51 protein-coding genes and 6 pseudogenes (1 of these 57 running past the window's edge) are annotated in these 57671 nt (G+C 57.3%); 27 read left to right on the forward strand and 30 right to left on the reverse strand.

The features are described from left to right. Together ADU59_RS31250 and ADU59_RS31255 are read left to right on the forward strand one after the other, a co-directional pair. Positions 1-315 (forward strand): annotated as a pseudogene (locus tag ADU59_RS31250) (hypothetical protein); the annotation flags it as partial. Positions 316-432: 117 nt separating this feature from the next. Then, positions 433-828, forward strand: coding sequence for a transposase (locus ADU59_RS31255; protein ID WP_244506530.1), 396 nt, complete (start codon positions 433-435; stop codon positions 826-828). Positions 829-840: 12 nt separating this feature from the next. On the opposite strand, the gene ADU59_RS27875 is transcribed toward ADU59_RS31255, so the two are convergent. Continuing rightward, positions 841-1641, reverse strand: a complete 801-nt coding sequence (locus ADU59_RS27875) for an alpha/beta fold hydrolase (protein WP_068958845.1) — start codon at positions 1639-1641, stop codon at positions 841-843. Positions 1642-1687: 46 nt separating this feature from the next. Beyond that, entirely contained in the window at positions 1688-2698 is a 1011-nt protein-coding gene (locus tag ADU59_RS27880; protein WP_068958973.1) for a Gfo/Idh/MocA family protein, read from the reverse strand. Positions 2699-2941: 243 nt separating this feature from the next. Between ADU59_RS27880 and ADU59_RS27885 the strand changes: the two genes are divergently transcribed. From ADU59_RS27885 to ADU59_RS27905, 5 genes are all read left to right on the forward strand, one after another. Beyond that, complete coding sequence (locus ADU59_RS27885; protein ID WP_068958847.1) at positions 2942-3772, forward strand: IclR family transcriptional regulator; 831 nt, start codon at positions 2942-2944, stop codon at positions 3770-3772. Between the two features lie 141 nt (positions 3773-3913). Continuing rightward, a complete protein-coding gene (locus ADU59_RS27890; protein WP_068958849.1) occupies positions 3914-4972 on the forward strand; it encodes an ABC transporter ATP-binding protein in 1059 nt (352 codons plus the stop codon). Positions 4973-5038: 66 nt separating this feature from the next. After that, the gene (locus ADU59_RS27895; RefSeq protein ID WP_083198448.1) at positions 5039-5977 is read left to right on the forward strand and encodes a carbohydrate ABC transporter permease; all 939 of its coding nucleotides are present in this window, start codon (positions 5039-5041) and stop codon (positions 5975-5977) included. A gap of 115 nt (positions 5978-6092) precedes the next feature. Next, a complete protein-coding gene (locus ADU59_RS27900) occupies positions 6093-6839 on the forward strand; it encodes a carbohydrate ABC transporter permease (protein ID WP_068958853.1) in 747 nt (248 codons plus the stop codon). A 35-nt stretch (positions 6840-6874) separates the two neighbouring features. Beyond that, positions 6875-8173 carry an ABC transporter substrate-binding protein gene (locus ADU59_RS27905; RefSeq protein ID WP_139093237.1) on the forward strand — a complete coding sequence of 433 codons (1299 nt, stop codon included), beginning with the start codon at positions 6875-6877 and terminating at the stop codon, positions 8171-8173. 235 nt (positions 8174-8408) lie between these two features. On the opposite strand, the gene ADU59_RS27910 is transcribed toward ADU59_RS27905, so the two are convergent. Both ADU59_RS27910 and ADU59_RS27915 read right to left on the reverse strand, forming a co-directional pair. Then, entirely contained in the window at positions 8409-9569 is a 1161-nt protein-coding gene (locus ADU59_RS27910) for a Gfo/Idh/MocA family oxidoreductase (protein ID WP_083198450.1), read from the reverse strand. Then, complete coding sequence (locus ADU59_RS27915; protein ID WP_068958859.1) at positions 9478-10284, reverse strand: SDR family NAD(P)-dependent oxidoreductase; 807 nt, start codon at positions 10282-10284, stop codon at positions 9478-9480. The genes ADU59_RS27910 and ADU59_RS27915 overlap by 92 nt, the downstream gene beginning before the upstream one ends. A gap of 453 nt (positions 10285-10737) precedes the next feature. Between ADU59_RS27915 and ADU59_RS27920 the strand changes: the two genes are divergently transcribed. The 4 genes from ADU59_RS27920 to ADU59_RS27935 all read left to right on the forward strand — a co-directional run bounded on the left by ADU59_RS27920 (position 10738) and on the right by ADU59_RS27935 (position 15439). Continuing rightward, a complete protein-coding gene (locus tag ADU59_RS27920; RefSeq protein WP_083198451.1) occupies positions 10738-12045 on the forward strand; it encodes an ABC transporter substrate-binding protein in 1308 nt (435 codons plus the stop codon). Positions 12046-12184: 139 nt separating this feature from the next. Then, positions 12185-13255, forward strand: coding sequence for an aldo/keto reductase (locus tag ADU59_RS27925; RefSeq protein ID WP_068958863.1), 1071 nt, complete (start codon positions 12185-12187; stop codon positions 13253-13255). A gap of 73 nt (positions 13256-13328) precedes the next feature. Then, a complete protein-coding gene (locus tag ADU59_RS27930) occupies positions 13329-14321 on the forward strand; it encodes a dienelactone hydrolase family protein (RefSeq protein ID WP_068958865.1) in 993 nt (330 codons plus the stop codon). A 185-nt stretch (positions 14322-14506) separates the two neighbouring features. Continuing rightward, a complete protein-coding gene (locus tag ADU59_RS27935; RefSeq protein ID WP_068958866.1) occupies positions 14507-15439 on the forward strand; it encodes an SMP-30/gluconolactonase/LRE family protein in 933 nt (310 codons plus the stop codon). 25 nt (positions 15440-15464) lie between these two features. Here ADU59_RS27935 and ADU59_RS27940 read toward each other — a convergent pair whose 3' ends face one another. From ADU59_RS27940 to ADU59_RS27955, 4 genes are all read right to left on the reverse strand, one after another. Next, positions 15465-16241, reverse strand: coding sequence for a hypothetical protein (locus ADU59_RS27940; RefSeq protein ID WP_068958869.1), 777 nt, complete (start codon positions 16239-16241; stop codon positions 15465-15467). 104 nt (positions 16242-16345) lie between these two features. Further along, the gene (locus tag ADU59_RS27945; protein ID WP_068958871.1) at positions 16346-16918 is read right to left on the reverse strand and encodes a LysE family translocator; all 573 of its coding nucleotides are present in this window, start codon (positions 16916-16918) and stop codon (positions 16346-16348) included. A 76-nt stretch (positions 16919-16994) separates the two neighbouring features. Beyond that, positions 16995-17882 (reverse strand): ribokinase, encoded by an 888-nt coding sequence (locus ADU59_RS27950; protein ID WP_068958872.1) that lies wholly within the window; start codon positions 17880-17882, stop codon positions 16995-16997. 142 nt (positions 17883-18024) lie between these two features. Next, positions 18025-18963, reverse strand: a complete 939-nt coding sequence (locus tag ADU59_RS27955) for a dihydrodipicolinate synthase family protein (RefSeq protein ID WP_068958874.1) — start codon at positions 18961-18963, stop codon at positions 18025-18027. Positions 18964-19049: 86 nt separating this feature from the next. Here ADU59_RS27955 and ADU59_RS27960 point away from each other — a divergent pair, with 86 nt between their 5' ends. Further along, entirely contained in the window at positions 19050-21023 is a 1974-nt protein-coding gene (locus ADU59_RS27960; protein ID WP_068958876.1) for an FG-GAP repeat domain-containing protein, read from the forward strand. Continuing rightward, a complete protein-coding gene (locus tag ADU59_RS27965) occupies positions 21017-21826 on the forward strand; it encodes a shikimate dehydrogenase family protein (protein ID WP_244506532.1) in 810 nt (269 codons plus the stop codon). Before ADU59_RS27960 ends, ADU59_RS27965 begins: the two co-directional genes overlap by 7 nt. Before the next feature lie 54 nt (positions 21827-21880). Here the strand turns inward: ADU59_RS27965 and ADU59_RS27970 are convergent, their stop codons facing one another. Together ADU59_RS27970 and ADU59_RS27975 are read right to left on the reverse strand one after the other, a co-directional pair. After that, the gene (locus ADU59_RS27970) at positions 21881-22708 is read right to left on the reverse strand and encodes a shikimate dehydrogenase family protein (protein WP_068958880.1); all 828 of its coding nucleotides are present in this window, start codon (positions 22706-22708) and stop codon (positions 21881-21883) included. Continuing rightward, on the reverse strand, positions 22705-23517 hold the full coding sequence (locus ADU59_RS27975; protein ID WP_068958882.1) for a sugar phosphate isomerase/epimerase family protein: 813 nt from the start codon (positions 23515-23517) through the stop codon (positions 22705-22707). The genes ADU59_RS27970 and ADU59_RS27975 overlap by 4 nt, the downstream gene beginning before the upstream one ends. Before the next feature lie 313 nt (positions 23518-23830). Between ADU59_RS27975 and ADU59_RS31500 the strand changes: the two genes are divergently transcribed. From ADU59_RS31500 to ADU59_RS27990, 4 genes are all read left to right on the forward strand, one after another. Then, positions 23831-24442, forward strand: coding sequence for a helix-turn-helix domain-containing protein (locus ADU59_RS31500; RefSeq protein WP_083198452.1), 612 nt, complete (start codon positions 23831-23833; stop codon positions 24440-24442). Between the two features lie 709 nt (positions 24443-25151). Then, the gene (locus tag ADU59_RS27980) at positions 25152-25973 is read left to right on the forward strand and encodes a sugar phosphate isomerase/epimerase family protein (RefSeq protein WP_068958884.1); all 822 of its coding nucleotides are present in this window, start codon (positions 25152-25154) and stop codon (positions 25971-25973) included. A gap of 93 nt (positions 25974-26066) precedes the next feature. After that, on the forward strand, positions 26067-26876 hold the full coding sequence (locus ADU59_RS27985; RefSeq protein WP_068958886.1) for a sugar phosphate isomerase/epimerase family protein: 810 nt from the start codon (positions 26067-26069) through the stop codon (positions 26874-26876). A gap of 208 nt (positions 26877-27084) precedes the next feature. Next, complete coding sequence (locus tag ADU59_RS27990; protein WP_202970085.1) at positions 27085-27930, forward strand: SDR family NAD(P)-dependent oxidoreductase; 846 nt, start codon at positions 27085-27087, stop codon at positions 27928-27930. Positions 27931-28056: 126 nt separating this feature from the next. Here ADU59_RS27990 and dnaE2 read toward each other — a convergent pair. Continuing rightward, positions 28057-28388 (reverse strand): annotated as a pseudogene (gene dnaE2, locus ADU59_RS29815) (error-prone DNA polymerase); the annotation flags it as partial. Between the two features lie 225 nt (positions 28389-28613). Here dnaE2 and ADU59_RS27995 point away from each other — a divergent pair. Beyond that, entirely contained in the window at positions 28614-29024 is a 411-nt protein-coding gene (locus tag ADU59_RS27995) for a winged helix-turn-helix transcriptional regulator (protein WP_068958890.1), read from the forward strand. 201 nt (positions 29025-29225) lie between these two features. After that, on the forward strand, positions 29226-30653 hold the full coding sequence (locus ADU59_RS28000) for an aldehyde dehydrogenase family protein (RefSeq protein WP_068958892.1): 1428 nt from the start codon (positions 29226-29228) through the stop codon (positions 30651-30653). Between the two features lie 100 nt (positions 30654-30753). Here ADU59_RS28000 and ADU59_RS28005 read toward each other — a convergent pair whose 3' ends face one another. Then, on the reverse strand, positions 30754-31638 hold the full coding sequence (locus ADU59_RS28005) for an SDR family oxidoreductase (protein ID WP_068958894.1): 885 nt from the start codon (positions 31636-31638) through the stop codon (positions 30754-30756). Between the two features lie 80 nt (positions 31639-31718). On the opposite strand from ADU59_RS28005, the gene ADU59_RS28010 reads away from it, so the two are divergent. Further along, the gene (locus ADU59_RS28010; protein WP_068958896.1) at positions 31719-32294 is read left to right on the forward strand and encodes a TetR/AcrR family transcriptional regulator; all 576 of its coding nucleotides are present in this window, start codon (positions 31719-31721) and stop codon (positions 32292-32294) included. A 238-nt stretch (positions 32295-32532) separates the two neighbouring features. Here the strand turns inward: ADU59_RS28010 and ADU59_RS28015 are convergent. The 5 genes and pseudogenes from ADU59_RS28015 to ADU59_RS28035 form a co-directional block, all read right to left on the reverse strand. Further along, positions 32533-33287: pseudogene (locus tag ADU59_RS28015) on the reverse strand (SDR family NAD(P)-dependent oxidoreductase). Positions 33288-33371: 84 nt separating this feature from the next. Further along, on the reverse strand, positions 33372-34118 hold the full coding sequence (locus tag ADU59_RS28020; protein WP_068958898.1) for an SDR family NAD(P)-dependent oxidoreductase: 747 nt from the start codon (positions 34116-34118) through the stop codon (positions 33372-33374). A 5-nt stretch (positions 34119-34123) separates the two neighbouring features. After that, positions 34124-34963 carry a fumarylacetoacetate hydrolase family protein gene (locus tag ADU59_RS28025; protein ID WP_068958899.1) on the reverse strand — a complete coding sequence of 280 codons (840 nt, stop codon included), beginning with the start codon at positions 34961-34963 and terminating at the stop codon, positions 34124-34126. Positions 34964-35013: 50 nt separating this feature from the next. Further along, a complete protein-coding gene (locus ADU59_RS28030) occupies positions 35014-36027 on the reverse strand; it encodes an alpha/beta hydrolase (protein WP_068958901.1) in 1014 nt (337 codons plus the stop codon). A 25-nt stretch (positions 36028-36052) separates the two neighbouring features. Beyond that, positions 36053-37351 carry an MFS transporter gene (locus ADU59_RS28035; RefSeq protein WP_068958903.1) on the reverse strand — a complete coding sequence of 433 codons (1299 nt, stop codon included), beginning with the start codon at positions 37349-37351 and terminating at the stop codon, positions 36053-36055. A gap of 241 nt (positions 37352-37592) precedes the next feature. On the opposite strand from ADU59_RS28035, the gene ADU59_RS28040 reads away from it, so the two are divergent. Continuing rightward, positions 37593-38675: a LacI family DNA-binding transcriptional regulator gene (locus tag ADU59_RS28040; protein ID WP_068958905.1), complete on the forward strand. Its 1083-nt coding sequence runs from the start codon at positions 37593-37595 to the stop codon at positions 38673-38675. Positions 38676-38814: 139 nt separating this feature from the next. Here the strand turns inward: ADU59_RS28040 and ADU59_RS28045 are convergent, their stop codons facing one another. The 5 genes from ADU59_RS28045 to ADU59_RS28065 form a co-directional block, all read right to left on the reverse strand. Further along, positions 38815-40152 carry an LLM class flavin-dependent oxidoreductase gene (locus ADU59_RS28045; protein ID WP_202970087.1) on the reverse strand — a complete coding sequence of 446 codons (1338 nt, stop codon included), beginning with the start codon at positions 40150-40152 and terminating at the stop codon, positions 38815-38817. A 125-nt stretch (positions 40153-40277) separates the two neighbouring features. Beyond that, entirely contained in the window at positions 40278-41189 is a 912-nt protein-coding gene (locus ADU59_RS28050) for an ABC transporter substrate-binding protein (RefSeq protein WP_068958908.1), read from the reverse strand. Between the two features lie 163 nt (positions 41190-41352). Continuing rightward, on the reverse strand, positions 41353-42030 hold the full coding sequence (locus ADU59_RS28055) for an ABC transporter permease (RefSeq protein ID WP_244506533.1): 678 nt from the start codon (positions 42028-42030) through the stop codon (positions 41353-41355). Continuing rightward, the gene (locus tag ADU59_RS28060) at positions 42027-42671 is read right to left on the reverse strand and encodes an ABC transporter permease (protein WP_068958912.1); all 645 of its coding nucleotides are present in this window, start codon (positions 42669-42671) and stop codon (positions 42027-42029) included. Before ADU59_RS28060 ends, ADU59_RS28055 begins: the two co-directional genes overlap by 4 nt. Continuing rightward, complete coding sequence (locus ADU59_RS28065) at positions 42668-43783, reverse strand: ABC transporter ATP-binding protein (protein WP_068958914.1); 1116 nt, start codon at positions 43781-43783, stop codon at positions 42668-42670. Before ADU59_RS28065 ends, ADU59_RS28060 begins: the two co-directional genes overlap by 4 nt. 561 nt (positions 43784-44344) lie before the next feature. Here ADU59_RS28065 and ADU59_RS29820 point away from each other — a divergent pair. The 4 genes and pseudogenes from ADU59_RS29820 to ADU59_RS28085 all read left to right on the forward strand — a co-directional run. Continuing rightward, positions 44345-44464, forward strand: a pseudogene (locus ADU59_RS29820) (transposase); the annotation flags it as partial. A gap of 21 nt (positions 44465-44485) precedes the next feature. Then, positions 44486-44785: pseudogene (locus ADU59_RS29825) on the forward strand (transposase domain-containing protein); the annotation flags it as partial. Then, positions 44752-45482: pseudogene (locus ADU59_RS28075) on the forward strand (IS1595 family transposase); the annotation flags it as partial. The pseudogenes ADU59_RS29825 and ADU59_RS28075, both read left to right, overlap by 34 nt. 520 nt (positions 45483-46002) lie before the next feature. After that, on the forward strand, positions 46003-46365 hold the full coding sequence (locus ADU59_RS28085) for a transposase (RefSeq protein WP_068958920.1): 363 nt from the start codon (positions 46003-46005) through the stop codon (positions 46363-46365). Positions 46366-46560: 195 nt separating this feature from the next. Here the strand turns inward: ADU59_RS28085 and ADU59_RS28090 are convergent, their stop codons facing one another. Then, positions 46561-47439, reverse strand: a complete 879-nt coding sequence (locus ADU59_RS28090) for a LysR family transcriptional regulator (RefSeq protein ID WP_068958922.1) — start codon at positions 47437-47439, stop codon at positions 46561-46563. Between the two features lie 110 nt (positions 47440-47549). Between ADU59_RS28090 and ADU59_RS28095 the strand changes: the two genes are divergently transcribed. Then, complete coding sequence (locus tag ADU59_RS28095; RefSeq protein WP_068958924.1) at positions 47550-48182, forward strand: DsbA family protein; 633 nt, start codon at positions 47550-47552, stop codon at positions 48180-48182. A 70-nt stretch (positions 48183-48252) separates the two neighbouring features. Next, the gene (locus tag ADU59_RS28100; RefSeq protein ID WP_068958926.1) at positions 48253-49155 is read left to right on the forward strand and encodes an MBL fold metallo-hydrolase; all 903 of its coding nucleotides are present in this window, start codon (positions 48253-48255) and stop codon (positions 49153-49155) included. Between the two features lie 332 nt (positions 49156-49487). Here ADU59_RS28100 and ADU59_RS28105 read toward each other — a convergent pair whose 3' ends face one another. From ADU59_RS28105 to ADU59_RS28135, 7 genes are all read right to left on the reverse strand, one after another. After that, the gene (locus ADU59_RS28105) at positions 49488-50264 is read right to left on the reverse strand and encodes an SDR family oxidoreductase (RefSeq protein ID WP_068958928.1); all 777 of its coding nucleotides are present in this window, start codon (positions 50262-50264) and stop codon (positions 49488-49490) included. A gap of 16 nt (positions 50265-50280) precedes the next feature. Then, positions 50281-51429 carry a galactonate dehydratase gene (gene dgoD / locus ADU59_RS28110; protein ID WP_068958930.1) on the reverse strand — a complete coding sequence of 383 codons (1149 nt, stop codon included), beginning with the start codon at positions 51427-51429 and terminating at the stop codon, positions 50281-50283. Between the two features lie 67 nt (positions 51430-51496). Continuing rightward, positions 51497-53125, reverse strand: coding sequence for a GMC family oxidoreductase (locus tag ADU59_RS28115; RefSeq protein WP_068958932.1), 1629 nt, complete (start codon positions 53123-53125; stop codon positions 51497-51499). A 32-nt stretch (positions 53126-53157) separates the two neighbouring features. Then, complete coding sequence (locus ADU59_RS28120) at positions 53158-54060, reverse strand: aldose 1-epimerase (protein ID WP_068958934.1); 903 nt, start codon at positions 54058-54060, stop codon at positions 53158-53160. Between the two features lie 3 nt (positions 54061-54063). Beyond that, positions 54064-55065, reverse strand: a complete 1002-nt coding sequence (locus tag ADU59_RS28125) for an ABC transporter permease (RefSeq protein WP_068958936.1) — start codon at positions 55063-55065, stop codon at positions 54064-54066. 13 nt (positions 55066-55078) lie between these two features. Continuing rightward, positions 55079-56605: a sugar ABC transporter ATP-binding protein gene (locus tag ADU59_RS28130; protein ID WP_068958938.1), complete on the reverse strand. Its 1527-nt coding sequence runs from the start codon at positions 56603-56605 to the stop codon at positions 55079-55081. A gap of 124 nt (positions 56606-56729) precedes the next feature. After that, positions 56730-57671 carry the 3' portion of a substrate-binding domain-containing protein gene (locus tag ADU59_RS28135; protein WP_068958940.1) on the reverse strand. The gene runs 42 nt beyond the window's last position, so 942 of the gene's 984 nt are visible here — the last part of the coding sequence; the start codon falls outside the window, past its right edge — the gene reads right to left on this strand; its stop codon occupies positions 56730-56732.

The following is a 57671-nucleotide window of genomic DNA, read 5'->3' on the forward strand; positions in this document are numbered from 1 at the left end:
GATTCGATATGGCAGGAGGATTTTGCCATGTCTCACGCGTTTTCCTTGGATCTGCGTCATCGGATTGTCGATGCGATATCGCGCGGCAAGTCGCGCCGCGCCGCCGCCGCTGATTTTTCTGTTTCCGCCGCCACGGCGGTCCGGCTCAAGCCGCGATTGGATCGAACTGGTTCGTTGGAGCCTTCGCGGCGGGGGCGCCGTCGCGACAGTGGCAAGCTCGGACCTTGCCGGGAGGCGATCATCGCCAAGGTGGAGGGCAACCAGATATCACGATGCCCGAGCTGGCAATCTGGCGCGAGGCCGATCATGGCGTGAGCGCCGATCCCTCCAACCTGTCCAAATTTCTCTGTCGCGCCGGCTTTATCTTTAAAAAAACGCTGATGGCAGCGGAACGCGAACGCGCCGATGTTCGCCAGGAACGGGATGAGTGGCATGACCACCGCCAGCCCGCGATGCAATGCCATCACCGCTCCCTTCGTCGTCGATGGCGCCATGGATGGCGACAAGTTCGACACCTATGTGCGCACGCAGCTCGCACCGACGCTCCAGCCGGGAGACGTCGTGATCTGGGACAACCTCAATGTCCACAAAAGCCCCAGAGCGGCCGCTGCCATCGCCGAGAAGAAGGCGTGGCTCTGGTTCCTGCCACGCTACTCCCCGGACCTCAACCCCATCGAGATGGCCTTTTCCAAGCTCAAGACCTTGCTCCGAAAACACAAGGCCAGAACCTATGACGACCTTTGGAAAGCCGTCGGCAAGGTCTGCCAGCTGTTCTCACAGCAAGAATGCTGGAACGACTTCAGGAAAGCCGGGTGCGTTGCACATTAATCGCCCGATGCTCTAATTGAGGTTTCCGAGAAACTTCTCGAGCGCAGATTTAAAATCGTGTCGGTATGCTTCAACGCTGTCAGACTTCGAAGTAATCTCGACGAAGGAGGCGTTAGGGATCATTTCGGCTAACACTCGCGCATAGGAAACGGGGTGGACGGGATCACGATTATTTCCAATCACGAGCGTTGGCACAGAAATCTTCCTGATTTCGTCTTCAGTTACGCCAGGGCCCCCCATGGCGATGGATGTTAGCAAGGCAGATGTTACCGTTACCGGCTCGCGAGTGAAAAATCCGCGGGCTGCCGACAGGTTGTCTGGACCGTGTTCAGCGAGATCCTTTGCAACCGCTGACGCCTCAAAACGACTTAAAGCTTCGTGAGGCTCGTATTGCGAGAGCAATTGCCCCACAAAAAAATTTGGATATGCGCTTTTGGGCGCATCTTCGGTTACCCACGCAGGCCGGGCCAGGATCAGCGCTCTTATCATATGCGGCCAGCGTACGGCAATTCGAAGAGATATTGCGGCGCCCATAGAGATGCCGCCAATAACCGGTCGGTCCAAGTGTTGGATATATCCAGCCACGTCGTCAGTGAACGTCGGTATTGACAGACCGTCAAGCGGACCAGTCTCGGACTGCCCATGTCCCCGACATTCGATCGTCACACACCGATATCCAGTGTCTTCGGGGAAGACTTGAATAAGCTGGTCTGCGTCTCCGCACAGCCCGTGTTGAAATACGAACGGCAATCCGTCGCCCTGCTCAGAAACGGAAAGGGAAAGCCCGCTCGTTTTATATGTCAATCTAGCCATCAGAAAATCTCCAACACAACGCCAAGCCCGAGCATGCTGCTCCCAGTTATTCCAGAGTTCCTTGTACTTGTTCAGGAACGCCACCGTTTGCTGCGGAACGGTACCCCGCCTCGACAACGGCAAATGCATGCTCCGCCTCCCGCAATCCTGCGAGCGGCTTTCGACCGGCCCGAAGATCTGCCCAGGATTGCCTCAGGAAAGTGGAGTAGTAAGCATCGGTGTTGTATTCTACCGTGACAGAGCGCCCCTGCTGTTGATCGCGTGATTTTCTGTAGAACTGGTCTGAAAATCCTCTCACATAAGAATTCGAATGCGAGATTGAAAAAGCGAAATCGCGCTGATCATCCGCCGTCGATGGATATAGATACCCGGTCTCGATCACACCGATCTGGCCAGCGGCGGTGCGGCATGTAAAAGCGGCCTGTTCTTCAACCGTTACATCAGGCCGATAGGTCTGCATCTGAGCAGAAACCTGCGTGATCGGGCTGTCGGTCAATGATGAAATCAGATCGATGAAATGAACCCCGACATTGAGCGTCGATCCACCACCGGCATACTGTTTGTCGAGCATCCAACTGCACCCTCCCCGTTCATATCGAGCGACCGGTCCAACAATGAAGCGAAATGCAAGGTGCTGATAGCCGTCAGGGGCGAAGCCTTCTGACACCGACAGGCGGCTCGCGAGATCGCTAACGCGCAGAATGAATGGAACGCTGACATAGACGCCACGCTCTTCGGAAAGATGGCGTATCCGGCTGACTTCCTGAAGGTTGAGACCGCAAGGCTTTTCGATAAGGAAGGGTATTCCACGCGTGATCAATCGCTCGGCAAGCTCCGCCATATCTGAGTGTCGGCTAAACACCAGAGCAAAATCGAAATTCTCTTTAAGCAGATCTTCGTTCGAAGCGAAGAGTTTCGTATTCAGTTGGTCGGCGAATTTTTGACCGGCAAATGACGCAGAGTCGGATATTCCAATAACCTCTATTCCTGGATCCTGCAGCGCGGACAGATAGAGAGGAAAATGCCAGTGACTAACGTCGAATATCGCTATTTTCATATTGTCCTCCGCGGTAAGGATATTTTTCAGTTCTCTATCCAGAGCCATTTTTCACACAATGATGCTGCCCCGCATAAATCGTCATGCAGGTTCGGACTTCACGCAGCGATTGAAGCGGTGGTAGCCCGTTTTAGCGTTGCATACCGGCTTGGTTACTTCCCTGACCACAACGAGCGGAAAGTTGCGCCCTTGCCGTCAATGTGTTAACAGAATTGTATTCCGGCAACCAACTATCGTGGTATCATGCGACTTGTCAAATCCCTCCTAGACCGCTGTTTCGATCTCATCACGCTGCTCAGTGAAAACGCGGGCGGATTGTCCCTTGGCGAGATCAGTCGACGATTAGACGTTCCGAAAAGCGCAGCTCATCGCCTTCTTACCAGCTTGTGCGACTTGGGCTGGGCTGAACAAGTTCCCGATAGCGGTTATTATCGCTTATCACTGCGACTGGCTGTTGTTGGCCAACGTCTGCTGGCCGGGACGAAGATCCCGGATATTTGTCAGCCGATCCTCGATCGTTTGGCAGATACGACAAAAGGCCTTGGCAGGATTGCCATCATCGACCCAGATGGCCTGACATGGATTGCGCATTCGCAAGGTGTTCGTTCGGGTCTGATCTATCAGCCGGAATTAGTCGCGAAAGTGCCGCTTCATACAACGGCAAACGGGAAAGCGTGGCTCGCGACACTCGATCGCGACGAAGCGCTGGCTCGTGCTATAGCCAGCGGTCTTGGACGCACAGATATTGGCGGTCCCCGGGCGATAACGACCAAGCAGACGTTCTCGGCAGCCCTTGACGAAACTCAAGAGCAAGGGTGGGCAAGTGCCATCGAGGAAGCCGAGCCGGGGGTCGCTGCAATCGCGGCCGTGATACGGGTAAGCGGACAAGTTGTCGGGACGGTCAGTGTTGCTGGTCCGATTCATCGTTTTTCGCCGGTCGTCGTTCCGGAAGTCGCAGAGCAGGTAAAATCAGCGGCGCAGGAACTCTCCGAGCTGTGGCCTTATCGGATTTCGCTCCCTGGTCGGCAAACTCCTGCCGTGGCCGTGCCCAAAGGCATTGAAGAGGCCGTTTGAGATCAAGACATAACGTCGAATTCTTCGAGGATCGAAGGCGAAGCTTGACACCTGCCAACCTTAATGGAATAACGTTCCGATAATGGCGATTATCGGTCGTGGTCCAGGAGGGGCCGTCTTTACGGTCAATGGGAGGTTTGAGTGGCTAATGTTGAGCTAAAGGCAGTGCGCAAGGCATATGGAGCGGTAAAAGTGCTTCATGGCGTGTCGGTCGACATCAACGAAGGCGAATTTGTCACGTTGGTCGGACCCTCCGGCTGTGGAAAATCGACCCTTCTGCGCATGATTGCCGGACTGGAGAGCATCACCGGCGGCGAGATCCAGATTGGCGGACGCACGGTCAACAACATTCCGCCGAAAGAGCGCGACATCGCTATGGTTTTTCAGAACTACGCGCTTTATCCTCATATGAGCGTTGCTGAAAACATGGGCTTCTCCCTCAAGCTGAAGAAAGCTTCTAAAGAGGAGCGCGAGACGCGTGTAAAACGGGCAGCGGAAATTCTCAGCCTCACCAAGCTCCTCGACCGCTATCCCCGTGAACTGTCCGGTGGCCAGCGTCAGCGTGTGGCCATGGGGCGTGCGATCGTTAGAAACCCCCAGGTCTTCCTGTTCGACGAACCGCTTTCGAACCTGGATGCCAAGCTGCGGGTACAGATGCGTGCCGAGATCAAGGAACTCCACCAGCGCCTGAAGACCACAACGGTTTATGTGACCCACGATCAGGTGGAAGCAATGACGATGGCCGACAAGATCGTCGTGATGCACGATGGATATGTCGAGCAGGTCGGCGCTCCTCTCGACCTTTATGATCACCCTAACAACATGTTCGTGGCCGGCTTCATCGGCTCTCCCGCTATGAATTTTCTGAAAGGGCGAGCGGAACAAGGGCGGTTCATCCTGGAAGACGGATCTTCACTGCCGTTGCCCGAAGGCTTTAATTATTCGTCGTCCGAAAGCGTCATTTATGGCGTGCGGCCAGAACATCTCACATTGAGCGACACAGATGGCTTGCCTCTCACAGTCGCTGTCGTCGAACCGACAGGCTCGGAGACGCAGATCATCGCACGGCACGGCTCACAGAGCATCGTGTGCATACTCCGTGACCGGACCCTGCCGAAAGCCGGAGAAACAATTCGGGTGACGCCGGATCTTTCCCGCATCCACCTTTTCCGCGAAAGCGACGGGCGGCGCATCTCCTAGTCACCGAATGCACGACAGCCTTTAGCTGTCAGTACTCGCGCAGCGTTGGTAAGGACGGAAACAAATATGTCAACACCACCTATTCAAGCCGCGGCCAACCCCGTTGGAGCAAAGTTCGTAAGTGAAAATCCCGAGGTCGACGAAGTGCCTCGCTTCACATGGGCGCCATATCTCTGGTTTGCGCCGGCGGTACTGATCCTCTTTCTCGTCACACTGTATCCGACGGTGTTCGTGGCCTGGCTCAGTTTTCAGAAGACGAAATATTACGAGTTGGCAGGCTTCGTCGGACTCGCCAATTACCGCGAAGTTCTGACCTCCCCCGAATTCTGGGACACCACGCTCATCTCGCTGACCTACGTTTTCGGATCACTGGCGGGCGCCCTGATCCTCGGAATGGCGGCGGCGCTTGTGCTCAACAGTGCCGGCGTCACCGGTTCGGCCCTACGTGTCTTTATTCTGTTCCCCTGGACGCTTTCCATGTCGGTGGTGGGCAGCATTTGGCTCTGGCTTCTCAATCCATCCTTTGGACCTATTCCGTACCTCATTCAGGCGGCTGGGTTCGATCCCGGCCTGATGTTGGGCGACCCGGGTCTGGCATTGCCTCTCATCACGCTGGTCACCGCCTGGTGGTCGTTTCCCTACGTCATGGTGATGGCCACGGCGGCGATGCAGTCGATTCCCAAGGAATTGTATGAAGCCGTAGAGATCGACGGTGGCGGTGCCTTCGTCAAATTCCGCTATGTCACTCTGACGCATATCATTCCGACGCTCGGCAGCACGGCTCTCACCCTTTCGATCATCTACCTGACGCTGATGACGCTGATTATCGTCATGACGGGCGGCGGGCCTTTGGGTTCGACGACCACGCTGAGCTTCGAAGCGTTCCGCGGCACCATTCAAGCCGTTAATATTGGTCCCACGGCTGTCGTCTCGATCGTCGTTCTTTTCATGAACATCGCTCTTGGTGCGCTTTACACACGGCTCACCGGCCGTGTTACCGGATAGGAGATCCCGAAGTATGAGTACCGCTCTATCCTCAGATCGTCCAGCTGGACGGCTCGCTGCGATACTGGGTTCCCTGTTCATCGCACTCATCGTCCTTGGCCCAATTTTGTGGGCCTTGGCAACTTCGTTTAAGACAGAGGTCGAAGCCGTCGCAGTTCCGCCAACGCTCTGGCCGAGTTCGGCGACGCTCGAAAACTACATCAAGGTTTTCCAGGATCAGTCCTTTCTGCAGGATTTGTGGAATTCGATCGCGTACGCCGTTGGGGCTGTCGTCATTGCCCTTCTTGTTGGAATACCTGCGGGCTATGCTGCCGCGCGTTTCGATTTCGCGGGCAAGCGGGCGTTGATGATGGTCATTCTGGCGACCTCGATGGTGCCAGGCGTGGCATTGCTCGTTCCCACCTATTATCTGCTCGACTCGGTAGGCCTGCTCAATAGCGGGATCGTGGTGACGATCATTCTCTCCGCAAGGATCATCCCACAGACGGTCTGGTTCATTGCCAATTTCGTCGAAGCGGTCCCGGTCGAAATCGAAGAGTCGGCCATCATGGATGGAGCGAACCGGTTCGATATCATCTGGAATCTCATACTTCCCTTGATACGTCCGGGCATCGCCGCCGTTGCGACCATTGGTATCGTCACAACCTGGAACGATTACATCACCGTGGCGGTCTTTGCACCTGACGTCGCCAAGAGAACGCTCCAGGTTGCTCTCGTCAACCAGGTATTCGACGCGATCGGCATCTCTTGGTCCTACATGATGGCCTTCGTCATGATCGCATCCATGCCCGTCATCATCATGTTCGGTTTCATGCAGAAGTGGTTCATCTCGGGCCTTACCGCTGGCGCGGTTAAAGGCTGAAAAAAATCGCCAACCATCAAGGGAGGAATATCATCGTGATTACAAAATCCAGACGTGCCTTGCTCACTGCCGCAGCGGTACTCGGTCTCAGTGCGGGCGTGGTCTCGTCCCTCACCCAACAAGCTTTCGCCCAGAGCAGCGAAATCGTTTACTCGACGTTTCTAGATCCTAATAATGCCAAGGATCCTCGAGCCGCCGCACAGACGAAGATGATCCAGGCCTTCGAAGCTAAGAATCCGGACATCAAGATCAAGCTGCTCGTCGATCCGACAGGCCAGACGGTATCGCGCTCGATCAAATCTGGTAGCCAAACCCCTGACGTCGTGCGCATTGTCGGCTTCGCGATCGCTGAATTCGCCTCGACCGGTAATCTTGTCGATCTGGGCGATCTCGTGAAGAAAGATGGTATTCCAGACGACGACTGGCTTCTTCCACTCTCCAGCACCAAGGTGGGCGACGCGCTCTTCAGTCTTCCTCAGGACTTCCGGATACCTATCCTTTTCTATCGCAAGGGCGCTCTTCAGCAAGCTGGTGTTACCCCGCCTAAAACCTGGGACGAAGTCTGTGCGGCCGGTGCAAAATTCACGGACGCCAATACCATTCCATTTGCAGTTCCGCTTGGGGCTACGGGTGGTCTTGGCGGCGCACAGGGCCTCGGAGAGTTCTATCTAAGCTCCATGCTCCCCGGCAATGAAGGCCAATATTTCGGTCCTGATGGCAAGATTGCCTTTACAAAGGAGGCTTTCATCCGCGCTTCGAAAACAATCAAGGACTTCTTCACGACGTGCAAAGTCACGCCGATGCGAAGCGCGCAGATGGGCATCAACGAGGTTCATGACGCGATCCGGTCAGGAACGGCGGCGATGACAGTGTTCGGCCTTTATCGCTACAAAACCGTTCAGCAGCAAGGTGGCGGAGACGATCTGGGCTGGGCAGCCGCCCCTGCCTTCTCCGATACGGACAAGCAGACCGTGTACAGCTACCACATCGCAATGAACAAAAAGTCCGATAAGCAGGATGCTGCCTGGACCTTCATTAAGTTCATGGTCTCGCCCGAGGCGCAGGCGATCGCGGCAGAAGGCGGCGAAGTCGTCTCGCGAAAATCGGCTTACAGCGCAGCGTATTTCAAGAATGAGGTAGCCCAGAACCAAGTTCAATGGGCGGATCTCATCAGCAAGCGCGGTCGCACTGTTGGCTATACGCCAATCCTGTCGACCTTCCACACCATTGTCGGCGAGGCCTTCCAGCGAATGGTCTTGCGCGATGGTTCACCGGAAGATGCCTACAACGAGGTTGTCGAACGTTATGATGCCGCGCTAAGCAAGGCGCAGTAGATATAAAGCGAAGAGACCGGCGGGAGCGAAACGGGAACCTCCGTTTCGCTCCCCCTTTTTTCTCAAGAGGTAAGGATTTTGTTCCAGGCGAATGCCGGCAAGACTATTCTCATCCTGCGTGCATGAAACTCCGGAGCGCGCCGCGGCGTATGATGGACCTGCAAACGTTCTGCCTGTACCATCGGCCGAGAGATGCCGCAACATGAGCGTCGCACGCGCAGCTTCAGCGCGCCAGCTATGTCAACCGGGAAGGATCGACGGACCGGCCGGTCATGGCGGATTCGAGAATGGCAGCGGTCGCCTGGAGACTTCGCATCCCGTCTTCGCCGCTCACGAGCGGCTCTTCCTCGCCAGTGATAACACGCACGAAATGCTGCAGTTGCAAGCGATAGGCATCGGCAGCCACATGGACGGTTCGATTTTCGCGACTGATCGGCTGCGTCCATCCTGGTTCCCCATCGACGCGGTAACGCCAGAGGTGCAGGTCCGGGAACTCGAGCGCCCCTTCCGTGCCGAAGAAGCGATAGGAATTTTCCCGACTGAGCGGAAGCAACGGGTTCTCGCCCGAGTTCAAGTCCCAGGACCAGGGCGACGGACTGGCATCGCATCCGATCAATGTACCCAGTGCGCCCGATTCAAAAGCGAGCAGGACAGCGACCGTGTCCTCCACGTCATGGCTTCGGGCAGAGGCTTTCGTCTGTGCCGTAACGCTGCTGATTTCACCGCAGATGTATCGAAGGAGATCGACGTCGTGTACCAGGTTCGTCAGGATCGGCCCGGCGCCGATACGGCGGCGCCAGTCCGGTTCAAAATAACTGGGGGGCTTCAGCAACGCCCAGAGCACGTTGACTGCCAGGAGACGACCAAGTTCATGCGTGACGATCTCGCGCGCGCGCTGGACGACCGGATTATGTCGCCGGTGGTGCCCGACCAGTATTTTCGCGCCGGTTGACCGTGCGGCCACGACGAGTTCTGCGGCTTCGGCCGGAAGCACGGTGATCGGCTTTTCGATAAGCACGGAGACCCCATGCGATATGGCAACCATGGCGATGTCGCGATGAAGCTGCGTAGGGGCCGCAATAATGATCCCGTCCACCTTATGCCGTTCCAGTAGCGCGTCCAGAGATCGATGGTGATCTACACCAAGATCCGCAGCGAAGCCGCCCGCGCTTTCTGCCGGATCGACGATGCCGACAAGACTGACATCTGGCTCTTCCATGCAGAAAAGGGCGTGACGGCGACCGATGGCACCGGTTCCGACGACAGCGATTCTTACCAAGGGTCCGCTTGCGCTACTGGTGCGACTAGGCATTTTCTGCCCCCGATGAGCCGATATCCGACTTGCGGCGAGCGATGCCGGGGATCCGGTCAAGAACTGAAAGTGTGAGGCCGCCATCAACCATGATATTCTCGCCGGTGATGTAGCGATTGTCCCGATCGATCAGAAAATTCACGATACGCGCGACATCGACAGGCGCCCCGATCCGCTTCAGAGGGACGATGGCCTCTCGTTGGCGCATGATGTCAACGTCATCGTACACCGAGCGCGTCATGGGTGTCATGATCATTCCGGGCGAGACGCTGTTGACTCGTATGCCGTACTCTCCCCATTCCAGCGCCATCTGCTTGCACAACATGATCAGCGCGGCCTTAGCTGCGCTATAAGCACCTGTCTGACGATGCGGATGAACGCCGGATTGCGATGAGATCGCGACATAGGCACCCTGGCTATTCTTCAGGTGCGGGAAACCTGCCTTCGCCAGAAGCCAGCTCGCGCGGCATGTCAATGTGAACATGTCTTCCCAGACTTCGAGTGGCATGTCTTCCAAGGACGTCGGATCGACTGCGCCCGCATTCGAAACGATAGCGTCAAGCCCCTCAAAGGCGTCCGTTGCTGCCCCGACGAAATAGTCGGGGACAGCGGGGTCGCGAAGATCGCCTTCAAGAATAAGGACTTCGCAGCCCTGATGCCGCAGTTCGTCTGCAAGTCCCTCCACAGCCCCCCGGTTCTTTCGAACGCACATTGCGATGGCCGAGCCTGGCCTCTTAGAGATTTCGCGGCATATCGTGCCGCCTATCCCCTCGCTCACTCCAGTCACAAGCACACGCATATCTTACCTCCCTATTTCCGTGAATACCCATTAGTGGGCGCTGTGGAACGCAGTCCTGTAGCCAGAAGCTTCAGTGACGCGGACGCATTGGCTCCTGCCTCGCCCAACCGTCTGTGTGAACCGATAGCCGCGAGCAGGAGCTCGCAAGCAGAGGCAAGCAATTATCAGAACACCGTTCCATCATTTACGGCTGTGTATTGCCTGTCAAGCCTCGAACCAGGCCGATTTCCCATCCCGCAAACGTCGATTCGCCGCAGTTGACAAGCCTATTTTCCTAGATAGAATGACGTTCCAACAGCGTTCCGGACCTTAGACGCGTTGAGGATAAGCCGGTGTGGCCAGGAGGTGGCAGCATCGTCGGCCGAGGAAAATTCTTACCGCATTGACGACCGGATCACCTGACGTGGCGTGCTCACGCACGACAGAGAACAATTGCAAGAGGGAGGAAACCATATGCACGAAAACCTGAAACTATCGCGCCGCTCACTATTAGGCGGGTTTGCTGCAGCATCCGTTGTTGCCGGGGTTGGAAGCCGCAAGGCATCGGCGCTATCAGGCACGACAACTGAGGTGAGCTACAACGGCTTTCTTGATCCGGTCAACGCCAAGGACCCGCGAGCGGCCGCGCAGAACCGCATGATCGAGGCCTTTGAAAAGGCCAATCCATCGATCAAGATCAAGGTTATCGTCGATCCTTCAGGTGCAAACGGCATCCGCGCTGCCCGCGCCCGCGCCGGTGCGCCTGACGTCATACGCGTCTCAAATTCCCAGCAGCCGGAATATTCGTCCACCGGCTCGATCTTGCCAATCGATGACCTTGTAGCCCGCGATGGCATCGACACCAAGGACTGGCTGATTCCGCTGGATCAGACGAAGGTCAACGGGAAACTATGGGGTCTGCAGCAAGACTTTCGTATTCCGATCCTCGTTTATCGCAAAAGCCGGTTTGCAGAAGCCCAAATTACGACTCCTCCGCGCACCTATGAGGAAGTCGGGGCTTTGGGGGCAAAACTCACCAAGGGAGCAACAATCGGATATGCTGTTCCGATCGGCGTTACGGGCGGGATTGGCGGCGCTCAGGCATTTAACGAATTCATCATCAGTTCAATGCTCGCAGGTAATGACGGTCCTCTTTTCGCTCCCGACGGACGGAACATCGCTTTTGCCGATGATCGGCTTCTGCTGGCGGCAACGACTGTATCAGACCTTTTTGCAAAGAAGGCCTCCACGCCTGTCACTTTGCAATACGGATATAATGAGTTGCAGGACGGTCTGCGTTCGGGAGCGGTCGCTTCCGCATCGTTTGGCCTCTACCGATATAAGGGAATCGAGAAAGCGGTCGCCGACAACGATCTCGCCTGGGCTCCGGCGCCTTCCATTGCGCCTGACGACAAGCTTACCGCCTATGGCTTCCAGTTGAGCATCAACGCAAACTCCCCAAACAAGGAAGCCGCGTGGGAGTTCGTGAAATTCATGACAAGCCCGGAAGCGCAGATTCTCGCCGCCCGTGGCGGGGAAGTCGTCGCGCGGGCAAGCGTCTACAACGATCCCTATTTTTCAACGCCTGAAGCCGCGGATCAGTCAGGTTGGAAGGACCTCGTGCAAGAGCGAGGCCGTCTGGTGACCTACTCTGTCATTCAATCGATATTCAATCAGATCGCCGGCGAGGAATTCCAGCGCATGATCCTGCTCGGAAGTACGCCTGAGAGCGTCGTTTCGCAGGTCAAGTCCCGCTATGCCGAGGCTCTCTCGAAGTCTTGAGCTTTTAAGCACCGCATCCCCGTTGCGATGCGGTGCGACCACACCCGCACTTAGCTGGAAGAACAACGAAGCTAACAACGGCCCTCTTCGGATTTGACAACGCCGATTGAACCGAGTTTGGCGCAGGAGACACACTGCCATGATGTATCGATACCTTGGCCGGACCGGGGTTCAGGTCAGCGAATATATGCTGGGGACGATGAGTTACGGATCGGACGGCAATTCCGACGAACGCGAATGCGTCGAAATCGTGCATCGGGCCCTCGACCGGGGCATCAACTTCATCGATACTGCCGACACATACTCCCATGGGGAAGCTGAAAGCATTGTCGGCAAGGCGATTTCAGGACGGCGCGACAAGGTCGTCCTTGCGACGAAGTTCAGGCTTTCCGCCGGCGACGGCCATAACGACCAAGGTGGATCGCGCTATTGGATCATGAAGCAGGTCGAAAACAGCCTGCGTCGGTTGAAGACGGATCACATCGATCTGTATCAGATGCACCGCCCGGATCTTCAAACCGATCTTGAAGAAACGCTCGGCGCGTTGAGCGATCTCGTAACGCAAGGCAAGGTTCGATATCTCGGCGGCTCGACGGCCCCCGCCTGGTATCTTGCCGAGACACAGGCTGTCAGCCGCCTGCAGAAGCTCTCCCGGTTTATCAACGAGACGTCGCCCTACTCGATTTTTCAACGGGCCGCCGAGCGCGAGACATTGCCCGCCGTTCAGCACTACCGAATGGGGTTTACGGCCTGGAGCCCCTTGAACGGGGGGTGGCTGACCGGGAAATATTCTTCCAAAGGTGGCGCACCGGCCGGATCGCGTGCGGACCGCGTCCAAGGGCAGTGGGGAAAGCACTACCCCATTCTGCAATCGCGCTTCGACATGGAGCGCCCCGGCAATCGCCAGAAGCTCGAACTGCTTTCAGCGCTGGAGCCGATAGCGCGGCAGGCGGGACTGTCTCTCATGCACATGGCGCAGGCGTTTCCGCTTGCACATGCCGCGGTCACGGCGGTGATCCTCGGTCCGCGGACGATCGAGCAATTCGTTAGCATGGAGGCTGGCTTCGAGACGAAACTGGATCATTCGACCCTCGACCAGATCGACGCGCTCATCCCTCCCGGCGCGCTGATCGAAGAAGCCGATCGCGGCTACGTCTCGCCATGGTTGGCGCCAGAGATTCGTCGGCACGCTGGCACTGGTTTCGGCTAGCCGCATAACGGGTCGGGCAGAATCATGAAGCAATTACAATTTTAAACCTGAAACACTCCGGGGAGGAGGCCATATGATAAAACTACTTCTACAAGCATCGCTCGCTGTCGTGCTCTTGGCATCGGTTGCGCATGGGCAAAGCGGAGCTAAGCCAATTGCAGATAAATCGATACCGGCGCGGGTCGAATTTCACCCAATACACTCGCTGACAATAACTGATACGCAATATCTGAATGGTGATGCTAATGGTAAGGAGGTTGTCCTCGGCGGTGAATTGAGCATTGCCCAAGGTAAGGGGCCGCTTCCGATCGTAGTCCTAATGCATGGTTCGGGAGGCGTCGGCCCTAATATTCAATTTTGGCGCCGCCATTTCAACTCCATGGGTATTTCGACATTTATCATCGACGGGATGACCGGGCGTAGTCTGACCAGCGTGGGGGACAACCAGGCTCTGTTGGGCCGCCTCAATTTTTCTCTCGACATTTTTCGGTCACTTGACATCTTGGCAAAGCATCCGCGGGTCGACCCAGATCGGATCATTTTGATGGGGTTCTCCCGCGGTGGCCAAGGCGCCCTTTATTCGAGCGTTTCACGGTTTCAGAAAATGTGGAACAAGAGCGGCGTCGATTTCGCCGGCTATGTGATTTTCTATCCGGACTGCGGAACCACCTACCGTCAAGACGGGAACGTGCAGCAGCGTCCAATCCGCATCTTTCATGGAGCTCGGGACGACTATAACCCCGTTCGGACCTGCAAAGCTTATGCGGAACGGCTGAAGAATAGGGGCGTCGACATCTCGATTACTGAATATCCGAACGCGGAGCACGGGTTTGATAATCCACTCGGTGCCAATCCTCCTATGGCTACCAAGGCTGACCAATCAGTTCGTGATTGCGAGATCAAAGAAAACGATCATGGTATCCTCATGAACGCGGAAACCAATGCGCCTTTCAGCTACAGGGATGCTTGTGTAAAACTAAAGCCGGTTGTTGGTCAGGATCCCGAGGCGACTCGGGCCGCAATCCAGGCGGTTACGGAATTCGTCAAATCTACTCTGAAGCTTTGATCGGAAAGGTGCTTTCTTTTATGGGCGCGATGGGAGCCGGGTAGGTCCCATCGCGCGCAAACCGGACTCTTCATGGGCCGGCCGCCTTAAACATTACGCCTCGATTTCGAGCGGTCCAAAGGGGAGAAACTGCGAATGTCTTTCCAGTCTCCCGGCATCGGATTTTTCTCCAGAGAATTGATCCCATGACGAAACCCGATATTGAGATCATAGCGAAGGGATTTCGCTTTCCAGAAGGACCAGTCGAGCTCCCCGACGGTTCGATTGCAGTCGTTGAGATCGGCCGCGGCAGGATTGTGAGAATCAGGGAAGGCGGAAAAGTTGAACTACTGGCTGTAACACATGGCGGCCCTAATGGGATGGCTTTAGGACCGGACGGGGCGCTCTACGTATGCAATAATGGCGGCTTCTCATGGCTAGAGGAGGAAGGCTGGTTGAGGCCCGTTGGTCTGGCTCTGAACTATCGAGGAGGTATGATCCAAAGGGTTGACGTCTCCACTGGCGAGGTCACAACGTTGTATGATCGATACGAGGGACGACCACTGAGCGGGCCGAACGACATTGTTTTCGATGATCAAGGGGGATTTTATTTCACTGACACGGGTAGGGTTCGGGAGTTCCAGCACGACCACGGCGCGGTGTTTTACGGAAAAGTTGATGGAAGTGCGATAAAGAGGGTAGTGTTTCCGCTTTTGGCGCCAAATGGCATTGGCTTATCACCCAATCTTAAAACATTATACGTTGCAGAGATGGAAACAGCCCGACTATGGAGCTACGCCGTCGCTGAACCGGGGGTGCTCCTTAAAACGCCTTTTCCGAGTCAAAGCGGCGGTGAACTCGTCATCGGACTTGGAGGCTTCCAGCGGATCGACAGCCTGAAGATCGCAGCTTCAGGCAACATCTGCGTCTCTACTTTAGTGACCGGGTGCATAACGGTGGTCTCGCCTGAAGGCGAATTGCTCGACCAAATTTGGATGCCGGAGATCTACCCGACAAATCTCGCATTTGTAGGAGCCGAGTTGCAAGACGCCGTCGTGACCCTATCGCTGACAGGGCGGGTCGGAAGACTTCGATGGCCGGAGAAAGGGCTGAAACTACAATATCAAGGTGCGAGGTAACTTTGGCCTCGCCTCGCATGGTGGATTACAAGTCGGCCGATAGCACAAAATCGAAGCTCGCTTCCGAGCCGAGCTTGACCTCGATCTTCCCCGGCTCCGCGATCTCGAACGCCCCGCAAAGACTGCCCGTGGTAATCACCGAACCCGCCGTCAAGCTTGCCGGCGGCCCGAATCTACCATTTGCATAGCCGAGAAGCCATGTCAGTACGTCCCCGGTTGGATGTCGCGCTCCGGCTTCATACAGCACACGCCCATCAACTGACACATGAAGCGGCGTTCCCGCGCACGAATCCAGGAGCGAAGCCGGCAGAAGCGGTCCGAGCACGTAACCCATGTTTCCAAGCCTGTCGGCCAAGAAAAGAGGAAACGACACTCCCGCGCCGTCTTCTATCGCGGACCAAACCAGTTCCACGCCGAGATAAACTTCCGATACCGCTTCCGAAATCCCGGAACGGTTATAAGTGCCTTCGGACAAGACAGGGAGGTCCCGGCCTAGCTTTACGGCGATTTCCACCTCGAGCTTCATGCCGGGCCGCCAAAGTAAACTGGGTTTCGAGACACTATGCATAAAGGGATGAAGGGGTGCGACGACGAAATGGCCGGCCGGCGTGCCCGCGACCTTCCAGGCACGACCTTCAACGCCTTCCATCTCCGAAACGAGACGTTGCGTTTCCATTGCCATTCGAAGGTCGGTCGGACGCATCGGAAAACGTGCGGTCCGCATCTGCCTTCCCTCACTCCGTAGTTTCATCAGGTCCCGAGCCACTTCATTGATAGCGGCGGTTGATCTTAAATCGTCCATACCGTTTCCTTGTCGCTTCCGATACGTCGCTCCCCGGGATTGGTGAAAGGAAGCGTATTCTCGATTGATAGGCTATCGTCCCTCTTGACCGCAGCCTCGCCTTATTAGGAAAGAGCTGCGAGGATCAGGGATCCGGACACGATCGCGAGCCATATCGACGCCACGCGGCGGATCGCCGTCAAGCGATCGCTTCCATCTACTTTTGATCGAGTAACCGTTCCAAACGCGCCCCACACCAGTGCCACGCCAGCTGCGGTAACGCAGAAAAGCGCAAGCTTCAGCAGGAATTGCTCATCCGTTGGAGCCGGCAGGAGAACGAAGGCGACGATAAGGGCTTTTGGATTGAGGGCCGTGGTGATGTAGACGCGCTTTGCCGTCACCTCGTCATTGCGAACGACGGCGGATCGTGGGGCCCATAGCCTGATCGCCAGATACATCACCCATGCAGCAGCAACGAGTTTCAGAACAACCGTCGCCATGGGCCAGCGCTCGATCATCATCGCCCCGAACCACGCGGCCGGTAAAATCATCGTCAGATAACCGATGAGTTCAGCCGGCAGAAGACGCCAAAGGCTTGGCAGACCGCGTTGAGCGCCAGCAAGCCCGATGAGCGTATTCGTCGGTCCCGGCGCAAGCAGAAGCGCAAGAACCGCGAAAAGAAACGTCGAATACGTCATGCTAACCTCTCAGGAGATGTAAGGGCCAATGCCTCTAGGCGATCGGAAGCCTGCAAGCAGGCCACGCACACCAGCCTCATTCCGGGTTTTCCAGACATTGGTCCGTTTCCATAGCGAAGGGGATACTGGATTGGCTCCCGCTGCGGGAACAGGCAAGACCCGCCGCAGTCGCGGCCCGCTTCATGGCGTCCTTCAATGGGAGTCCGCGATCCAGCGCCGATGCCAGAACGCCAACGAAACAATCCCCTGCCGCGGTCGTGTCCTTGACCTCGACCGAGAAGGCCGGGATTTTGATAATCTCCCCCGCAACGCTCGCTTCTGCTCCGTCACCGCCGAGCGTTTTCAGAACGCCTGTTCCGAGCGCGCGAGACAGATCCGTTGCGGATGATCCGGCAGTCAGCCACCCCGCAAGTGCCTCGGCCTCATCTTCGTTCACGACGATGAGATCGCAAAGCGAGAGAATCTCTTTTTCAAGAGGAAAGGCCGGGGCCAGATTGAGAATCGACATGGCATTCGTCAGGCTCAGACGCCGAATGAGCTTCTCGATCTGGACGGGGTCGTTTTCCATCTGCATGAGGACGATGCGCGCATTGTGAATAAGAGCGTCGTCCACATCATCGGAGGACGCGACGAGATTGGCACCGGAGGCGACCGCGATCATGTTCCGGCCGTGGCTATCGATCAGGATCGAAGCGCAGCCTGTCGGTTCTGTGGCACGGCTCACGCGACTGAGGTCTACGGCTTCCACCAAATTCTTCAGCGCGACATCTGCCAGCGCATCCTTGCCGACCGCCCCGACCATGACGACGTTTGCGCCGTCGCGCGACGCTGCAACGGCCTGGTTGGCGCCTTTGCCGCCCGCTTCCGTCCGGAACTGATCGGCCAGAAGCGTCTGGCCAGGCTGCGGCATCTCCTTGATCGAGAAAACCAGATCGGCATTGATGGAGCCAAATGTGACAATCACGAAAAAATCCTTCCTGACATGCAGCGGCTGATGCGGGTTGCCTGTACAAGCCCGGATGAAAAAGGGCCCGAAATGATCACGACTTCGCCGCCGTGCATGGCAGGCAAAGTCGTGGCTCTTGGCTGAAGATGAAACGCCGGCGTTAGTGTCCGGCGCGTTGAGCGATCGCCTCCCGGAACCGGATCGTGCCCTCGTGGATATGGTTGAGCAAATCCAGAACGGCCCAGTGGCGCTCGGTGATGTCGTAATCGGTGACGCGGGAGTGAGCGCTCTGGAACGTCCCAAGCTGCGTGTGATAGGTCTTCGCAAGTCCTGGATAGCCCATCGATTCCGCCATGGCGGCAAGGGCCAGGAATATTTCCAGATCACGCCGCAATGGAGTGTCTTCAGACGCGTTCTTGTACAGCCACGCGTAGAGATCAGGATGGATATTGGTGAAGACCCCGGCAAACCCCTTCGATCCCTCGCGCATTGCCGCTGCGGCGATTGCGGCGTTGGCGTTGACGACGGCAAATCCGGAATCGCCTGACATCGCCACACGTCGACGGATGGTTTCAAGATCGCAGGATACGTCCTTCAGCGTTACGAAACGACCCGTATCGCGGCAGAGTTTGAATTCGTCGTCGCTCAGCAGGCGGCGATACGGCGCAGGGCATTCGTAGAGCCCGAGGGCCATATCGCGCGGCACCCAGCTTAAGACATTTTCGACGCCGGCGCGAAACGCCTCCGTTCCGGCATGACCCGTGTCGAGGCGGTTTGTAACAAGCACCAGCGCATCGATACCCGTATCGGCCATTGCCATCAGTTCGGCACGCTGATCGTCCGCGCTTTCACTGATGTGTCCGGAGGCGATCACGGACACGCGACCTCCTGCCAGGGAAACGACACGCCTGGACAGAGCGAGACGCTCGTCGAGGGACAGCCTCTGCATCTCGCTCGACTGGCATACGGCGAAGAGCGCATCGGCGCCATTGTCCACATACCATTCGACCAGCCGTTCCAGCCCGCCCCAGTCGATCTGGTTGTTCGGCGTAAACGGCGTCAGCATGACCGGGACAATCCCGTGTGCATTTTTACTCATCAGTGTTTCTTTCATATGGATTTACGAGACGATTTGATATTAGAATAGCATTCCACTAACGAATTTGAAATAGGGAGATTGGGCGCGTGAGTGTAAAAAGGTGGGAGGACGATGCGACCGTCTGGCATGGTCCGGACTATGGCGCTGAGGTGCTGCACTATCATCCGGAGGTCGGTTCCGCCGCGGTGGCCGGCCGCATCATCACCTGTGTCGAGGTGATCGACTGGACAGGAACGGGAAGCAGAGACCTTTTGATTTCGGCATGGGATCCCTGTTACGATGGCCGGGTCTTTCTGCGACGGCAGATCGGAACTCATGAAGACGGAACGCCGGTTTTGGGCGAAGAGGAGCTCATCGAGGGCGTCCGCGGCTATGTAACGGCCGTGAAAGACGGCGACACCTTTCACCTGGTGTCCGCATCGCGCATGCGCAAGCAGATCTATGTTTTCCCGAATATCGGTTCCAAGGGATCACCGGAATTCGGCGAACCCTTGCGGCTCGAATTGGATGCTGACTGGGTCAAGGGGAATGAATATTTCCACATGGCCCGCTTCCACGACATCGATGGTGATGGCGTGCCCGAATTGATCGTGGGCAGCGACTATTGGGACGACTACTGGCCGAACGGGCTTGAATGGAACGACGAAGGTTATCGCGGCTATGACGATGCCGGGCGCTGGCTGGGTGGTCCGTTGCGCGGCTTCCTTTACGCCTTCAAAAATACCGGAACACTTTCCAATCCGGTTCTTGAAAAGGGCAAAGCTCTGATCGCCGGTGAAACGGCACTTGAGGTTTACGGACAGCTTGCGCCTGCTTTTGGCAAATTCGGCGGACAGAAAGATAGCCTGATCGCTGGCGAATTCTGGAATATCCTGCATATCGCGCGGCAACGCGAGGACGGATCGTTTGAGCCAACCAGCCTTCTTAGAACGCCGGACGATGAAGTCCTGGAACTCGATCAATGCATCCACCTGCCCTGCGTGGTGGACTGGGATGGCGATGGACGTGAAGATATTCTCGTCGGAGCCGAGGACGGCTACGTCACCTTCCTCAAGAACTGCGGAGATGGAGCGGACGGGCTCCCGCGGTTCGAAAAGCGCGGGCGTGTGGAGACCACCAAGCCTCTGATTCATGCCGGGGTTCTGCCGAGCCCGGCCGCCCATGACTTCAGCGGCGACGGACATTTCGATCTCGTGGTTGGAAACAGCAGCGGCGAACTGCTCTTTTATCCCAGCCGGGAAGAGAACGGCTCGATCTATCTCGGCAAGGAACACATGCTCGAAGCGGGCGGCAAGCCGGTTAGAATCGCGGCGGGCCTCGACGGCTCGATCCAGGGGCCGTCGGAAAAGATGTTCGGCTATTCGTGCCCGACGATTGCCGACTGGACCGGCAGCGGACATATGGACCTCTTGGTCAGCGACGTCACGGGCCGTCATCGGCTGTTCCGCAACACCGGCGAGAAGACCATCCCGCCGCGTTTCGCCGAAGAGGAGTTTCTCACCTATAACGGCAAGCCGCTGAAAACTGTCTGGCGGGTCCGTCCGGCGGTCGTTGACTGGCAGCAGAATGGTCAACTGCACTATCTCGCATTGGACGAGAACGGTGTGCTCAGCGACTGGACACGGTCTTCCGACACAGAACTCGTCAACAAAAGACACGTTCGGTGGGAAAATGGCGATGCGATAAGGTTCACTGTCGATGTCGGCGGTGGCCGCGGCCGTGTGAAGCTTTGCCTCTGCGACTGGGAGGGCACCGGACGCATGGACCTCATTTTCGGAACTCATGCCCGCGCCTGCGTTCCGCCCGATCCGAAGACCGGCGCTCCGCGAAACACCACAAAGCAGGCTGGCCTGTTCCTGTCCCGGAATGTGGGAACACCGGAAGAGCCTCGTTTTGCCTTCCCGCTCCCTATCAGTTTCAAAGGAGAAACCATTGCCATGGCCATGCACGTCGCCTCTCCTGAAGCGGTGGATTGGGCCGGACGCGGCGCTCTTGACCTGATTGTCGGGGTCGAGGACGGCACCATCGTGTGGTTGAAGCGAGAGGAATTGTCGTGGTAGCCGGCTTCGAAATTCGCGGGACTACCCGTCTGATGGGCGTGATCGGCGATCCGATTGCCCAGGCCAAGACGCCCGGCGCCATCAATCCCTTGTTTGCAGCACGCGGTGCCGATATCGCCTGCATCCCGCTGCATGTACCGGCAAGCGATCTGTTGACCATCTGGGCTGGATTGAAGGCAATGCCGAACCTCGTGGGGTTCGGCATTACCCTTCCCCATAAACAAACAGCGGTCGACCTCTGCGATAGTCTTGATCCCGTGGCGGCACGCGTCGGAGCGGTCAATGTCGTCCGGCGCGAAAGGGATGGCAGCTTCCGTGGCTATCAGTTCGATGGAAAAGGATTCGTCAGGGGCCTGCTGGCAGAAGGTATCGTAATCGAAGATCGCAACGTGTTGCTGGTCGGTGCCGGTGGTGCCGCCGTGGCGATTGCGTTCGCGCTCGTCGAAGCCGGCGCCAGGGGCATAACCGTTTCCAATCGGACGACGGACAAAGCGGAGGCTCTGGCAGAAACGGTCAACGCAGGCTTCGGCCGTAGCGTTGCGAAGGCCGGAAAGGCGGTGCCTGAATCGGGCGCATTGGTCGTCAACGCGACGTCCCTGGGCCTCAAGGAAACGGATGCCCTGCCGCTCGATGCCGGACTTCTGCGACCCGCGATGACCTTTGCCGAAGTCATCGCTCAGCCTGAAACCACCCCACTCCTATCGCTTGCGGAGAAGAGAGGCGTGCAAGTCCATTCGGGAATTCACATGATCACCGGGCAGGTCGGACTGATTGCCGACCACCTTTGCGAACTCTGGGGATAGAAAAAATCTGATGCATGAACGCCGCGCGTGCCATGCCGCGCGGCGTTCTTATGATTACAATGCCGTTCCCGCAGGAAGGCCTGCGGCAAAACCGGCCATGAGCCGGATCTGTGCACCAAGCATATCATTCCCGTCGGAGGTCGCAGCACCTGCCGCACGCGCGGCGCGCAGGAGCGCCGTCTCTCCGGTGAGGCTTGCGATATCGGCAACCAGCATATCCGGGCTTATCGCTGCGTCCGGCATCGGGAAAACAGCCGTTCCCTTGATGCCGATCGGTGAAGCGTTAATCACCACGTCATAGTCCCAGCCACTCGATGCATCGACAGCACGCGCGCATTCATGCCCGCTCACGGCGTTGACCATGTTCGCTGTGAACGCGATCGAGTCCGCAGAAAGATCCATCAGGCTAAGCTGCCCTACGCCTTCTTCAGCAAGCGCAAAAGCAATGGCGCGACCCGCACCTCCTGCCCCGACGATCAGCACGCGGGCGCCACGAATCCGCCCCTTCGCTTCCCCCAGACCTTCGACAAAGCCCGTTCCGTCAAAAAGTGCGCCATGCATACGCCCATCGGTGCCCCGCTGCACGCAGTTTACCGCGCCAACGGCCCTGGCAGTCGGCGTCAGCGTGTCGCAACGTTTCGCGGCCGCCACTTTGTGTGGCACGGTGGTGCTGATTCCGCTGACATTCGACATGGCAGCGAACGTGTCCCATGCGTCCGCGAAACGCTCGGCCGTTACATGAAAAGGCACCGCATAGATGTTTTTGCCCGCAGCGGCAAAGATGGGATTGATCAGATGTGGTGTCTGTACCTGGAAAATCGGATCGCCGAAAACGGCATAGATCCGCGACTCCCCGTCGAGATTCGGGATCGTTGCCTTCATGATGCCGCCTCCTGGCCAAACAACTGCCGACACCGGTCGATGGCGATGTCCATCACCTCGCCAGGATCGCGTGACCACCAATCTGTAGAGAATATTTCCACCTCGACCGGCCCTTGGAAACCGGCGCGCCGTACCATGCCTTCGATAGCGGGCAGATCGATAATGCCGTCGCCCATCATCCCCCGATCCGTCAGTATGTGCCGGGTGGGAACGAGCCAATCGTTGACGTGAAAGCCTAGAAGCCGCCCGGCGCGACCGGCGCGTTCAATCTCCGCCGCAAGACGCTCATCCCACCAGACATGGTATACGTCGACCACCACCCCGATTCCCGGACCCAAAGTTTCGGCCAGCGCATTGGCATGGGACAGGCTTGCGATGACCGTACGGTCGCCCGCAAGCATGGGATGAAGCGGCTCGATTGCCAGCTTTATGTCGATCTTTCGCGCCATATCGAGCAGCCGGCCGAACGTATCCTCCACCCGCCGCCGGGCCGCATAGAGGTTTTTCTCGGTTTCGTGGAGGCCGCCGGTGAAGACGAAGACGTGATCAGCACCAAAACGCGCCGCTCGCTCCAGCTCCGCCTCGGCGCGATCCAAGTACTCAGGAACGAACGGGCCGATGCGATTGTAGCCAGAGACTGTCATGCCAAAGTCATCAAGGGCCGACAGCGCATCGGCCTCGCCAATTTTTGCGATTTCGTCACCCCAGACCGACACTGTCTTTAGCCCCCGGTCTGCAGAAAGACGTAGAAACGTCAACATATCCGCTCGTTCACGGACGGTGGCGTGGTTGAATACGATTTCTGTCATTAGACCTCTCAGAACTTTTCGATGCTGAGCCAAGAAAGATTGCCTAGACCCCGTTGAGCTATTCCCGATAATCAGCGCACTCACCGAGCCGAAGCCCGTACTCCTGACGGTAAGACAGGGAACCAGGACTGACGCTGGCCGGATGAAATCCGGCGGTGCGCGGACTAATGTTCTAACCGCCGTTCAAGCGGCTGCTTGTGGAACACCTCTCACACCACTAATGGAATATTGTTCCGATAAACCGAATATCGTGATACAATGCGTCTTGTCAAATCCCTTCTAGACCGATGTTTCTACGTGATCACGTTGTTGAGTGAGAACGCCACTGGAACTGTCGCTTGGCGAAATCAGCCGTCGACTGGACGTTCCAAAGAGCGTAGCGCATCGGCTGCTCAACAGTCTGCGTGACTTAGGTTGGGCCGAACAGTATCCCGAGAACGGCTTCTACCGGCTTTCGTTGCGCCTCGCAGCGAAGGACCAGCGCCGGCTAGGCGGTACACGGATCCCCGATATCTGCCAACCGATTCTGGGTTGGTTAGCCAGCAATACCAAGGGACTTAGCGGGATTGCGATCTTGGTTGACATGGATCTCTCATTCACAGGGAATGCGTTCCGGCCTGATTTATCAGCCGGAACTCGTGGTGAAGGTCCCGTTGCACACGACGGCCAGCGGAAAAGCCTGGCAAGCGACGCTGGAACGGGAGGAAGCTTTGGCCGGGACCGTTACCAATGGACTGGGACGGACATAGGCGGCCCGCGTGTTATCGCGTCTAAGCAGACATTGTGGCCATCCCCGTTATTCAGTCTCATGTCATTCGCGCTGGAGGCCGGGTTGTTGGAACGGCGAGCATTACGGGACCAATCCACCGCTTTTCCCCGCCCGTACTTCCCAGTTAGCGGAACAGGTGAAGGCCATTGCCGATGAACTTTCGCAACTTTGGCCGTATCGGATCACCTCCCCTAGCCCGCAAGCCACCCCTTCAAGAAGTTCGCAAGTGATTGGGAATATGATCTAAAGCACTCCAAAAATCCTCAAAGTTCCTAACGCACCTCTGAGGTCTGTTGACACATCGCACTTTAATGGAATATCGTTCCGATAGTGATGTGGAGATGGCCCTAGAGTTTGGTGGCCACCTTGGTGGCCGGTAGGAGGAAACAGTTGGATAGCATTGAGCTGAAGTCCGTTCGCAAGGTGTACGGCGCCGTACCCTTACGGCACGGCGTGTCTATCGATATTGATGAAGAGGAAGTTGTAACTCTGGTCCGGCCCTCGGGCTGCGGAAAGTCGACTGTCGCGGAAACATGGGCTACGTCAAAGGGCCACAGTTACTCTTAGTGGTATTTCAGCCTGAGTCGAGACTCCCCCGTAAAGCTTTGGCTCAACAAGCAACTCGTCTTCGACGCTTCCGCACGACATTCAGCAAAAGACTTACTTCTTCGGCTTTGCGACGACGCAAACGATCGATCCAAGCCTGCTGAGGCACTCAGAACAGGCTCGATTATCATGACGGGAAGCCTCTGCGGCGTGCTCGACGTTATCAATCCAGGGGATGTATCCGTCCAACGGGGCGAGGACGATGTGCTGGATTTCGCGCTGTCGTTAGCCTCTTACACACGACGAAAAGGAGACCGAAGTGCAGTTGAACGATTCCTATACTGTGAACACTTACTCTTATACGACCCGTTACTCTGCTCTCGATTGCCTACGCCATCTTTCTCGTCTTGGCTTTTCCAGCTTCGAAATGATGCTTATCCCGGGGCATTTTTGGCCGAGTACCGCGACAGTCGCGGAGCGCAAAGCGGTCGAAAGTTTTCTAAACGAACGAAACATTCGCATCGAAACCCTCAATCAGCCGAACCTCGACGTTAATCTTGCAGCGCTTACGCCCGAATGCCGCAACTACTCTTGCGGTGTTGTTGCCTCTGCGTTGGAACTTGCGGCTGACTGGGGTGCCACTGGAGTAGTCGTCAACCCGGGAAAGACAAACCCTGTCTTCCCGGCGAGTCTTGAGAAGCTGACTGAATGTTTTCAATCGTCTCTCGACATCCTGGTGCCGCGCGCGGCCGAACTGCAGGTCCAGCTCATAGTTAAGAACCATCCGCTGTCGTGGCTTTATAAGGGAACCGACCTTCTATCCTTTTTTAATCGTTATGGTTGGACGAGCATCGGGTTGGGATATGACATTGCGAATGCCGCCTTCGGGCGCGATCCCGCAGTCGACGTGATTCCTCAACTAAAAAAGCATCTATCGGCCATCTACGTTGCAGACACGCCCCTGGAAGATTTTCGTCACGATCCACTTGGAGGAGGCGCAGTCTCATTCGAACCTATCGCTCAGGTTCTGGAGAGCATCGATTATCGCGGACCGTCGATTTTCGAGATCGTTTCAGCTGACCCTGACAGAGCAATTCTGGAAAGCGCATCATTTTTGAACAAATTCTGGCGGCCCAGATGATCGAGATCGGTCCATTGGCCTGCGACCTTTCCCTCTTAGATTGCAGATGAAACCGCATCACGCAGGTAGCGCTGAAAGCGACTGGAGACGTCGATGATCATAAATACTTTTTCCTACCTTTGGAGATCCACTGCGATACAGGCGATGTCTGAGCTTATCCGGCATGGCTTTACGGTATTTGAAGTTCCCGTGAGTTCCCCACACTGCTGGCCGGACGAAATGTCGAGAAGTTCGCGTTTGGAAGCGAGAAAGCAACTGCTGGACCACGGAGCGAGCGTCAGGTCGCTGAATGCTGGCGGATATGATATCAATCTGGCCAGCCCAGGCGCAAATATGAGGCGCAAAAGCACTGACCACATTAGAGATGTCATCCAACTCGCGGTCGATTGGGGGGGGGCCGATGTTGTAATCTCTCCAGGAACGCGTCGTCCGATGATTTCTCCCACCATCCCGCAAACCCTTGGATGGCTATACGAGAGTCTTGACGTGCTTCTACCGGTTGCAAAGCAAGCCGGCGTGCGGCTCCTCATGGAGAATACCCCATATTGTTTCAGGCCGACAATCGGGGAACTTGTCGGTCTTGTCGAGGAAATCAAGAGCGAAAATCTGAGCATCGTCTATGACGTCGCAAACGCAGCCTACATTGGCGAGGATCCAGTAGCGAGTCTTCGGTTGCATCACTCTCACATAGGTCTCGTGCATATCTCGGATACGGGTTCGGACGTCTGGGGCCACGATCCTATCGGCACGGGGATCATAGATTTTGAAGGTCTCGGGCGCGCCGTCGATTCAGTTTTTAGTATTGATAGTGTCGTTCTCGAGGTTATTCGCGAAGAAGCGCCGCTGTTGGAAGTCAACAATGCGATGCAGGAGCTCAAAAAAAGGGGCTGGAGGGTTGATTGATAAACCCCGTATCGCACTTACGCTCGCTGGAAGATCCCCGTCGGTCAATGAGTGAGCTGCGCCCACGGTATCCAGCTAAAGTGGTGGATACCGTGGGGTACGCGATTTTTTGTGAGTGCCCATCACGCCCTGGATGCCACAACAAGGCATCTTGTTGGGCGGGCAGAGTTCAACAGTTTTTGTATTTGGAGTTACTTAGAATCGTATCGTGATTTCGGAGGAAATTCCAATTCGTTTCATAAAATCAATCGGAGAAGTGTCCATGAAGGTGTTAGTGAGTGGAGGAAGCCGCGGAATTGGCGCAGCGGTTTGTATACGTATCGCAGAAGCAGCTTCATCAAGAGGCGAGCGCGCTCAGATTGCAGTGTGTGGCCTTGGTTCCTCCGAAGGGCAAGAGGACGTCGCGCGTTCGGTGCGCGCGTTGGGAGGCGATGCTATTGCGTTGTCTGGCGACCTGGGCAACATCGATGTGGCCCCGAACCTCGTAGAGGCGGCAGTGTCGGAGTTTGGTGGTCTGGACGCTCTTGTTGCCAATGCCGGCATGGCAAGTCCCGGAAATATCTGTGATTTGTCGGCTGACGACTGGGACAAGATGTTCGCGGTCAACCTTCGCGGAGCTTGGCTTCTGGCCAAACACTGTCACCCGCACTTAAAGCAGAGTCGGGGCGCGGCATGCTTCACATCGTCGATGTCGGGACAAGTACCTCATGCGGGATCAGGTGCATATAGTCCAAGCAAAGCGGCACTAACTATGCTTGCGAAGACCCTTGCCTTGGAATGGGCGCCGGATGGCATTCGTTCGAACATCGTCTCTCCGGGAATGACGCACACTCCAATGTCCGCAAAGATGTATGCCGATCCAGCGATTAAACGAGCGAGAGAGGATCTGATCCCACTTTCCAGGATCGGCGATCCAAAAGACATTGCTAATGCGATTGAGTTCCTGATAAGCCCACTTGCGAGTTACATCACCGGTCAGGACCTCTGCGTCGATGGCGGCTTCTCAAAATCAATCTTAAGCCATATCCCTGGGCGCCCAAGCTCAAATTCGTAGTCAGCGAAGTCGTACCCGCGCGCTTTAATACATTCCAGCAATTGGCCCCGGAAGACGAATGCTTTTGAAGGTTCTGGCGATCGCGGAAGCGCTGTGATCGTCAGAAACTTAAGCCCGTTCCCTGCAATGCGCGAACTCGTTACCCTCTCCGTCGTTGGCTTGAACTGTTCGTCACGATCAGCCGGAGCGGCCAAATCGCTTGACACGAGTCGAACAGCTGCTGGGCAACAAGATGGACGACCTCCCCTTCCCGTTGTATCCGGCCATTGATCGCCATCATCGACGATCCGTCGGCGTTTTTCGAAGAGTGTCGGCCAGACGACAAGCTCGGCCGGCTCTGTCTCGCCCACGATGGTGATGAACATGACGCCTTTGGCCGATCTCGGCTTTTGCCACACGAGCACAAGTCCGGCGGTATAGACCCAACGCCCATCCCTTGCGTTCATTGCCTCTGCACAATCACCGCCCCTTCAGACAGTACCAGTCCGGCGCAACCTTCTGCCCGCCGCCGATAGTCGTCAGCACTCGCTGACCCGGCACGCCTCGGGCGCAAAAAGGTGCTCGTATCTAGATGAGGTATGACAGGAAACATCGTTGCGTTTAATCGGCCGCATAAGTATACTATATAGACCTGACATCAACTAGGTACCGTAGCTTACCTAGATATCTCGAAGGAAACCAGTATGCTTGAGTTGGAACCACTCTGCTTCTCATCCGAATGCCCTAGCCGGGCCTTGTTCGATCAGATCGCTGACAAGTGGTCGATGATGGTGCTGGCTGTACTTGATGATGGTCCTCAGCGCTTCAACGCCATCCGTCGCCGACTACAAGGCGTGACCCAGAAAGCGCTAACTCAATGCCTTCGCCGGTTGGAGCGGAACGGCCTGGTATCGCGAGAGGTGATTTCGCTTTCGCCGGTCGCTGTGCAATATCAGATCACTCCGCTTGGCCGCACGTTGCAGGAGCCGCTGCAGGAACTGCACAAGTGGACGCTCGTGAGACTGCCGGAGGTCAGGGCAGCGCGACAAACCTTCGATGGCACCACTAAAGGAATGACAACGACGGATGGATTGCCACTTGGGTCAGCTGCGTGAACGCAGTACCGGCCCATCGGAGGAACGGCGCAGACGGATGACGTCTGCCCAAGCGTGACGACTGGTTAACGGAGCGATCGCCCGGTGCCCGTTCACGCGCACGCAGTATCCTTTGCCCTACCAGCGCTACTTGAAGTGCCTAATTGACGCCAAGTCTACAAAAGATACTTATGCTTTCGTCAACAATGATGGAGCATTTTCATGCGTAACAATCTTCAGTTTTATATCGATGGATCCTGGGTAAAGCCCACGAGCGACGCCGTAATTGACGTTATCAACCCAGCAGACGAATCCGTTGTCGGCCAAGTTGCTCTCGGGAACGCCAACGACGTCGATCAAGCCGTCTCTGCCGCGCGCAAGGCGTTTGAGACATACTCCCGTACCTCTGTCGCGGAACGTATCGCGCTTTTCGATCGGATCGTCGCCGCCTATGAGAAGCGGGCGGGTGACCTTGCCCTTGCGGTGACCGATGAAATGGGAGCGCCACAATGGCTGTCCGAGCAATTGCAGGTGACCGTCGGCGTTGCCCATTTCAAGATCGCGCGCGCGTCGCTTGACACTTATCGTTTCGACGAGCCGCTTGGCACGAGCGAAGTCGTGCGCGAGCCAGTGGGTGTTTGCGCTCTGATCACGCCTTGGAACTGGCCGTTGATGCTGATCGCCGCAAAGGTGGCCCCTGCACTTGCTGCGGGATGCACCATGGTGCTGAAACCGTCTGAAATCGCACCATTTTCTGGCACGATCATCGCTGAGATTCTACACGAGGCCGGAGTACCCAAGGGGGTATTCAATCTTGTTCATGGTGACGGCCGGGTCGTCGGCAACGCGCTGACGAGCCATCCCGACGTGGACCTTGTCTCGTTTACCGGCTCGACTGCGGCCGGGATCGAGGTTGCTCGCACGGGTGCCCTCACTGTCAAAAGAGTGCATCAGGAACTCGGGGGAAAGTCACCCAACATCGTTCTGCGTAGTGCGGACCTCGCATCTGCTGTCGAAGGCGGCGTGGCGCAAATGATGCTCAACAGCGGGCAATCCTGTAGCGCACCGTCCCGGATGCTGGTCCATGTCGATCAGGTTGCCGAAGCAATCAGTTACGCAAAGGCGGCCGCCGAAACCTGGTCGGTCGGCCGTCCCTCATCCAACGCGAAGATGGGGCCGGTAGCTTCGGAAGCGCAATGGAACAAAATCCAACGTATGATCCAGGCAGGTCTCGATGAAGGCGCCACGCTTGTGACTGGAGGGCTCGGCCGCCCAGATGGGCTTGATGCCGGCTTTTACGTCCGGCCTACGATCTTTGCCGATGTGCACAACAACATGACCATCGCGCGCGAGGAAATCTTCGGTCCGGTACTGGTCATCATCGCCTATTCCGACGAAGAGGAAGCGGTGAGGATCGCTAACGACACGACCTACGGCCTTGCTGCATACGTTCAGGGTGAGCGGGTTGCGGCTGAAGCTATCGCGCGTCGCCTGCGTGCCGGCCAAGTCTACTTGAACAATGTTAATCTTGATCTGGCTGCGCCTTTCGGCGGCTACAAGCAATCGGGCAATGGCCGGGAGTGGGGCCCAATGGCTATCGGTGAATTCCTTGAGATCAAGGCCATCATCGGCTTCCGTGATGCGGCCTGACAACTGACGTCAGTTTGACGTGGATGCCCCCGGGGCCGGATCACCAGTCCCGGGGGTATTCAGTAAAGTCTCGGCCGACTGGCAACCGAGCCATTTGATATCACCGCTTTTGAAAAGCCACGATGTTCTCACTCAGCCAGGCAGCGACGGACCGCGGCGCCTTGCCGGTCAGGTCTGTAAACGTCGACGTCGTTTCGGCAAGCACCGACTCTCTAAATAACCGATCGATGCCGAGCAGAACATCGGCCACTAGGTCGTTGGCGCCTGAACGGATCAACACTTCCCGTTGTTGCTCCGGGGTTCGGTGTTGGTATGTAACGGTTTTGCCCAAAAGTCGCGCGAGTTCGTCAGCGACCTCCGGCATACTGACCGTCGCCGGGCCGGTCAGGTGGTAAGCTCGTTGGGAATTCGCAAACGCAGTATCGAGCAGGGCAACGCGCGCGGCGTCGGCAACATCTCTTGTGTCGATTAGGTTGATCCGCCCGTCGCCAGCAGCTCCGCCCCATGAACCCTCGGCAACCGGAGCGCCGGCCCGCGCCAATATGTCCACGAAAGAGGATGGGCGTAGGATTGTATAGCCGATATCCTGGCGAGCAAGGTGCGCCTCGATCTCCATGTGCCAGTCGAACGGATGCAACTTCGACGCGGGTCCCATAACGGACAGTTTGACGATGTGGCGCACACCAGCCGCAACCGCAGCATCAATCAACGCGATCTCATTGACAACCTGTTGTGCCGACGTGCCATGCGTCAGGAAAAGCCGGTCGGCGCCGCGGAGTGCATCCAACAATGACGGTGGGTCGTCGAAATTCACGGTGGCCAAGGACACCTTATCGGACAGCTGAGCCTTATTGGGCGATCGACTTAACGCCACAACATTCACTGGGTCGTTGAAGAGGTTCGCGACGAGGGCCGCTCCGACGCGACCAGTTGCGCCCGCGACTGCGATCCGTGGTGTGGTCTGATTTCCGGTAGGACTGGACATGGAGATAAACTCGCTTATGTTGGAACGATCGGTTCAGGATTGTTGGACCGATCGTTCCATGATGTCAAGATGGGGGTAAGATGAGTGGAAAGCAGCAGTTCGACGATGCTATCGTCATAAATGGCGCAATGAACGTCTTTTGGCAAAAAGGCTTTGCGGCAGCATCTATCGACGATTTGACCGCGGCAATGGGATTGTCTCGCTCCAGTCTCTACAAGCGCTTCGGGGATAAAGAGGGGCTCTTTCACGAGGTGCTGGCAACTTACAACAGTCGCGTTTTACACCGGATGGGCCTTGTCAAAGCCGAAACACGACGGAAACAAATGGAGGCGCTGCTTTTGGAATTCCTCAGGAATGCTCCTGAAAAGCAGAAGCCCAGCGGCTGCATGCTTGTCAAAGCCTGTGTCGAGATTGCAGAGTTGCCTCCCCGTGGGAGAGCAGTGGCGTTCGAGGGGATCGAGGGGCAGCGCTCAATCCTTAGAGAAATAATAACTGCTGCCGTTTCGAACGGTGAGTTAAACTCGTCAACAGACGTTGAAGCGCTAGTATGGCACTTTCTCGGCGTTCTGCAGGCTATTACGAATATGCCGCAAATCGGCGCTACCGCTTATGATCTGCGTCGGATGGTTGCTTCGGCGATGCTTGCTTGGCCATAAATCATCTGAAAATGCGCAATCCGTCGGTTCCCAGCTCATACCAGTGAGCCTTATTCCCTCATCGAAGAAGGCCTGGTCCCACTACGGGAATTGGTCGATCTGGTTCTTTGGCAATCAAGTAGACCAGGACCGGCGAACATCTTGAGGTTGCCGGCTCTCATCGCGGCTTGATCTAAGTTGATCTCTTCACACTGAAAGTCGCCGACACTAAAGTGCCACTCACCATGCGGCTTCGTCATCACTGATCGCTACTCAGCCCTCTGACGGTGAAGCCGCCATCAACGAGCAAAACCTGACCAGTTATGAAGCTGGCGTCATCGGACGCCAAAAATGCGGCCGCTGCGGCGATTTCCTCAGGAGTACCGAACCTGGCGATGGGATACGGTCGAGCCACTCTTTGCGAACTTCATCTGTATATATCGCGTCGGTTAACGGCGTCGCCACCGGGCCGGGCGCTACGACATTGACGCGTATGTTATAGCAGGCAAGCTCTACCGCCATTATTCTTGACATATGGTGCACGCCGCCCTTCGATCCACCATATGCGACCCGCAACGAGTTTGCGATCTCGCCGGAGACGCTCCCAACATTGACGATCGATCCGCCGCCCGTCTTTTTCATCGCACGGGCCGCCGACTGCGCCACGACGAAAGTTCCACCGACATTGACCTTCATCACATTGTCGAACACGTCCATTGGCGTGTCGAGAAAAGGCATCGTCCGTGCAATCCCAGCGCTGTTGACGACACAATCGAGGCGACCGTAATCATTGACGATTCGTTCGACTGCTGCCTCCATGGACTCAGGTTCCGTTACGTCGAGTTTGGCATGTGTGGTTTTTCCAGTTCGGTTTTCTGCATTTTCGGTATTCATGTCGCCAACCACAACATGCGCACCTTCTTGAGTAAGTCGATATGCAATCGCTGCACCTAGCCCGGACGCGCCGCCCGTCACTAAGGCCGTCTTTCCAGTCATCCGTTGCTTGATGTACATTTGCTCTTCCCTGTTTATGGTTCTCGCGACGCACGCGGACCAGCGCTAGCCTCCTACGCCCATGGGCAATTTCGCTATCGCATCTCAGTACGTCGTCCTCCCTCCACTAAGATCGAAAGTCGAAGCGGTCGTGTAAGAGTTTTCTTCGGACAACAACCAGACGACCATAGATGCAATCTCGTGGAGTTCGACGAAGCGATCGCGAGGAATGCGCACGCGCATGTACTCGATGAACTCCACCGTCAAGCCATCTAAAAGCGGCGTCTTTGCTGTTGTGGGCGTGATCGCATTAACCGCAACGCCGGTTTTCGCCAATTCCTTGCCAAGCGATTTGGTGAAGCCGATTACGCCGGCCTTCGCGGCGCTGTATGCTGCAATATTGGGGTTTCCCTCCTTTCCTGCTACTGACGAGACGTTGACGATCCGCCCGTAATCTCGCTTGAGCATGACGGGCACGATGTTGCGGCAGCAATTGAAGGTTCCAGTTAGATTGACGTCGAGCACGCTCTTCCACTCGCTCGGGTCATAATCGATAGTAGGTTTCACCGGACCGGTGACGCCGGCAGAATTCACCAGACCGTCAATGCGGCCAAATGACTCCTCGGTCGCCGCAACGGCGACTTCCACTGAATCGAAGTTGGCTACGTCAACTTGGAAGGCTCTGGTCGCAGAACCAAGCACTCTCGCGCTGTTCGCGGCGCGCTCCTTATTCAAATCCCAGATTGCGACACGCCCCCCCGATTGGATAACGCTCTCAGCGATAGCGTAGCCGATCCCCTGCGCGCCGCCGGTGACGACGACAACGCGCTCGTTCAAGTCGATCATATTCATGGCCCCTATCCTCCGACTACGTTTTGAAGTTGTCTTCCGAGGCCTTGGATTTCGACCTCCATCAGATCGCCTGCTTTAAGAAATCGCTGCGGCTGAAAGCCCATTCCCACGCCCGGAGGGGTTCCGGTGGTGATCACGTCGCCGGGCTGAAGCACCATGAATTGCGAGATGTAAGAGACGATAAACGGGACCTTAAAGATCATCGTCCTTGTTGATCCGTTCTGAACGAGCTCCCCGTTGACTTTGAGCGTCAATGACAGGTTATCAACATCCACCTCATCCTTGGTAACCAACCATGGCCCGAGCGGTCCGAACGTCGGACAGCCCTTGCCCTTTGTCCACGTGCCGCCTCGTTCGAGTTGGTATGATCGCTCAGAGACGTCATTGCACACGCAATAGCCAGCGACATGGTCCAGAGCAGACGCCTCAGCGACATATGATGCTCGAGCACCAATTACGACAGCAAGTTCCACTTCCCAGTCCGTCTTTACGGAACCGGGAGGGATTTGCACGTCGTCGTTAGGGCCTACGATGCAGGACGGCGCCTTGTTGAAGATGATGGGCTCAGCAGGGATTGGCATGTTGCTTTCAGCCGCATGGTCGGCATAATTCAAACCGACGGCGATGAAGTTTCCAACATCCGCTATGCAGGGACCGATGCGGATGCCCTCCGGGACAATCGGAAGGCTCGCTTCATCGATTTTTGCGATGACACTCAGTCCCTCGCGACTGAGCATCCGTCGATCGATATCCGAGACTTGTGCCGATAGGTCGCGAATCTGGCCCTCACGATCTACTATGCCTGGTCTCTCGGCGCCGGGCTGGCCGAAACGGACAAGCTTCATTTCACATTCTTTCTGTTGTGATTGACATTGTTTCCTCGATACTCGCGCCTTTACAGGCTTGAACTATCGGTGATGCCTTTTAAGAGGAATTGTTCGGCGCGCGTGTTGGCCGCGATTGATAGTGCGCTCGGTAACATTGTGAAACCGTGGGCTCCGCCAGGGAAAACAGCAAGCTCCGCACGGTTCCCTGCCGCTATCCACCTTGCGTGCATGAAGAGCGTGTCATCTAGGAGGGGGTCACAAGTCCCAACGGTGAACAACGCTTGCGGCAACCCGCGGAGATCCGCGTAAAGCGGAGAGATCGCTTCATCCCTCGGATCCATATCGTTTGGAAGAAAACCGTCTACGAAATGTTGGAGGTCCTTGGTTCGCATCACAAGGCGTGTCTCATCACCGTATGCGCGAGCGCTGGGGCTCAACCCAAGGTCATAGCATCCATAGACGAGGTTTGCTGCGTGGAATCCGCCAAAGCCGTCAACGTCGCGCATCCTTAGCAGCGTGAGCACTGCAAGATGCGCCCCGGCAGATTCTCCGCCTATCGTTAGGACATCGGTACCAAACTCGTGCATGGAATGCTCAGCCAGCCAACTGGCCGCTGCCTCGCAGTCGTCCGCGGCCGCGGGGTACGGGTGCTCCGGGGCAAGACGATATTCGACACTAACGCAAATCATGCCGGTCGTGTCAGCCAGACGCTCTAACGCCGGGTCCTGGAGGTCTGCGGCGCCGACCGTCCATCCCCCACCATGAATATAAAGATAAATGCCCGTAGGCCGCCTTTGTGAACCTGCTGGATAGATGATGCGAAGAGGCACGGATATTCCATCTCGGCCTGAGACAGTCCTCATCTGTATATCCGGTCGCTTTTCAAGGCTGTACCAACCTTCCCTGCGTACACGTGCTGCACGAGCAGCGGGTGCGCCTACCTCCCAGAACGGCGGTGCGTCTTTCAGCTTTTCGATGATGGCGAGATTGAGGGCCTTTGTTTCCAAGTCGATGGCTTCCGGTTTGAAAGCCTCGCAATCCAGCGCTCCATCCAAATTCAGAGAACTCTTCGTAGCAGTCATGTGCACCTCCACTCCGTTAATCTTTTTATTGCTGTGTAAGCTCGGGCGTCGGGACGGTCTCGCGAGGCTGATCATCCGCGTAGCGACGGATCGAAGCCTGTACAGCGAAAACCATCCCTGCCGCCCACATCAGCGCGGCTCCAAGAAACAGCATCGGCATGGTCGTACTTCCGGTGATATCTCGAATCCACGGGACCACATTCTGCGCGATGAATCCTCCAAGGTTTCCGACTGAATTGATTGCCGCCAGACCTGCCGCAGCCGCCGGGCCTGTCAGGAATTTCGACGGAAGGGTCCAGACAATAGGCAAAGCACCTTGAATGCCAGCTGCTGCAAGGCATAAGAGTACGAAGCTCGCTGTATGATCCGGGACGTAAACGCTCAAGACCAGACATATGGCCGCAAAGAGCGTAGGCACTACAATGAAAGGCGTCTCGCTTTTATATCTCGCAGCCATCCTGGGGATCACAAGCATCGCGACCGCGACAAGCAGCCAGGGAATGCCATTAAGCAGACCATTAACGCTGTTCGAAAACCCGAACTCTTTCAATATAGTGGGGAGCCAATAACTGAGACCGTACGCTCCCAAGGGATACGCCATAAAGAAAATTGCCATCAGCAGCACTCGAGAGTCGAGAAGTGTCTTAAACAGTTTCCCATGAGCAACCTTGTTTAGGCGCGCATCCTCATCGACCAAGCTCTGCTGCAACCAGCGTTTCTCAGCGTCCGTGAGAAACGGAGCCTTGTGTGGACTGTCGTGAAAGAAGAAATACATTACCGCAGCCATAATAACCGCTGGTGCGCCGGTCACAAGAAACACCCACTGCCAACCCCGCAATCCGAGCAGCCCATCGAGGTCGAGCAGCATGCCACCAACTGGCGCAACGACGGCGCTCGCGATCACTGGATAGATCATGAATGATGCCATCATCCGCCCACGATGCTTGAGCGGAAACCATTTGGTCGCCAAGTAGAGAACTCCTGGGAAGAAGCCCGCCTCGCACGCGCCGAGAAGAAACCTGAGCAGGTAGAACATTGCTGCGTTCTGCGTGTATGCCATCGCGATGCTGACGGCACCCCATGACAACATTATCCTGGCGAGCCAGATGCGCGCCCCTACCCGTTCCAAGATGATGTTACTCGGTATCTCGAAGATCAGATAACCAATGAAAAACAGGGAAGCGCCTAGACCGTAGGCGGATTCTGACAACCCGAGGTCGCCTACCATTTGCAGTTTTGCGAAAGCAACATTCTGTCGGTCGATGTAAGCGATGAGATATCCGATACCAATAAACGGAATCAAATGTCTACCGACCTTCCTCATCAGTACGGCGTCATCAATAACACCCTCAGCTTTAGGTACACAAGTCAATCTACCCTCCCAAGGCACACGCAAGACCGTGCCGCACCTTGTTCAGGGCGGCTGATCAAAAAACTCGTTTGTGGAACTTCCCTACAATCGCGGGACATCCTCCTCCGGATGCGATCCGCCACTATATAGAAACCGTAGCGACCAATAATGTTAACGTCAACATCTAAATCTCGACCTCATTTCGGGAAATAGTTTGATCACGTTTCTTTTGTCGCTATCGATTGCGGCTGGGCAAAACGGGACGGAGAAACAATTGACAAGGAAAGCTACGATCAAGGACGTCGCGCGCGCCGCTGGAGTGTCGGACATGACAGTCAGTCGCGCCGCCAATCGGCCTGAGAGCGTTAGCGTGGAGACACGAGGCAAGATCTTCGATGCGATGGAGAGCTTGGGATACAAGCCCAACGCCTTAGCCAGATCAATGCGCCGTCGCAGCACTCATCAGATAGGGTACCTGACCGCGGATCTGACCATCACACCGAATGCGATTATGGCTCAATCGGCCGGCCAGACTTTCGCCGAAGCCGGCTACAGACAGATCATCGCGATCTCCAATGGGCAATTGGAACTGGAACACAAGTTTCTGGAGCAATTTCAAAGTGGGATTGTAGATGGGATGATCCCCATGATTTCCGATGAGAGCTCGCAAAAGACGGTCGATTTGCTCCAAAACTGCGGGGTTCCGATCGTGGCAATAGATCGCGATCTACCTTTTACCGTAGATGCTGTTCTATCAGACCATAGGGCGCCTATGATAAAGGCGGTTAAATACTTGCACGACATTGGTCATCGAGATATCGCGCTACTATGTTCGCCCCAGACGATGCGGCCGGGGCGCATTCGATCGGCCGCGTTCGTTGAGGCTGCTCAACAACTGGGGCACACTGATCCGGAAGCAAGAGTTTTTTCGATGCCGCAGCGTCCTGAAGAAGCATTTGCCGCTACACAATTCCTGCTTTCGCGTGCGGACCGCCCCACGGCATTGATCGCCGCGGCCAATCAGTTAACGTTTGGAGTTCTCCAGGCGATTCAGTCACTTGGGATGTCGATACCCTGCGACGTGTCGGTTATTGGTGCGGATGATACCATTGTTTCGCCGTTGTTTCGGCCCGCCCTCACAATGATCAGCCGCGACTTGGTTGAGATTGGAAAGGCTGCAGCGGGCCTTCTGATTGAACGACTTCGGCAGCCCGAAACTGCTGTAGGGCGCATTTTGATGCTTGGATCAGATGTCGTCTTAAGGGACTCGTGTAGCTCGCCGCAAAAAAAGAAATAGAAAAATGACCTTCCAAATGTTGACGTTAACATGGCGTAGTTAATTGCCTTCTCTGCGTTGAGGTAGCTCCTTTGAGCCCGGGCTGCTGACAAGATGATGCGAAGCCGATAGCGTCCGCAATCGTAGCATGGCCGCCAGCCTAGTGACGATTAATGTGGTTTGCGGGCCGCGGCAGCTGCAACCGGTCGCGGAATGTACCCTCTTCATACTCGGTGCGGAAAAGACCTCTACGCTGGAGCTCGGGGACGACGGACCGGGCGAAATTGACCCAATCGTCTGGCAGCAACGGAAACATCAGATTGAAGCCGTCAGCAACGCCGGATGTAAACCAGGCCTCCATTTGATCGGCGACGTCTGTAACTGTCCCCGACACCATCGGCACAGACCCAGTATTGGCGATCTTGCGCGCAAGCTGCCGGATCGTTACAGCATTGCTCGTCTCGCTTTTCACAATGTTGAGCCAAGTTCGCCAGCCGTCGAACTTGGCCTCATCCGGCAGCTCCGGCATAGGTCCATCGATCGGATAGGCAGAAAGATCCATCGCGGACCAGCTCGACAAGAGATCGAGGCTGACGCGATCGATCATAAGCTCTTCGAGAGCGGCCTGTCGTTCCTCCGCCTCTTGGCGTGAAGATGCTACCACGGGAAGGATGCCCGGCAGCAGCAGAAAGCTTTCAGGCCCCCTTCCCTTCTTTACGAGACGTTCGTCGATGTCGGTCCGGTACCGCCTTCCTTCGTCCTCATTGCGAAACACTGCGAAGTGAATGTCGGCGTGATCCGTAGCCAATTCCCTGCCTGCCTCCGAGGAGCCTGCCTGCACGATAAGCGGATGTCCCTGTGGAGACCGCGCGACGTTCAGAGGGCCCCGGACTTTGAAATGGGTCCCGGAATGATTGAGATAGTGAATCTTCGAAGGGTCTGCGAAATACCCGCTTTCCTTATTGATCAGGAGGGCCCCGTCCTCCCAGCTGTCCCAAAGCCTGGTGACGACATCGAGGAACTCATCGGCGCGTTGGTAGCGAGTCGCATGGTTGATATTCGCGCTCAAGCCGTAGTTTCTTGCCTCCTCTTCCAGCGCAGAGGTAACGACATTCCAAGCCACGCGCCCCTTCGAAAGATGATCCAGGGAGGCAAATGTCCGAGCGATGTTATAAGGTTCATTGTACGACGTCGATGCCGTTACGATGAAGCCGATCTTCTTCGTCACCGCGGACAGGGCGCCAACAAGTGAAAGCGGTTCCAGTCGTGCATTGGCATAGTGGGCTACCCCACTTTCGAAAGTGTCCCAGATTCCCAGATGGTCGGCTATGAAGATTGTGTCGATCTTTGCCTCCTCCGCGACCTCCGCCAGTCTCCGGTAGTAGTCCAGGTCGAATATCTCCCGGCCGGGGGCTGCCGGATGCCTCCACGAAAGCCGGTGATCTCCCTGCGGGTTGTAAAAGAACGCAGAAAGAACCATGTGCTGGCGTCTTGGCATATCGAATCCTTGCAAAACAATTTTTGGCGCCTGGCGTTCGAAGGGGACTCGATCTGGCTGGCGGCAGTCGGAGGAAAATCAAAGCAGTAAGATCGGGCCCGTTGTCGAGCCCGACCGAGTTTAGGTCAGTTCAGCTTGTGCGCCTTCAACCAATCTCCGGCGATTGCATCGTAGCTGTCATGTGCGTTGATCCGCGCATTCATGTCGATAAGATCGTCGGTGGTAAGCGCGGCAGAAACAGCGTCCAGGGCCGCCGTGATGTCCTTTGTGACCTTCGCGGACGATATCAGCGGAAGGATGTTCTGAGAGGGGAACTGATTGAGCGGGTCAGCCAGCGTGACAAGCTTGTGGGACTTTAGTGCCGGATCTGTGGAGAACCCGCAGCCCACCTGGATCTGGCCATTGATGAGAGCGGAAAGTACCAGCGGGCCGCATACGTCCAGGGTCTTATAGGACTTGAACTTGACGCCGTAGTTCTTCTCGAATCCGGGAACGCCGTCGGGTCTTACCTTCCACTCGGGCGGTCCACCCAGCACCCAATCCTTGGCATGGGCCTTCAGATCGCCGATGGACTTCAGCCCGTATTTCTCCGCGTTGGCCTGTGTTACGGTGACGGTGTTGGTATCCTGCGCCGACGATGCAGAAAGTATCTGCACGCCTCTCGGCAATGCCGTTTTCAACGCAGCCAGAACGTCATCGGTAGAGTTCTGGGTGGAGTTCTTGTCGAGATAGCGCAGCACGGCGCCGCCATACTCCGGTATCAGATCGATGGAGCCGTCCTTCAATGCGGGAAAATACACCTCGCGGCTGCCGATATTCGGATGAATTTCGACTTTTACTCCCTTCGCGGCCAGCGCCTTCGCATAGATGGTGGCGAGTATCTGGCTCTCCGGAAAATCCGCGGAACCGACAATGATCGTCGATCTTTCCGTGGTGGCAGCGTCGCCTGCGAGCGGATCGTTTTGGGCGAATGCCGACGAAGCGGCGAGTGCTAGAAGCGTGGCTGTCAATGCAGCCATCAGGGTACGCAATCTCATCAGTTTTCCTTCTTACATAAAATACTAAATTTATCGAATGAATATAGACTGGTACTGTGGCCTTACAGGAACTTCTGTTTAGTGGAAACGGCTTCCGTAAAACGGATACGGCGAAATGAAGCCGGGATGAGACAAAGTTTTCTCTTTCACAAGCGAGGTCGCTTCAGCCGATCCGGCGGAGCCCACGAGACACCATCAGCCGGGCCACGACGCTGATTAAAAAATCGACCAATATCACCAGAACGCCCACCATGACCGCGCCGGCGACCATTTGGCCGTAATCGCTTTGGGCGCGTCCGTCGATGATCAGCCGGCCAAGACCGCCGAGGGAGGCGTAAGCCGCAATGGTCGCAGTGGAGATGACCTGCAGCGTCGCATTCCGGAGACCTGAGAAGATGAATGGCAGCGCGCAGGGAATTTCGACCTGAAAAACGATGCCGAGGGGCCGGTAGCCCATGCCACGTGCGGCATCGACAGCCGCGGGATCGACTGCGGCGATACCGGCATAAGTCGTCGTCATGATCGGCGGCACGGCAAGAAGAACGAGAACAATGAGGCTTGGCAGCTCGAAAGCCAGGTCCGAGGTGAAGAGCGGACCGCAAAGAATGACGAGAAGAACCAGGATGCCGAGGCTTGGAAGAGCTCTCAAGGCGTTCGCCAGACCGACGACCAGAGTCACCCCGCGTCGTGTATGGCCAACATAGAGGCCAATGGGAAAGCCGATCACGCCGGCAATCAACAGGGTGACAAGCGTATACTCAAGATGTTGACCGCATAGGGCGAGGATGCCGTCGGAGCCTCCCCACCTTGCGGGATCGAATAGGTATCCGAAAAACTTCACGTGCGGCTCCGGTTCCATGGAGAAAGCCGATAGCCGGCCCATACAACTGCAAGGTCCAGAAGCACGGCGAGGACGATGCACAAAACGATGCCCGTAACAATGGGCGTCAGGAAGCGGAGCTGCAGTCCCTGTGTAAAGAGACTTCCGAGCTGCGGCGTGCCTATCAGCGCCGCGACCGATACGATGCTTACATTCGATACCACCGCCACCCTGAGGCCAGCCGTGATGGCGGGAACGGCAAGCGGCAGTTCGACGGTAAGAAACCTTGCGACCGGCCGGTAGCCCATCGCCGTTGCGGCCTGCAACGTATCCGGAGAGACAGTCGAAAGGCCATCTGCAACCGTTCTGACCAGCATCGCCAAGGCGTAGATCGTCAGGGCAACCACGACGTTGAGGGGATCGAGAATGCGCGTGTGCAATAGAAGCGGCAAAAGGACAAAGAGAGCCAGAGACGGTATTGTATAGAAAAGTCCCGCGAAACCGAGCCAGAACGGACGCATGAAGCCGGAGCGGTGGGCCAGCCATCCGAGCGGGATCGCCATCACCAAACTGATGAGCACGGGCACGACGGAAAGACCGAGATGCCACAGGAGCAGGTTGGCGATCGACCCAGATTCACCGATGATCCACTCAAGGTTCACGATTGTGCCTCTGCCCAGTCGCGCGCCCGGCCGTCTTCGAGAACTGCCGAAACGCTGGCAAGCGTGGCTGTTCCGAGCAGGCGCCCATCTGCATCAGTGACCACGCCGCGGCCCGACGGCGAACTCAGTACAGCATCGAGAACCGCTCGCAATGGATCGCCTTGCGCTGTAACGGTACCACTCAGATTGAGCTGGTCATGCCTAACCTGCTTGAACGGCCTGTCAAGATCAACCCAGCCTAAAGGCCGACCATGATCGTCGACGGCAAGAACCCAGCGACCGAGAGCCGCTCCTCTGGCCTCCTCAACCGGCGCCCCCAGGCGAACCGTCGGCTCCGCAGCGAGGCGAACCCCTTCCGCCGTCCCCGCAAAGCCGAGAAATCGATAGCCGCGATCCCTTCCTACGAAGTCCGCCACGAAATTGTCGGCCGGCTGAGCCAGCAGTTGACGCGGTGTCGCGACTTGGGCAAGGGTACCCCCGTTCCGCAGCACGGCAACCTGGTCGCCCAATTTCAGCGCTTCGTCGATATCATGGGTTACCATGATGATCGTCTTTCCAATCTCCTGCTGAAGCCGGAGGAACTCGTCTTGCAACTGGGTACGGACAACCGGATCCACCGCGCTGAAGGGCTCGTCCATGAGCATGAACTGTGGATCGGACGCAAGGGCTCGTGCCACGCCAACACGCTGCTGCTGCCCGCCGGACAATTGCCAAGGGTATCGATCTGCAAAGTCGCCGGTCAATCCAACCCGTTCAAGCAACTCTCGTGCCGTCGCCAATGCCTTGGACTTGGTGGCGCCATTCAGTCTGGCTGTGGTGGCGATGTTTTCAACTACCGTTCGATGCGGAAACAGCCCGGCGTTCTGGATGACATAGCCAATTCGGCGACGAAGCGTCACGACATCCATTCTCGCGGACGGCTCGCCACCGATAGAGATCGATCCCGAAGAAGGAAGGATTAGCCTGTTGATCATGCGAAGGGCCGTCGTCTTCCCGCATCCAGATGGACCGACCAGCACCGTCAGCTTGCCAGTAGGAGCTGTCAGAGACAGGCCGTTCACACCGACAGTTCCATCTGCGAACCGCTTTACGACATTCTCAAAGACGATCATGGGTCATTCCGTTTGATTGAGGCACGAAGCTTCTAGATTCCTGGACATCAGACGCGCTCCCCCAATCAAGCTGCGGCCGTACTCTCGATAAAACCTCCTCCACACGATAGCTCGGCGCGATCACGCTGATGGCTGCGATGATCTGCCCGCCACGCCTGTACACTGGTGCAGCGAGCTGTCTTACGAATTGAGCAGTCTCCAGTGTACCAAAAAACCGGGAGACCGCACCGAAACATCCGAGAAGCTCGAAAACGCGGTCTATGAACGGTTGCCCTTTCATGCGCGGTTTGTTCCAGTTCCAGGGCCTCTGGCTCATTCCGCGCTCATCGTGCTCTCCACGGCCAATAGGCTGTTGCACTACATGATGCGTTGAAACTTCGCGTGGAAGCCACTTCTCAATTCTGGTGGCTTAGCGAAATATCTTTCTTTTACATACCTCGCACACCGAGGTTGTCATGCTGTGGCCTTGATGCATCACAGGGTGCTCTGATCCCCAAAAACTGACCGTTCATAACTGGAGTTTTCCGCGTTAATTTCCCGGCAGAGAAAAGGAGCGGAAACATGAAGGCATCGAAGTTTTCGGACGCGCAGAAAGCGTTCATTTTGAAGCAGGGCGACGACGGCGTTCCGGTAGCCGAGATGTGCCGCAAGGCGGGGATCAGCCAGGCGACATATTTCAATTGACGCAAGAAGTATGCGGGTCGGTATGCCATCTCGCGTCGATACATCTTCGAGCGCTTCCTGACCGACGGCCGCGTCGAGCTCGATTCGAACATTGTTGAGCGGGCAATCAGACCCCAGGCCATCACCAGAGAAAATAGCCTCTTTGCTGGAAGCGACGGCGGAGCAGAGAACTGAGCGACCATCGCCTCGCTGCTGCAAACGGCAAAAATGAATGCTGTCGATCCCCAAGTTTGGCTTAGCCAGACGCTTGAGCGTCTCGCAAACGGATGGTCCAGCAACGAAATCGCCGCCCTCATGCCGTGGAACTACAAGCCCTGAGCGGCCTCAGCTTGCCGCTTACCGAAAACATGCTCGATGGCGTGGTAGAGATTGCCCCTCTCTATCTCGGTGGCAAGCCACGAAAGCATCCCGATGATCCATTGCTCGGAAGAGGCCGCAAGGGGCAAGCGAAAATGCAGAAGGCGCCGGTCGTGGCGATTGTTCAACGACCAACAGATGTCACCCCGGGTTCCGCCGCGGGCGATGCTCGCGCCGCCGTCATTACCGGCCTTTCATAGCGTGCTGCCGTAGGTGCGATTGTGCCACAAGTTAAGCTTCAGGCACATTTGATGAGTGACGAGGCAAAGGCATTCATGGCTATTGGCGAGAGCTTTGCCGCCCATGAGACGGTCAACCACACCAGCTGCGAATATGTCCGTGATACCGTCCACGTCAATTCAGTCGAAGGGTTCAATGCTCGGGGCCGCCGAACCATCGCAGGTGTCTTTCATCGCATCGGCCCGGAACCTGCCGACCCATATTTCCATGAAATCGGCTTTCGCTGGTCCCAGCGCATTGCCACCGGCCAAGCTGTACGAAAAAGCCGAAATGGCAGGGAAAGCATAAAAACCCTTTGGTCGCGGGTACCGCCGTCGCTGCAATTGCTGCAAGTGTTCCGCGCAGCTACCGGCCGTCAGATGCGCAGAAGCCCGGATGGCGGCATCATCATCAAATCGGCGTAGCTGTCTTTGGTTGATAAAGGCCGCGTACGATTCCGCACTGCTCTTGTTCCGCCCCCTATTCGGGGACAACGCCTTGCGAAAGCAGGCGTGGCACTACGCCCGTTCTATCGCATCCACGGCCGATGCGACCTCGGAAGGCTCCAACAACGAAAACGCCCCGTTGTTGGTTACATTATCTAGTGTCGGGTGCGCCCGCCAGGCGCCACCAACATTGCCTTCGCTACTCGCAGCCCCTGAGCTTGAACCTGCCGCGCGGCTGGCTCTGCCGTCCACTCCTCCGAGCCGGGCTCCTCGGCCGTTTCCACGGCAATCTCCTCCTGAGATAGGACTGGTTGCAGATCGGGGGATACCGCGGGATCGTCCGCTAGGGCAACATGACTCACGTCCTGGAGCGCAGTCCGGACGCCTGCGAGGACATGGACGAGGAGGGTGGCCTGCCCGCGGACCTGGTGCAAATTGGAGTGAACCCCTCGGGCTGGACCACGGGGTACGAAACAACTGATACGCTCTGTGGGCCTCGACCGGAGAAGGCTCATGACGTCCCAAGGACCATATCGACGGCATTTGACGCCGTTCAAGCTGCAGCTTTGCCAGGATATTCGAAACGGTGTCACTGGACGGCGCGACGCGCAACGTACTAGCGGCGTTTCGGCCAGCCATATCCAATTGCAGTTGACGCAGTTCGACCGCGGCGAACTGAACGATGAAGAGGCAGAGGCGAGCGTCATCGCCGAATATGAGGCGCAGATCGCGGCGCTGGAACGCCAAGTCGGCCAGCTCACGATGGAGTTGGACCTCGTTAAAAAAACTCTGCGCCAGCCAATCGCCGGCAGCAACGAGAACTCCTCCATCGTCACCGGCCCGCGGCCTGCTCCATCCGACGGGCGTGCAAGATAATCGACCTCCCGAGAAGCAGCTACTAGTACCGCTCCACAGCAAGGGCTTTGAATCTCGATGCCACCCACCCACCTGCGGCGCGCCCCGGGAGCACCCGCTCGGCGCTGATGACCGGGCGTGCCGGACGGTCATTTGCTGGATTCGTGTCGGGCCGAGCGCCGCATGCCATCAAAATTACTTCCATACAGCCCACCGCTATTCGGTCAACATCGCAACGAAGGCCGAAACTTTAGGGGGACGAAACCGGGCCGCTGGATAAACGACATGAATGCCGCCGGATGGAAGGGACCAGTCCCGCAGCAACCGCACCAATCCGCCCGTTGCTATATGCTCGTCGGCCAGGAAGTCAGGCAGCACGGACACGCCTCCTTGCGCAATTGTGGCCACGAGAACTGCAGGCGTAGAGTTGGTCATGATACTCTGCCGCATCCGTACAATGCGCCGGTCAAAATCAGGTCGGCTGAAGCGCCACAGGAGAGGCTCCTTTAGCGCAAGGTTGGCGATGAAGGGCAGGCCTGAAACATCTTCCGGCTCGGTCAGTCCAGTCAGGTCCACGAGACCCGGTGCCGCGACGAGAAGCTGCCTGAATGTGCCGATCCGCTTTGCCTGATGGCTGGAATCATCAAGCCATCCGACGCGAATGGACAGATCGATGTGCTCGGCAACCAGATCCGCCCGAGCATCATCCAGCAGCAACTCGATTTTGCAGGCGGGATATCGCTGCGTAAACGCGGCGGCGATTGGAGCGATCCTGCTGACACCGTAGTCATTGGGCGCGGCAATTCGCAGCACCCCCTCCGGCGAAGCATTGGAACGGGTGACCTCGCCGATGGCGTCGTGCGCTTCCCGCAAGATCGATGCGCAACGGGCATAGAAAAGCAGGCCGGCTTCGGTTGGCTCGACGCGCCGCGTCGTGCGCAGAAGCAGACTCGTCTTCAGCTCTTCCTCCAGCCGGGCCACCTGCTGGCTGACAACGGTCTTGGTAATCCCAAGCCTGCGTGCGGCCTTCGTGAACGAACCGGCGTCAACAACGGCCGCGAAATAGGCGAGCCGGTTGAGATTGAAGTGTTCCATTCGCGCCGCCCCATTGTAAGCTTTTGACATACATTCTGTAAAGTTTAGCGCAGCTTCACTTCCAATGGAAGTCAGCTAGGTTATGGACATCAGCAAGAGGATGCCTCGCCATGCAGATTACTTACCTTTTCGATCCGCTATGCGGCTGGTGCTATGGCGCAGTTCCGACGCTCGAAAAAATCGCGAAGCTCGAGGGCGTCAGGATCGAACTCGCGCCGACCGGCCTCTTCGCCGGCCAAGGCGCGCGATCGATGGACGATCGATTTGCAGCTTTTGCCTGGCAAAACGATCAGCGGATCGGTCAGCTTACAGGGCAGGTTTTTAGCCAAGCCTATCGCGACCGCATTCTTGGCGGCGTGGGCAGCATGTTTGACTCGGCGGCCGCAACTCTCGGCATTGTCGCCGTGGGAATGACACAGAAGGACAGGGAGCGCGAGGCGCTGACAGTCCTCCAGGCCGCGCGTTATATCGACGGACGCAACAATTCGGACATTGCTATCGTGGCCGATACTCTCGATAAGGCCAGTTTCTCAGAGGCCGCGGCTCGCCTGCTCGCTCCCGACGACGCCTTGTTCGCCGCCTACCGCAACCGGATTGAAAAAGCCCGGAGTCTTATGACGGAATTCCGCCTTGACGGCGTTCCGGCGCTTCTCGTGGGCGATGACGAAAAGCGGCGCCAGCTGAGAAGCGACGTCCTCTACGGCGACTTCGATCGGCTCACAGCCGAACTGCGCGCAGCCTGATCTACCGGTTTCGGCCGGTCATTCCACCGCACGTGATCGCCTATGCGATCGACACCTATGGGAGACAACAATGCACTTGAGGAGAGATATCATGAAAACCGCACTTATAGCCGGCTTTAGCGCCGCTTTCGCTCCGGCGGGTCTCGGCAATGCCGCTGGATCGAAACTGTCGTGGAAGCACTTCCCTGCAGGGCAGAATGGGTTTTTCCGCGCGCCCGTTCTGCTTTCGGGCGCCAGCGAAGCGCTGCTGATTGATGGCGGTTTTACCTATCCAGACGGCCGCGCGCTGGCCGACGCCATCAAGGCGACGGGAAAGAAGCTGACCGCCGTTTATATCAGCCAGTCGGATCCTGATTATTATTTCGGCCTGAAGCCTGTTCTTGAAGCCTTCCCCGATACGAAGGTTCTGGCCGCTTCCGACACAATTACCGCCATCAAGGGCAATGTTGAGAAGAAGCTCTCGGTATGGGGGCCGCAACTCAAGGAGAACGGTCCGCAGACGCTTTCCGACATTGTCATACCGGAAGCCTTCGACGCTCCAGGCCTCACGGTCGAGGGCGAGACAGTCGAGATCGTCGCCTCCGAAGCAGGACTGACCAACCGCCGCTATCTGTTCGTGCCGGCGCTGAACGCCGTCTTTGGCGGTGTCATGATCTTCTCCGGCGTCCATGTCTGGACCACAGACACGCAGACGCAAGAGCAGCGCGCGGCATGGATCGCGACCCTCGACAAGATCAGCGCCCGCACGCCGGCGGTTGTGGTGCCAGGTCACATGACCCCGGAAGGATCGACCGATCTGACCGCCGTCGATCATACCAGAAGCTATCTGCTCGCATTTGAGGAAGAAGTCGCCAAGGCAGCCAACGCCGCGGCCCTCAAGGCTGCCATGGAGGCTCGTTTTCCGGGGCTCGGCATGGGCGTGGCTCTCGATATCGGTTCCAAAGTCGCCAAGGGCGAAATGAAATGGAGCTGAGATAGAGATCGAAACAATTCGGAGGACCCGTGAAAGGTCCTCCGAAGATCACAGGCATAGGTTCCTCGCCGGGTCAAGAACGGCAAGATTGCCGAACCCGTCAACAGGAGGTCAACGGACTGAACAGGAGGCCGAACAGTGTCTCAATGCGCTTGACGAGGACCGCCGGTCTTCCTCGTCCCCGCTTTCTAGTGGTGAGCCTATTGGAAGCCATACGCGGACAGGCGGTTGATGCAGGAAGCCGCCCCGTAGCCTGTCTGTGATTTTCTCGAAGGCTGCCAACCCAGTTGACCCGGTCGTCCAACAGGGCCTTCGTGGTATTTACGCATCCATTAGCTATGCTGCAGAACGCTCAACCCACCGTCGATGGTCAGGCAGGTGGCATTCATGAATGGGCACTCGTCGGAGATCATGAAAATAGCGGCGAGCGCGATTTCTTCCGGTGAGGCGATGCGGCCGCCGGGATGAAGTTTCATCGTCTCGTTCTTAGCGGCGATCGGGTCCGGAAAACTGTTCCAGTAGTCGATGACCTTCTGGGTCGAGACATAACCGGGTGCCAGCGCATTTACACGAACACCTTGTGCCGCATATTCGAGGCCCAGCGACTTCGTCATACCCAGCAGCGCATGCTTGGCGAGCGGATACGGGAACGTATGCGGAATAATGGTGAAGGCATGAGTCGAAGCGATGTTCAGGATAGCGCCGCCGCCGGCTGCTATGATTCCCGGCAGCACCGCCTTGGTGCAATTCCACGCACCCTTGAGGTTGATGTCGAAACAGCGGTGCCATTCCTCTTCGCTGGTTTCCAGCGGCTCATGAAAGACATTGACGCCGGCGTTGTTGATCAGGGCATTGAGCGGTCCGATCTCAACTGCCGCCTGCTCCACCGCCGCCGCAATCGTATGAGCATCCGTGATACTGGCGACCGAAAAGCCAACCTTGGCCCCCGATAGCCGCAGCATGTCGACCTCCGCTTCCAGGATGTCCCCCTCGAGATCAACGAGGAGCAGGCTCGCGCCTTCCTTCGCGCAGGCCTTCGCAATAGCAAGGCCGATGCCCTGCGCCGCACCGGTGATCATGATCCGCTTGCCCTTCAGACGGTCCGTCATGCTCTGGCCTCCTGTCTCACCACTCTGCAAAGCTGCCGTCTTCATGACGCCAGATCGGATTGCGCCAGCGGTGACCTTCCTTGGCTCGTTCGATCACGTAGGCCTCATCAACCTCGATGCCAAGACCGGGACCCTGCGGGATCGAGACGTAGCCGTCGGCATAGTGGAAGACGTCCTTATTGGAGATATAATCGAGGATATCGTTGCTCTTGTTGTAGTGGATGCCGAGGCTCTGTTCCTGGATGAAGGCGTTGTAGCTGACGGCGTCGATCTGCAGGCAGGCGGCCAGCGCAATCGGGCCGAGCGGGCAATGAGGCGCCAGCGCCACATCATAGGCTTCGGCCATCGCCGCAATCTTGCGGCATTCGGTAATACCGCCGGCATGGGAAAGATCCGGCTGGATGATATCGACGAAGCCGTCGGAGAGAACCTGCTTGAAATCCCAGCGCGAATAGAGCCGTTCACCAAGCGCGATCGGCGTTCCGGTATGATTGACGATGTCGCGCAAGGCTTCCTTGTTTTCCGATAGAACCGGTTCTTCGATGAACATCAGCTTGTAGGGATCGAGTTCCTTGGCCAGAACCTTGGCCATTGGTTTGTGGACGCGGCCGTGAAAATCGACGCCAATTCCAATATAGGGCCCCACCGCCTCGCGGATGGTGGCGATGGTCTGGACGGCCTTTTCGACTTTCTCCCAGCTATCGACGATCTGCATTTCTTCACAGCCGTTGAGCTTGATAGCCTTGAAACCGCGGGAGACCACATCGCGGGCGTTGTTGGCGACATCGGCCGGGCGATCGCCGCCGATCCAGGAATAGACCTTGATCTTGTCGCGCACCTGGCCGCCGAGCAGAGAATGGATCGGTGCCCCAAGCGCCTTGCCCTTGATGTCCCAGAGCGCCTGGTCGATGCCGGAAATGGCGCTCATATGCACGGCGCCGCCGCGATAGAAGCCACCGCGATACATGACGTTCCAGTGATCCTCGATCAGGAACGGATCTTTTCCGATTAGATAGTCTTCCAGTTCATGAACCGCAGCCTGCACAGTCAGGGCACGACCTTCGACCACCGGCTCGCCCCAGCCGACAATGCCTTCATCGGTCTCAATCTTCAGAAACAACCAGCGCGGTGGAACGATGTAGGTGGTGAGCTTGGTAATTTTCATCGGGTCATGCCTTCTGGCTGAGCGCAAACTGGATTGAGACGAAGCGGGGACCAGGCATTAACGCGGCCTACGCAAGAATGAGATCGGCGGCCTTTGCGGCAGCACCGAGAACCGCGGCATTGGTGTTACCGCTGACGATGGTGGGCATGATCGAAGCGTCTATGACGCGCAGACGATCGACGCCGCGAACTTTCAAGTCTGGTGTCAGGACGGCTTCCGGATCCCTATCATGCCCCATCCTGCAGGTGCCGACGGGATGATAACCGGTCTTCACGGTGCGGCGGCAATGATCGGCGATTGCCTCGTCGCTGGTCACGTCGATGCCAGGGAAAATTTCCCTGTCGATCAACTCGCGCATCGGCGATGCTGCAAGAACCGTTCGGGCGAATCGGAAGCTGGCGATGGTCAGACGCAGGTCGTCCGGATGCGTAAAAATTTGCGTATCGACGATGGGATTGGCAAAGGGGTCGCTCGAGGCGAGCGTGACACTACCGCGGGCCTTGGGACGCAACAGCAACGAATTGATGGTAACGCCATCACCGGGATCGGTGCCCATCACGTCCCGGTCGAGATAGACGGTGGGCACGCAGAACATCTGGATCGTCGGTTCCGCATTGTTGCCGTCGGGATCGTAGAAAGCGCATGTCTCCACGCCTGTCGTCGTAGCCGGTCCCGATTTGAACAGCAGGTATTGCAACCCGGCCTTGATCATCGGCCAGCCGCGATCGGCTCCATAATAGCCGAACGAACCCTTGGTCGTGGCGACCACCGGGCACTCGTAGTGATCCTGCAGGTTCTGGCCGACGCCGGGTAGCGAAACCGCCGTCTGAATGCCGTGGCGGGACAGTTCTTCCTCCGGACCGATGCCGGAGAGCATCATGATTTTCGGCGTCTGATAGGCCCCCGCCGCCAGAATGACTTCGACGCCGGCGGTGGCGGTCTTTTTCGAGCCGTTCTGCATGTAGTCGACGCCAACGGCTCTGCCATTTTCCAGAACGAGACGCGTGACAGTCGCCCCGGTTTCGATCGTCAAGAGTGGATCGTTCATGACGGGAGCGAGAAACGCATCGACCGCACTGCAGCGGCGGCGGGTCTGCCAATCGATCGTATGCTGCATGAAGCCGACGCCGAACTGTTCGGCGCCATTGAAATCCGGGTTATAGGGAATGCCCATGCCCTGCAGGGTTTTGACATAGGTGCGTGTCATCGGGCTGGTGTGGCCGAGATCCGAAATCTTCAGCGGCCCACCAACCCCATGGAATTCGCCGCCGAGATGATCATTGTCTTCCTGCGCCTTGAAATAGGGCAGGATATCCCGATACGACCACGCGCCATCGTTGTTTGTGCCCGGCTCCGTCACCGCCTCGTTCCAGCGATCGTAATCAGCCGCCTGCCCGCGCATGTAGACCATGGCGTTGACGGTGCTGCCGCCACCCAGAACCTTGCCCTGTGGAACGATCGGACCGCGGCCATTCAGTTGCTCCTGCGGCTTGGTCTGGTGCATGGACAGATAGGTATCCTTGGCGAGAAACTTCATGTAGCCCGCCGGGAAATGCATGATCGGGTTGGCCTTGCGAGGCCCCCGCTCCAGCACCAGAACACGCGCCTTGCCGTCGCGCACGAGACGCGCGGCAACAACGCAGGCCGAGCTGCCGCCGCCGACGATAATATAGTCGTATGCCGTCCGTTGGGACATGTCCTATTCTCCAACCGCACTGGCGGTAAATGCTACTGGTCTACCCAGGCAGACGGTTTCATGTGGATGCTGCCCATAAGCGTTTCCCCGGGTTCAAGCACTGTCAAATCCCCGAGACCCGGCATGTTGTGGCCGTCTGCCAGATGCGACATCGGTTCGAAACAGAAATAGTCCCGCTGGAAAGCCGGATCGAAACTGGTGTCGGATACGAAAACGAAAGCATGGCGAAACAGCGGATCGGCCGTCAGGGAAAGCCGCGCGTTGCGCTCCGGCCAGACAATCTGCGCCTCACCACACCAATCCTCAAAGCCATTATTGACCCAGCGATGGGGCAGGCCGAGCGGATCGCTGAAGTCGACATCCGCCGGAATGTCCGTTGCCTCACCCGGCAGCCAGCCGTCCACTTCCGTCCAGTATTTTCGCGCCGGTGCGAGCAACGTGGTCTTCGGCGTCATCGGAAAATAGGGGTGCCACCCAAGCCCGAAAGGAAGCACGTCTTCCCCGTTGTTGGTGACAGACAGCGTCAACGTGAAGCCGTCATCCTGCAACACGAAACGCTGGGTCGCCGCATAGCTGTAGGGTGTCTTTTGACTGGCTGCGTTATTAAACGAAAGATCGAGCGAACCGGCCGTCTTTTGCGCGACAGTCCAATCGGCCTGCCAGCCTTCGCCATGCAGGTAGTGCCTGTCCCAAGCAGTATTCGCCTGGAAGTGATAGTCGCGGCCGCGAAAACTGAAACGATTGTCCCGAACACGATTACCGAAAGGCACCAGTGGATAACAGCCAGATGCCAAGGCGCCGGCGTCGTCGCCAGGGGCTTCGCGTAGAAGCGGTACCCGGCCTTCGTCCCTCCCCCACCAGAAGCCGAGGACGATACCGCCCTTGGTGGATATGCGGGCAGAAAGCTTTTCGCTGCTGAGATCGACAACGGTCACGGCCTACCCCTTGTTGCGGGCAGCGCCGCGCTTGATGGCTTGGATATTGGCGAGCACCGCGATGACGATGATGAGGCCGCGCACCACCTGCTGGAAGAACGGATTGATGCCGAGAAGCACAAGGCCGTTGCCGATCAGAGTGATCACCAGCACGCCAAGCAAAGTACCGAGCATGGAACCGCGCCCCCCTGAAAGGGCCGTCCCACCGACAACTACAGCGGCAATCACGTCGAACTCCAGGCCGCTTGCCGCCGTCGCGTTGCCGGAACCGAGCCGCGAAAGGAGCAAGATGCCGGAAACTGCAGCCATCGCCCCTGCAATGGCAAACAGCGCAACGCGGATGCGGGCGACATTGATGCCCGAAAGGAATGCAGCATGCGGATTGCCGCCGATCGCAAAGACCGAACGGCCGAAGGCGGTCTTGCGGCTGACGAAGGCGAAGACGGCAAACAGGGCCAGCATGATGATGGCTGCCGGCGGCACGCCGAGCACCGGCCGGTCAAGCATATCGACGATGTCGTTCCGCCCGATTGAAACCGGCAGCGCGTCGGTGACGAACAAAGCCGTACCGCGCAGCGCGCTCCACAGGCCGAGCGTACCGACGAAGGACGGCACGTCGAAATAGGCGCGCAGGATACCGGCAATGGACGCCAGAGCGGCACCGATGGCGATCGCGAACACGAAGGCGATCGGTGTCGGAATTCCCCATTGCAGCAGATAGGCAAGCGCCACGGAAATGAAGGCCACCATCGGGCCGACGCTGACGTCGATTTCACCGGAAATGATGATCAGCGTCGCCGCCCAGGCGGCAATGCCGATCGTTGCCGCATCGCGCAGGATGTTGATCTGGTTGTTGAACGTCATGAACCCGCCGGCCGTTGCGGTAAAGACGATGTAGAGCACGGCGATCGCGACGAAGAGACTGATTTCGTTCATGTGCTGCGAAAATCCACCGCGCCGGCGTTTTGCGGATGCAGGTGATTGTGCTGCCTGTTTGAGGGACATTCTGTATTCTCCGTCAGTGACCGGCGATGCAGGCTGCCATGACGGCATCCTGATCGATATCGGGGGATGTGAATTCTTCCTTCAGCGTGCCTTCGCGCAGGACCACGACGCGGTCGCAGACGAGCGGCAGTTCCTCGATCTCGCTGGAGACGAAGATGATGCTGCGGCCTTCGGCGGCAAGCTGGCGGATGATGGCATAGATCTGGGCCTTCGCCTCGACGTCTACGCCGCGCGTCGGTTCATCGAGCAACAGAATGCGGCTGTCGGCATGGACCCAGCGGCCGATGACGACCTTCTGCTGGTTGCCGCCCGACAATGTGCCGATCGGCGTATCGGTCTCGGCTGTCTTGACGTGAAGCCGCTTGATGACCCTGCGCGTCGCCTCCGCCATCCGGCTTGCCGACAGGACGCCGTAGGAACTGACGCTGGAGAAATTGGTCGAGACCGTGTTCTCGTCGACCCCAAGCAGGGGCACAATGCCCTCTTCCTTGCGGCTTTCCGGCGTGTAGCCAAAACCGGCCTTAAGCATGCGCTTGTATTTCGGCAGCCCGACCGATTTTCCATCGACCGAAACAGTCCCGCGATCGAAAGAGCGCACGCCCATGATCGATTGCAGCAGTTCAGTGCGGCCGGAACCAAGCAGGCCGGCAATACCGAGAACTTCGCCCTGGCGCAGCTTGAAGGAGATCGACGAGAGTTTTGGGGTGAACGCCAAGTCCGCCACCTCGAGCACGACCTTATCGCGTGTCTTCGTTTCGAGAACAGCGGCTTGCGCCGCCTCAGAACCGAGCATCAGACGGACAATTTCGCGCGTGTCGGCACCGGCGACATCGACAGTATCCATGATCCGGCCGTCACGCATTACGGTTGCCGACTGGGATATACGCCGGATCTCGTTCATGCGGTGGCTGACATAGACAACCGCGATACCCTCGCCGGCGATGCGCTTGACCGCGGTCATGACCTTTTCCGCCTCCGCGGCGGCGAGCGAACTGGTCGGTTCGTCGAGGATGACCAGCTTGGGCTTGCCCAGCAGCACGCGGGCGATCTCCAGCAACTGCCGTTCGGCGGGGCTCAAGCCAGCGACGAGGCGTGAAGGCGGCAGGTCGAGACCGAGGCGCGCCATCGCCTCTGCCGCCTGCACCTCCATTTGAGAATAGCTGAGAACCCCGGCCTTGCGGGGCCAGCGGCCGAGAAACAGGTTTTCGGCCAGCGTCATGCCTGGCACGAGGGAAAGCTCCTGGTAAACGACGCGCACGCCCTTCGAAAAAGATTCCTGCGCGCGGGCGGAGCCGGTCTGGGTCAATTCCTCGCCGCCAATGCGCACCATGCCGGAATCCGGGATTTCGGCACCGGTCAGAATCCGGATCAGCGTCGATTTTCCGGCTCCATTCTTGCCGAGCAGCGCGCGGACTTCGCCGGCGGCGACATCGAAGCTGGCATTGTCTAGCGCCAGCACACCGGGGTAGCGCTTCGTGCAGTTTTCGATCGAGGCGATGATGGTACGAGCGGGGCTTTGGCGGGCCGTGGAATTGATCATGACGAAACCTGTTCAGGGATTGTTGCGCCATCACATTCATGGCGTGGCCCGGCCGGGCAGAGCAACATGTCTGCCCGGCTGGTCAGGTCAACTGCGCCTCCCAAGGACGGCGCAGCTTGGGAGATCAAGGAATACCGTCGGAATGGGCTTCGAGCCAGCCCTTGGCCGATTCCGTCGAGTTATAGAGGTCGATATCGTAGGGCACCTTGATATCGGCAGGTGCCTGACCATCGATCGACTTGATCGCCTGCGCCAAGGCCAACTTGCCCAGGCCCTGGCCGGAGATGTCGACAACGGCCTTGATGACGGTGAAATCGACCAGCTCCTGGGCAATTTCCGTCGTCATGTCACCGCCGAACACTACCGTCTTGCCGACACGGCCCTGGCTTTTAACGGCACGGGCAGCACCCAGCGTCGCACCACCGGCTTCACCGAAGAAGGCGTCGAGGTCTGGATTGGAGGACAACATGGTCGCGGCTACGGAGACGGCCTTGTCGAGCGTGGCGCCTTCCTGGTTGGCGACGATCTGCGCACCCGGCACCCTGGCCAGGAGCGCTTCTTCAAAGCCCTTGCGGCGCGTGACGCAGACTTCGACGAATTCGCAGTTGAGAACCGCGATCTTCGGCGCGTCCTTCTTTTCCGCAATGAAATAATCGGCAGCGGCATCGCCCAGCTTGTGGCCAAAATCATAGGGATCGCCGACGGCATAGGCCGAGACGAACTCCTTCATGTCCTTTTCGCCGAGGCAAGTGTTGTAGCAGACAACCGGAATGCCGGCGTCATGGGCGCGCTGGATGGCGCGGTAGGAGCCATCGGCGGAGACCGGCGAGACGATGATCGCCTGAACGCCGGCAGAGATCAGCGAATCGATGAAGGACGATTCCTTGCTGACGTCGCCTTGCGCGTTGGTTTCGATGATCTCGAGCTTGCGGCCGGCATCGGTGGCGCCGGTCTGGATGCCCTTGCGCACGCCGGCATAGAAGCCCTGCGCGTCCATATAGATCGCGCCGACCTTCAAGTCCTTGTCCTGCGCCGAAACGGACCCGGCGGCGGCACCGATGGCCAA

It is taken from the genome of Pararhizobium polonicum, from assembly GCF_001687365.1.
Classification (GTDB): Bacteria; Pseudomonadota; Alphaproteobacteria; order Rhizobiales; family Rhizobiaceae; genus Pararhizobium; species Pararhizobium polonicum.

Excerpts from the sequence above, each read along its gene's own strand:
- ADU59_RS28115 (WP_068958932.1), bottom strand. The coding sequence starts at position 53,125 with ATGTCCCAACGGACGGCATACGACTATATTATCGTCGGCGGCGGCAGC.
- ADU59_RS28000 (WP_068958892.1), top strand. The coding sequence starts at position 29,226 with ATGCGTAACAATCTTCAGTTTTATATCGATGGATCCTGGGTAAAGCCC.
- ADU59_RS27970 (WP_068958880.1), bottom strand. The coding sequence starts at position 22,708 with ATGAAGGCAACGATCCCGAATCTCGACGGGGAGTCGCGGATCTATGCC.
- ADU59_RS28100 (WP_068958926.1), top strand. The coding sequence starts at position 48,253 with ATGCACTTGAGGAGAGATATCATGAAAACCGCACTTATAGCCGGCTTT.
- ADU59_RS27880 (WP_068958973.1), bottom strand. The coding sequence starts at position 2,698 with ATGAAAATAGCGATATTCGACGTTAGTCACTGGCATTTTCCTCTCTAT.
- dgoD (WP_068958930.1), bottom strand. The coding sequence starts at position 51,429 with ATGAAAATTACCAAGCTCACCACCTACATCGTTCCACCGCGCTGGTTG.
- ADU59_RS27940 (WP_068958869.1), bottom strand. The coding sequence starts at position 16,241 with ATGGACGATTTAAGATCAACCGCCGCTATCAATGAAGTGGCTCGGGAC.
- ADU59_RS27920 (WP_083198451.1), top strand. The coding sequence starts at position 10,738 with ATGCACGAAAACCTGAAACTATCGCGCCGCTCACTATTAGGCGGGTTT.
- ADU59_RS27930 (WP_068958865.1), top strand. The coding sequence starts at position 13,329 with ATGATAAAACTACTTCTACAAGCATCGCTCGCTGTCGTGCTCTTGGCA.
- ADU59_RS28010 (WP_068958896.1), top strand. The coding sequence starts at position 31,719 with ATGAGTGGAAAGCAGCAGTTCGACGATGCTATCGTCATAAATGGCGCA.
- ADU59_RS28050 (WP_068958908.1), bottom strand. The coding sequence starts at position 41,189 with ATGAGATTGCGTACCCTGATGGCTGCATTGACAGCCACGCTTCTAGCA.
- ADU59_RS28095 (WP_068958924.1), top strand. The coding sequence starts at position 47,550 with ATGCAGATTACTTACCTTTTCGATCCGCTATGCGGCTGGTGCTATGGC.
- ADU59_RS28090 (WP_068958922.1), bottom strand. The coding sequence starts at position 47,439 with ATGGAACACTTCAATCTCAACCGGCTCGCCTATTTCGCGGCCGTTGTT.
- ADU59_RS28035 (WP_068958903.1), bottom strand. The coding sequence starts at position 37,351 with ATGAGGAAGGTCGGTAGACATTTGATTCCGTTTATTGGTATCGGATAT.
- ADU59_RS27935 (WP_068958866.1), top strand. The coding sequence starts at position 14,507 with ATGACGAAACCCGATATTGAGATCATAGCGAAGGGATTTCGCTTTCCA.
- ADU59_RS28025 (WP_068958899.1), bottom strand. The coding sequence starts at position 34,963 with ATGAAGCTTGTCCGTTTCGGCCAGCCCGGCGCCGAGAGACCAGGCATA.
- ADU59_RS28130 (WP_068958938.1), bottom strand. The coding sequence starts at position 56,605 with ATGATCAATTCCACGGCCCGCCAAAGCCCCGCTCGTACCATCATCGCC.
- ADU59_RS27985 (WP_068958886.1), top strand. The coding sequence starts at position 26,067 with ATGATCATAAATACTTTTTCCTACCTTTGGAGATCCACTGCGATACAG.
- ADU59_RS28020 (WP_068958898.1), bottom strand. The coding sequence starts at position 34,118 with ATGAATATGATCGACTTGAACGAGCGCGTTGTCGTCGTCACCGGCGGC.
- ADU59_RS27955 (WP_068958874.1), bottom strand. The coding sequence starts at position 18,963 with ATGAGTAAAAATGCACACGGGATTGTCCCGGTCATGCTGACGCCGTTT.
- ADU59_RS28085 (WP_068958920.1), top strand. The coding sequence starts at position 46,003 with ATGACGTCCCAAGGACCATATCGACGGCATTTGACGCCGTTCAAGCTG.
- ADU59_RS27910 (WP_083198450.1), bottom strand. The coding sequence starts at position 9,569 with ATGGCGGCCTCACACTTTCAGTTCTTGACCGGATCCCCGGCATCGCTC.
- ADU59_RS27885 (WP_068958847.1), top strand. The coding sequence starts at position 2,942 with ATGCGACTTGTCAAATCCCTCCTAGACCGCTGTTTCGATCTCATCACG.
- ADU59_RS27925 (WP_068958863.1), top strand. The coding sequence starts at position 12,185 with ATGATGTATCGATACCTTGGCCGGACCGGGGTTCAGGTCAGCGAATAT.
- ADU59_RS27875 (WP_068958845.1), bottom strand. The coding sequence starts at position 1,641 with ATGGCTAGATTGACATATAAAACGAGCGGGCTTTCCCTTTCCGTTTCT.
- ADU59_RS28065 (WP_068958914.1), bottom strand. The coding sequence starts at position 43,783 with ATGATCGTCTTTGAGAATGTCGTAAAGCGGTTCGCAGATGGAACTGTC.
- ADU59_RS27915 (WP_068958859.1), bottom strand. The coding sequence starts at position 10,284 with ATGCGTGTGCTTGTGACTGGAGTGAGCGAGGGGATAGGCGGCACGATA.
- ADU59_RS28030 (WP_068958901.1), bottom strand. The coding sequence starts at position 36,027 with ATGACTGCTACGAAGAGTTCTCTGAATTTGGATGGAGCGCTGGATTGC.
- ADU59_RS28005 (WP_068958894.1), bottom strand. The coding sequence starts at position 31,638 with ATGTCCAGTCCTACCGGAAATCAGACCACACCACGGATCGCAGTCGCG.
- ADU59_RS27995 (WP_068958890.1), top strand. The coding sequence starts at position 28,614 with ATGCTTGAGTTGGAACCACTCTGCTTCTCATCCGAATGCCCTAGCCGG.
- ADU59_RS28125 (WP_068958936.1), bottom strand. The coding sequence starts at position 55,065 with ATGTCCCTCAAACAGGCAGCACAATCACCTGCATCCGCAAAACGCCGG.
- ADU59_RS28105 (WP_068958928.1), bottom strand. The coding sequence starts at position 50,264 with ATGACGGACCGTCTGAAGGGCAAGCGGATCATGATCACCGGTGCGGCG.
- ADU59_RS28045 (WP_202970087.1), bottom strand. The coding sequence starts at position 40,152 with ATGCCAAGACGCCAGCACATGGTTCTTTCTGCGTTCTTTTACAACCCG.
- ADU59_RS27975 (WP_068958882.1), bottom strand. The coding sequence starts at position 23,517 with ATGACAGAAATCGTATTCAACCACGCCACCGTCCGTGAACGAGCGGAT.
- ADU59_RS31255 (WP_244506530.1), top strand. The coding sequence starts at position 433 with ATGACCACCGCCAGCCCGCGATGCAATGCCATCACCGCTCCCTTCGTC.
- ADU59_RS27945 (WP_068958871.1), bottom strand. The coding sequence starts at position 16,918 with ATGACGTATTCGACGTTTCTTTTCGCGGTTCTTGCGCTTCTGCTTGCG.
- ADU59_RS27895 (WP_083198448.1), top strand. The coding sequence starts at position 5,039 with ATGTCAACACCACCTATTCAAGCCGCGGCCAACCCCGTTGGAGCAAAG.